At 49.2% G+C, this 42,325-nt stretch carries 39 protein-coding genes, 1 tRNA gene and 1 pseudogene; 20 read left to right on the plus strand and 21 right to left on the minus strand.

Annotation, left to right across the window (positions count from 1 at the left end; translation table 11 throughout):
• Positions 1–324 precede the first annotated feature (324 nt).
• Together JSU04_17005 and JSU04_17010 are read right to left on the minus strand one after the other, a co-directional pair.
• A complete protein-coding gene (locus JSU04_17005; GenBank protein MBS1972013.1) occupies positions 325–822 on the minus strand; it encodes a hypothetical protein in 498 nt (165 codons plus the stop codon).
• On the minus strand, positions 794–2,269 hold the full coding sequence (locus JSU04_17010) for a hypothetical protein (protein MBS1972014.1): 1,476 nt from the start codon (positions 2,267–2,269) through the stop codon (positions 794–796). The genes JSU04_17005 and JSU04_17010 overlap by 29 nt, the downstream gene beginning before the upstream one ends.
• Before the next feature lie 286 nt (positions 2,270–2,555).
• On the opposite strand from JSU04_17010, the gene JSU04_17015 reads away from it, so the two are divergent.
• The 4 genes from JSU04_17015 to JSU04_17030 all read left to right on the plus strand — a co-directional run bounded on the left by JSU04_17015 (position 2,556) and on the right by JSU04_17030 (position 5,606).
• Positions 2,556–2,632, plus strand: a tRNA-Met gene (locus tag JSU04_17015).
• Positions 2,633–2,723: 91 nt separating this feature from the next.
• Positions 2,724–3,011, plus strand: a complete 288-nt coding sequence (locus JSU04_17020) for a hypothetical protein (GenBank protein ID MBS1972015.1) — start codon at positions 2,724–2,726, stop codon at positions 3,009–3,011.
• Between the two features lie 141 nt (positions 3,012–3,152).
• Positions 3,153–4,220, plus strand: coding sequence for a hypothetical protein (locus JSU04_17025; protein MBS1972016.1), 1,068 nt, complete (start codon positions 3,153–3,155; stop codon positions 4,218–4,220).
• A 141-nt stretch (positions 4,221–4,361) separates the two neighbouring features.
• The gene (locus tag JSU04_17030; GenBank protein MBS1972017.1) at positions 4,362–5,606 is read left to right on the plus strand and encodes a DEAD/DEAH box helicase; all 1,245 of its coding nucleotides are present in this window, start codon (positions 4,362–4,364) and stop codon (positions 5,604–5,606) included.
• 997 nt (positions 5,607–6,603) lie between these two features.
• Here the strand turns inward: JSU04_17030 and JSU04_17035 are convergent.
• Positions 6,604–6,684 (minus strand): annotated as a pseudogene (locus JSU04_17035) (energy transducer TonB).
• Between the two features lie 535 nt (positions 6,685–7,219).
• On the opposite strand from JSU04_17035, the gene JSU04_17040 reads away from it, so the two are divergent.
• Positions 7,220–7,405: a DUF1328 domain-containing protein gene (locus JSU04_17040; protein MBS1972018.1), complete on the plus strand. Its 186-nt coding sequence runs from the start codon at positions 7,220–7,222 to the stop codon at positions 7,403–7,405.
• Positions 7,406–7,471: 66 nt separating this feature from the next.
• On the opposite strand, the gene JSU04_17045 is transcribed toward JSU04_17040, so the two are convergent.
• A complete protein-coding gene (locus tag JSU04_17045) occupies positions 7,472–7,750 on the minus strand; it encodes a substrate-binding domain-containing protein (protein MBS1972019.1) in 279 nt (92 codons plus the stop codon).
• A gap of 208 nt (positions 7,751–7,958) precedes the next feature.
• Here JSU04_17045 and JSU04_17050 point away from each other — a divergent pair, with 208 nt between their 5' ends.
• Together JSU04_17050 and JSU04_17055 are read left to right on the plus strand one after the other, a co-directional pair.
• Positions 7,959–8,705, plus strand: coding sequence for a DUF4423 domain-containing protein (locus JSU04_17050; protein MBS1972020.1), 747 nt, complete (start codon positions 7,959–7,961; stop codon positions 8,703–8,705).
• A gap of 1 nt (position 8,706) precedes the next feature.
• The gene (locus JSU04_17055) at positions 8,707–9,804 is read left to right on the plus strand and encodes a hypothetical protein (GenBank protein MBS1972021.1); all 1,098 of its coding nucleotides are present in this window, start codon (positions 8,707–8,709) and stop codon (positions 9,802–9,804) included.
• Between the two features lie 55 nt (positions 9,805–9,859).
• On the opposite strand, the gene JSU04_17060 is transcribed toward JSU04_17055, so the two are convergent.
• Entirely contained in the window at positions 9,860–10,207 is a 348-nt protein-coding gene (locus JSU04_17060; protein MBS1972022.1) for a hypothetical protein, read from the minus strand.
• 215 nt (positions 10,208–10,422) lie between these two features.
• Between JSU04_17060 and JSU04_17065 the strand changes: the two genes are divergently transcribed.
• Positions 10,423–11,331: an alpha/beta hydrolase gene (locus tag JSU04_17065; protein MBS1972023.1), complete on the plus strand. Its 909-nt coding sequence runs from the start codon at positions 10,423–10,425 to the stop codon at positions 11,329–11,331.
• Here the strand turns inward: JSU04_17065 and JSU04_17070 are convergent.
• Together JSU04_17070 and JSU04_17075 are read right to left on the minus strand one after the other, a co-directional pair.
• Complete coding sequence (locus tag JSU04_17070) at positions 11,328–12,008, minus strand: hypothetical protein (protein MBS1972024.1); 681 nt, start codon at positions 12,006–12,008, stop codon at positions 11,328–11,330. The two genes, JSU04_17065 and JSU04_17070, sit on opposite strands and share 4 nt — an antisense overlap.
• Before the next feature lie 168 nt (positions 12,009–12,176).
• Positions 12,177–13,484, minus strand: coding sequence for a glycosyl hydrolase 53 family protein (locus JSU04_17075; protein ID MBS1972025.1), 1,308 nt, complete (start codon positions 13,482–13,484; stop codon positions 12,177–12,179).
• Between the two features lie 298 nt (positions 13,485–13,782).
• On the opposite strand from JSU04_17075, the gene JSU04_17080 reads away from it, so the two are divergent.
• A complete protein-coding gene (locus tag JSU04_17080) occupies positions 13,783–14,592 on the plus strand; it encodes a DNA/RNA non-specific endonuclease (protein MBS1972026.1) in 810 nt (269 codons plus the stop codon).
• Here JSU04_17080 and JSU04_17085 read toward each other — a convergent pair.
• On the minus strand, positions 14,589–16,223 hold the full coding sequence (locus tag JSU04_17085) for a hypothetical protein (GenBank protein MBS1972027.1): 1,635 nt from the start codon (positions 16,221–16,223) through the stop codon (positions 14,589–14,591). The two genes, JSU04_17080 and JSU04_17085, sit on opposite strands and share 4 nt — an antisense overlap.
• Entirely contained in the window at positions 16,210–16,869 is a 660-nt protein-coding gene (locus JSU04_17090) for a hypothetical protein (protein ID MBS1972028.1), read from the minus strand. The genes JSU04_17085 and JSU04_17090 overlap by 14 nt, the downstream gene beginning before the upstream one ends.
• A 166-nt stretch (positions 16,870–17,035) precedes the next feature.
• Between JSU04_17090 and JSU04_17095 the strand changes: the two genes are divergently transcribed.
• Positions 17,036–17,317, plus strand: coding sequence for a hypothetical protein (locus tag JSU04_17095; protein ID MBS1972029.1), 282 nt, complete (start codon positions 17,036–17,038; stop codon positions 17,315–17,317).
• A gap of 38 nt (positions 17,318–17,355) precedes the next feature.
• Here JSU04_17095 and JSU04_17100 read toward each other — a convergent pair whose 3' ends face one another.
• Both JSU04_17100 and JSU04_17105 read right to left on the minus strand, forming a co-directional pair.
• Positions 17,356–18,486 (minus strand): hypothetical protein, encoded by a 1,131-nt coding sequence (locus JSU04_17100; GenBank protein MBS1972030.1) that lies wholly within the window; start codon positions 18,484–18,486, stop codon positions 17,356–17,358.
• A 91-nt stretch (positions 18,487–18,577) separates the two neighbouring features.
• A complete protein-coding gene (locus JSU04_17105; GenBank protein MBS1972031.1) occupies positions 18,578–19,057 on the minus strand; it encodes a Spy/CpxP family protein refolding chaperone in 480 nt (159 codons plus the stop codon).
• Between the two features lie 163 nt (positions 19,058–19,220).
• Here JSU04_17105 and JSU04_17110 point away from each other — a divergent pair, with 163 nt between their 5' ends.
• The 3 genes from JSU04_17110 to JSU04_17120 all read left to right on the plus strand — a co-directional run bounded on the left by JSU04_17110 (position 19,221) and on the right by JSU04_17120 (position 21,757).
• Entirely contained in the window at positions 19,221–19,913 is a 693-nt protein-coding gene (locus JSU04_17110; GenBank protein MBS1972032.1) for a response regulator transcription factor, read from the plus strand.
• Positions 19,910–21,328 carry a HAMP domain-containing histidine kinase gene (locus JSU04_17115; protein ID MBS1972033.1) on the plus strand — a complete coding sequence of 473 codons (1,419 nt, stop codon included), beginning with the start codon at positions 19,910–19,912 and terminating at the stop codon, positions 21,326–21,328. The genes JSU04_17110 and JSU04_17115 overlap by 4 nt, the downstream gene beginning before the upstream one ends.
• Positions 21,329–21,391: 63 nt before the next feature.
• The gene (locus JSU04_17120) at positions 21,392–21,757 is read left to right on the plus strand and encodes a hypothetical protein (GenBank protein ID MBS1972034.1); all 366 of its coding nucleotides are present in this window, start codon (positions 21,392–21,394) and stop codon (positions 21,755–21,757) included.
• On the opposite strand, the gene JSU04_17125 is transcribed toward JSU04_17120, so the two are convergent.
• Together JSU04_17125 and JSU04_17130 are read right to left on the minus strand one after the other, a co-directional pair.
• Positions 21,754–21,906 (minus strand): hypothetical protein, encoded by a 153-nt coding sequence (locus JSU04_17125; protein MBS1972035.1) that lies wholly within the window; start codon positions 21,904–21,906, stop codon positions 21,754–21,756. The two genes, JSU04_17120 and JSU04_17125, sit on opposite strands and share 4 nt — an antisense overlap.
• Before the next feature lie 46 nt (positions 21,907–21,952).
• Positions 21,953–22,747 carry a class I SAM-dependent methyltransferase gene (locus JSU04_17130; protein ID MBS1972036.1) on the minus strand — a complete coding sequence of 265 codons (795 nt, stop codon included), beginning with the start codon at positions 22,745–22,747 and terminating at the stop codon, positions 21,953–21,955.
• A gap of 66 nt (positions 22,748–22,813) precedes the next feature.
• On the opposite strand from JSU04_17130, the gene JSU04_17135 reads away from it, so the two are divergent.
• A complete protein-coding gene (locus tag JSU04_17135) occupies positions 22,814–23,197 on the plus strand; it encodes a group II truncated hemoglobin (protein MBS1972037.1) in 384 nt (127 codons plus the stop codon).
• Here JSU04_17135 and JSU04_17140 read toward each other — a convergent pair.
• Both JSU04_17140 and JSU04_17145 read right to left on the minus strand, forming a co-directional pair.
• Complete coding sequence (locus JSU04_17140; protein ID MBS1972038.1) at positions 23,182–23,409, minus strand: hypothetical protein; 228 nt, start codon at positions 23,407–23,409, stop codon at positions 23,182–23,184. The genes JSU04_17135 and JSU04_17140 overlap by 16 nt on opposite strands.
• Before the next feature lie 19 nt (positions 23,410–23,428).
• Positions 23,429–24,037, minus strand: a complete 609-nt coding sequence (locus tag JSU04_17145; protein ID MBS1972039.1) for a hypothetical protein — start codon at positions 24,035–24,037, stop codon at positions 23,429–23,431.
• A gap of 95 nt (positions 24,038–24,132) precedes the next feature.
• Between JSU04_17145 and JSU04_17150 the strand changes: the two genes are divergently transcribed.
• Entirely contained in the window at positions 24,133–24,849 is a 717-nt protein-coding gene (locus JSU04_17150; protein MBS1972040.1) for a thioesterase, read from the plus strand.
• Here the strand turns inward: JSU04_17150 and JSU04_17155 are convergent.
• Complete coding sequence (locus JSU04_17155; GenBank protein ID MBS1972041.1) at positions 24,846–25,577, minus strand: HEAT repeat domain-containing protein; 732 nt, start codon at positions 25,575–25,577, stop codon at positions 24,846–24,848. The two genes, JSU04_17150 and JSU04_17155, sit on opposite strands and share 4 nt — an antisense overlap.
• 1 nt (position 25,578) lies before the next feature.
• The gene (locus JSU04_17160) at positions 25,579–26,478 is read right to left on the minus strand and encodes a hypothetical protein (protein ID MBS1972042.1); all 900 of its coding nucleotides are present in this window, start codon (positions 26,476–26,478) and stop codon (positions 25,579–25,581) included.
• Positions 26,479–26,598: 120 nt separating this feature from the next.
• On the opposite strand from JSU04_17160, the gene JSU04_17165 reads away from it, so the two are divergent.
• From JSU04_17165 to JSU04_17175, 3 genes are read left to right on the plus strand one after another with little or no spacing between them, the layout of a single operon-like run.
• Positions 26,599–27,948, plus strand: a complete 1,350-nt coding sequence (locus JSU04_17165) for a dihydroorotase (protein MBS1972043.1) — start codon at positions 26,599–26,601, stop codon at positions 27,946–27,948.
• Positions 27,949–27,964: 16 nt separating this feature from the next.
• Positions 27,965–28,513: a septation protein IspZ gene (locus JSU04_17170; GenBank protein MBS1972044.1), complete on the plus strand. Its 549-nt coding sequence runs from the start codon at positions 27,965–27,967 to the stop codon at positions 28,511–28,513.
• Positions 28,510–29,340, plus strand: a complete 831-nt coding sequence (locus JSU04_17175; protein ID MBS1972045.1) for a hypothetical protein — start codon at positions 28,510–28,512, stop codon at positions 29,338–29,340. Before JSU04_17170 ends, JSU04_17175 begins: the two co-directional genes overlap by 4 nt.
• Positions 29,341–29,374: 34 nt before the next feature.
• Here the strand turns inward: JSU04_17175 and JSU04_17180 are convergent, their stop codons facing one another.
• From JSU04_17180 to JSU04_17195, 4 genes are all read right to left on the minus strand, one after another.
• Positions 29,375–29,989: a DUF4360 domain-containing protein gene (locus tag JSU04_17180; GenBank protein MBS1972046.1), complete on the minus strand. Its 615-nt coding sequence runs from the start codon at positions 29,987–29,989 to the stop codon at positions 29,375–29,377.
• Between the two features lie 145 nt (positions 29,990–30,134).
• Positions 30,135–32,333, minus strand: coding sequence for a transglycosylase domain-containing protein (locus JSU04_17185; protein MBS1972047.1), 2,199 nt, complete (start codon positions 32,331–32,333; stop codon positions 30,135–30,137).
• Positions 32,333–38,170, minus strand: a complete 5,838-nt coding sequence (locus tag JSU04_17190) for an Ig-like domain-containing protein (protein MBS1972048.1) — start codon at positions 38,168–38,170, stop codon at positions 32,333–32,335. Before JSU04_17190 ends, JSU04_17185 begins: the two co-directional genes overlap by 1 nt.
• A gap of 119 nt (positions 38,171–38,289) precedes the next feature.
• Positions 38,290–39,924, minus strand: a complete 1,635-nt coding sequence (locus JSU04_17195; protein ID MBS1972049.1) for a S8 family serine peptidase — start codon at positions 39,922–39,924, stop codon at positions 38,290–38,292.
• 139 nt (positions 39,925–40,063) lie between these two features.
• Here JSU04_17195 and JSU04_17200 point away from each other — a divergent pair, with 139 nt between their 5' ends.
• On the plus strand, positions 40,064–40,852 hold the full coding sequence (locus JSU04_17200) for an undecaprenyl-diphosphate phosphatase (protein ID MBS1972050.1): 789 nt from the start codon (positions 40,064–40,066) through the stop codon (positions 40,850–40,852).
• Positions 40,849–41,946, plus strand: coding sequence for a mechanosensitive ion channel (locus JSU04_17205; GenBank protein ID MBS1972051.1), 1,098 nt, complete (start codon positions 40,849–40,851; stop codon positions 41,944–41,946). The genes JSU04_17200 and JSU04_17205 overlap by 4 nt, the downstream gene beginning before the upstream one ends.
• The last annotated feature ends 379 nt before the right edge of the window (positions 41,947–42,325 follow it).

Raw genomic sequence — 42,325 nt, forward strand, 5'->3', positions numbered from 1 at the left:
AAAAGGGTCCCTTAAGTAAAATGGTATATTATACGATTAGGTCGTCTATTATACCATTTCACTGAAACACTCTTTAATTCTAACGAGAACTATTTGAGTGATCGCCTATTGCCATAGGGACAACTCGTCTATAAGACGACCCGGTCGTATAATAGACGATTCGCAGGGAACGATCTTCGTATCAAAGTACAAAACAAGATCGAAGAATGTCCCAAGGTACAGAAACCTGACGGCCACGATGGCCGGCAGGAAGCGGAGCTCGAGGCGGGAGCCTCGATTCTCAGGATGGAGATATTCCGGCGGAGCCAAAACCAAGCAGCGGAACTACCCGCCAGCCTTCTTCAAAGCCTCAGCAATCACAATCTCGCGCTCGATGCGATAGAACAGCACGCGCTCTTCAAGACCGTCCGAAGCCACACCGTCGGCTTCAGAGAAGAAATCCCGCAGGCGCTCGATTTTTTTCTCAATCGTCACGCGCGTCGACTCGCGGCCTTCGGTTTTTCCTTTAGCGAAATTGAAAACAAGCTTATAGCGAATGCCCGCTGACGGCGGCTTAGAAACCTCCGGTGGCAAAAAACCATCAACACCTTTGATGAACTCGGTTTCTAAATAACCGGTGTCTTGATTTTCAACGGCAATGGGATACTTGATCGAAGTGTGCGCAGCCTTCCAAACACTGTCGTAGGCTGCGAAGTAAACTTTCTGATGTATAGATTGCTTCAGAATGGCGTTCTCCGGATCCTGCTGACGGTCGAAAAGACTGCAGCCGGATCCGAGAAGCATTAATACGGAACTAGAAATCCAAAGAAGAGTGCGTGACATGAGTAGCATTATTGATCATCGCAGGACCGAGATCAACCGTAGAAACATTCAGACTGCCAAGGAAATTGACCTCCCAGTGTTTCTTGCCTGGCAAGTGATTGCCGCCCGGCCACTTCGGCAAAGACAGAGTTTCCGCCCATTGTGGAGCGTACATTTCCCAGTAACTGCTGTTCACTTGCACCTTCGCCGCACCTTGAGCAGACTGAAGAACTTGAGACACCACAGCATAAGTCGCAATCGCGTTTACGCCAAAGATGGAGTTCATCTTTTGCAACAAAAGGTCGCCGTTTGCCGCCATTGAAGGGTCCGCCATGATCGGTAAGAACTGCGGAGCCACGCCGTTTCCAGCTGGAACCAAAACCGCGCTCAAACGATCTGTGCCCGGTCCGCTGGAATCCAAGTCTTTCGACTTTTTCAAAACAGACAAAACAGAACCTTTATTATCTAAAGTCGAAAGGCTTTGTTTTTGACCGGACTTCACGACTTTCACGTCGGTCGGAACCATGTATTCGTTAAAGTGAGCAACACCCACCGCCATCATGGTCTCATCACCCGCAATCGCCGGAGCCGTCACGTTCACTTTGCCTTTGAAATCCATGTCCGTCACAGATAAGTCCATTTGCGTGCTGGATTTTGTGATGTTCAAATCCTTCAAACCACCGCCAGAAATCGTGAAGTCATTCACAAGTTCATACATCGGAGCTTTGTTGCGAAGCTTGTCCACCACTTGCTTGAATGGGAAGCGGCCACGAGCTGCAAAAACTTTTTGCACTCCGCCCTCAGCGAAGTACGTGCGATAATTAGGCTTATCGATGGTCACAGGCAAAATGTAAGATTCTTTTTGTTTCGGGAACGTGATGTTGCTTGGAACTTCAGCGTCTTGACCTAAAATGGTGATCACATCCGACTGCGGGCTGATCACAGCATCGATATTGAACGCCAAGAAATCATTGCGAGTCATCGCCGGGATCACCAAACCGAAATCGATGATGCCATCGCGGTCTTGGATGTTATGGCCCGTCGTTGTGCCTTTGACTTCGAACTGAGTGGTGTTGGTGTTGCTTCTTTTACGCAGACGGTAGGTGCGATCGCCCGGAGTTTGAGCAAAGTAAGTGGCACGAACATGGCCCGGAGCCTCGATCGTCACGGCTTGAGCATCCGTCCAACCTGCCGGCAGGTCGATGTGGCCGGCCGCATCCGCTGTCATATAGTTACCGGCAAAGGGAGCCCCTTCTTCCATACCGATTAGGATTTGAGCTCCTGCCAATGGCTGGAGGTCTTCTCCTACGATGTTGATGCCCGTTGCAGCCGCCGGCGAGAAAATTCCCCAGAATTTGCCTGAAGGCGTGGTTGGCTTGTCTTGAGAACAGCCAGCAAGGTTTAAAGCGGCAATAGCGCCGATAAGGCTCAAAGCCCAATGAGTTCGAAGTTGCGTCCGTAGATGCATTGAGGGTCCCCCTTCCCGATTAGTGGATCCTAAGTTGCTTTAATAATAGGCAAATTCAAGAAACGTCCTATTTCTGAAAATGACAGATTCAATTGCATTTTGAATGGGAGCTCTAGTCAATACTAAAGACTAGGGGGCTTCCACTTTTTGTCCGACTTTAATGAGAAAGGATCTGACTCAGGGGTTGACATAAGCCGCAGGGATCGTTAAAAAAGTTGCTCTTCAAGACATTAGAGTCAGGCGGAAACGCAATGCGCTAGGTTTTGGGACGTCTTAATGACGGTGTGGTGGGGTAGCTCAGCTGGTTAGAGCAACGGAATCATAATCCGTAGGTCGGCGGTTCAAGTCCGCCTCTCACTACCAACTTTCTCTCACCAAAGGTGAGGCGAATTTATAAAACCCGCTTCGAGCGGGTTTTTTTTTGCCTGAAAACGAATTTAGAAAGTGAGGCCTTATGCAATCCCTCAAAGCTGAAGCAACAAAGTTGATCAAGACTCATCTCGACGAGTTGAATGCGACTTCTGACGAACTCGGTGGCGTTTTCATCACTGGAATCGACGGCACCGTGGCCGTGATTGGCGCTGTAGGCTCAAAAAAGAAGATCATCTTCCGCACAAGCTTCGTGACGGATGACTCCGACAAGCTTCTCGATGCTCAAGTCCTTATGCAGGATTTGCTCGAAGAAGAAGGCATCGAAGCGATTTCTGAGCACGATTTCAACATCGCCATCGGCGAGACTTAGTTTTTTCAGCGCTCGAAAAAATTAGAGTCTTTAAAAAATCGAGAGTCACGAGCTCGGTGATCCATTTTCTGGATCAGTTTCGTACTTTAGCCAGGGCTCCAGTCCGTTGACGGTCATTTCATTCCCGCAAATCCTAAATGGATGACGCCGAAGAAAAATAAAAATTTAAAACGCGAAAATAATAACCGACGGACTTTTTTAAAACGCGCGCTCTCTTCCCTCATTCTCTTTGGTGCTCAAAAAGCTTCGGCCTTCTTGGTTCCTTTTGCTTTCTTCAAAAAACAACCGATCCCAACCACTCTCTGGGGATGGGGCTTTAATGGCTATGGCCAGGTGGGCGACACTTCGCTTATTAACAGAAGCGCGCCCGTGCAAATCGGTGCCCTCACCGATTGGGATTCGATCAGCGCCGGCAGTCTGCACACGGTCGGCGTGAAATCCAATGGCACGCTCTGGGCTTGGGGCGATAACACCACCGGCAACTTAGGAATCGGAACGATCATCGGAAAAAGCTCGCCGGTGCAAGTGGGTTCTTCGACCGACTGGATGCAAGCAAGTGCCGGCGGAATCTATACGGCCGCTGAACACTACAACACTCTTGCGATTAAGACTGACGGCACACTGTGGGCCTGGGGAAACGCCGCTCAGGGACAGCTCGGTGATAGCACTGTGGTTTCAAAAAGCTCACCGATCCAAATCGGAGCCCTCACCGACTGGAGTAAAGTCAGCGCCGGCGAGTCGCACGTTCTTGCTATCAAAACAGATGGCACACTGTGGGCCTGGGGCGATAATACTTACGGACAAATTGGTGATAACACTGTCGTTGCGAAAAGTTCGCCGGTACAAGTCGGTGCGCTTACAACCTGGGCTTTCGCTTCTGCCGGCGGCGATCGTTGTTACGCGATTAAAACCGACGGCACTCTTTGGGTTTGGGGTTCCAACAATTCAGGCTCGCTCGGCATCGGCAATACCGTGAATAAGAGTTCACCGACTCAGGTTGGAGCGCTGACCGACTGGAGTTTTGTTGAAGCTGGCCACACTCATGTAGCGGCAATAAAAAGCAACAACACTCTTTGGGCCTGGGGACAAAACAACAAAGGCCAGCTCGGTGACGGCACAATTGCTTCAAAAAGTTCACCAGTGCAAATCAGTTCTCTGGCGTGGAGAAAAGTCAGTGCCGGAGAGTCTTTCTCGGTGGCGACGAAGTGAAATATACCGGCGCCCCTCGCTGAGGGTGGTAAACAAAGCCCTCAGATCGCTTGTAGACAATGCCAGCGCCTCGGAGGCTATTTTTACCTAGCTTCGAGGAGGCTCTGGCGATGGGGGGCCATCTATGTTATAACGGCCCCCATGAAATTCGAAAAATACCACCTCTCCGAAGACATCCTCCGCAACCTCCATGACCTCGGATTTTTCCGCACGACGGATATTCAGTATAAAGCCATTCCTTCAATCCAAAAGGGCGAGGACGTTTTAGCCATCGCTCAAACCGGAACTGGTAAAACGGCGGCCTTTGCAATTCCGATCATCAATGGAATTCACGCCAATAAAGCAAGTAAGCGTGCCTTGGGTATTAAATGCCTTGTGATGGTCCCTACCCGTGAATTAGCGCAACAAATTGGTGAAGTATTTAATTCGATCGCCAAACACACCAAAGTTCGTGCTTTTGCTGTGTTTGGCGGCGTTGAGCAAGATGCCCAGATCAAAAAGCTTCAAGACGGAATTGATGTCTTGATCGCAACTCCGGGCCGTATGTTTGAACTCATCCGTGAAGAGTATATGAATCTCCACCACATCGAGACGCTGGTATTGGACGAAGCCGATCGCATGTTGGATTTAGGTTTCATTGATGACGTTCAGGCGGTTAAAAAAAGACTGCCACGCAATCACCAGACTTTGTTCTTCTCTGCAACAATCAATGCTGAAATCAAAAAGCTCGCGTACTCTCAAGTTCGTAGCAGTGCGATTCGTATTCAGATTTCTCCGGAAGATCCGGTTTCTAAGAACATCACTCACTCTGTGATGTTTGTTGAAATGGATGACAAGCGTTTCTTCTTGGCCGAGTTCATCCAGCAAAATCCTGAAGGTAAGTTTATCATCTTCGTTCGTACTCGCGTTCGCGCCGAACGTGTGGCGAAGGCGCTTGAGCGCGCCGAGATTTCTTCACGCACTTTGCATGGTGAAAAAGACCAGACCGACCGCATGGAGGTCTTGCGTGATTTCCGCAATGGCAAATTCAATATTTTGATTGCAACGGATGTCAGTGCGCGCGGCATAGATATCAACGATGTCACGCATGTGATTAACTACGATCTTCCGGAAAATCCAGAGAACTACGTTCATCGTATCGGCCGCACCGGCCGTGGTTTCAATAAAGGCATCGCCGTTTCTTTCTGCGCTCAAGAGGAAAAGCCGCTGCTCGCAGATATCGAAGAAGCCATCGGCAAACAGATCGACGTCATGAAGGTCAGCAAAGCCGGTTATGAAATGATCACAAAGCCTATAGACCTTGGTTTGGACTTAAAAGCCTTGATCGAGTCTGAAGAGGCCCGAATGGAAGCCGCCAAGAAGCGCCGTAAGAAAAAGAAGCGCTAATAAAAAAAGCCACCCTCGCGGTGGCTTTTTTTTTGCTCTAGGGTGGATACTGATCGCTCGGAATAATTGTAATTATTCGGTCTTGAGTCAGGAACTTCTGCAGCGTAAAGCGCGGGTATTCCACTCCTCCGGTGGATTGGCCCGGTAAAACGCCGATGCGTTCCCACTCGGACTGCGCAGACTCTGGCGCTTCAAACTGAAGTGCATGCCCGCCTGCTGTGTCGGTGACAAACCAACCGTAATCTTTCATTGCTGTCAGAATAATTTTGATCGCGCGTTTTTTCTGGGTCGTTAAAGCCGCCAACGAGTTGACGTAGTCGTCGATCTCTTGATCCGTGACTTTAAGAGCAAAGCGCATGCCCTCAGGAATATTTCCAACTTTGCCAGGATGCTCCAGCTTCGTTGCCGGCGCCACATAGAAGCTGCCAGACGTATCAACGATCGGCATTGAAAGTGCGTGCTCAATCTTCCCGGCTTCGATTTCCCAAGGACGAACTAGCATCGCCAGATAGTTGACACCAATCCCGCGCGAGCCCGTGCACTTCGTCGCTTTGTTATCCCAATTATTAGTAAAGTAATCTCCAGGGCACAGATTGCCGTTACCGATGGTGATTTGTTTGGCCGCGGTATCGACCGTCATATCCCAAAGATTCCACTCGCGGCCCGTTGCTGGATCAAGAATGATCGCCTGCGCATCGGTCCCTGCATTTGGCAACCACGCTGGATTATACGGAACCATTTTGCCATTCAGATTTCCCCAGTTGTTTTTATCTTTAACCACATACTGATCTGTGGCTTTCGTCGCATCGTAAACCGGATAGGTGTACTTTCTGAAATTCATTTCGGGCATTGTTCCATTGAAACTTGTCCAGAGGAAGTCCGCGTATTTCTTGCTCTCAGGATGTAGAGGCAAGTTCGTCACCGGAATATTCCACGGAGCCTTCGGGCCGTAAGGACGGACACCGGTAAAGGCCTTTGTCACGGGCGTCGGAGTTGGGCTTGGAGTGGCCGTCGGCGTCGCCGTCGGGCTCGGTGTCGGAGTCGCCGTAGGCTTTGGCGTCGGAGTAGGAGTTGGCGTTGGCGTGGCCGTTGGCTGCGGCGTCGCAGTCGGTGTCGGCGTCATGACCGGTGTTGCCGATGGCTTTGGTGTTGGAGTTGGGATCGGTGTCGGTGACATCGCCGGTGTTGCCGTCGCCACGGGAGTGGGGCTCGGATTCGGCGTCGGCGTTGGAGTTGCGTCCGTCTCGCTATTAGGGCCACTGCTGCTGAGGTCTTGGCCATTCACCGCCTCAAACTGCTTTACGCCGACAGGACCACAGGCGCTGAGGATAGAAATCAAAGATGCTAACAATAGAATTCTCATAAGTGGCGACTCCCCCAAAAAGACACTTATGAGTAGTATCGTCCTTGTCGCCCGCATTCGGGATATCGAAGCAGCAAAATCCCAGTTTAGAACACTCCTTCTGATCGGACCTGTTCGGGGGAGGTAAAACTCCCCGCTTGCACCAAAACTCCCCAAAACTTCCGGTCGGCGCCAGCTCAAATCAAAATGAAGGCGTTTTCGCGTTGGCTTCGCAGTTGCAATAACACTCAGTCGTGAAAAGGAGGCTGTCATGTTACGCGCAGCTATTGCATTCTTTATTCTGGCTCTCGTTGCTTTTATCTTCGGAGCTAACGGAATTGCGGGTGTCTCGATGGAGATTGGTCGCATTCTTCTCGGGGTCTTCCTCATTCTAGCAGTTGTTTCGTTCATCATCTCCCTGGTTTCAGGGCGAGGAGGAAACAAGAGGATACTTTAGATACCTGACATCCTTGGGAAAGGCCCGCGCCTCATTGCGGGCCTTTTTTATTCTTGGATGAACTCTTTACTGAGACCAACCTTCTTTTACAAAGATTTTACGGCAACTGTCGGCTTCGAGATATTTTACAAACTCCTCTGCCAACGCTTTCTGTTTGGTGCCCTTCGCAAGGGCCGTGCCCATCGAGCGATAGATCGTGAGCTCCGGTTCTGTTTTCACAATCTCGGCCGTATCAGGATTTCTTGTGCCCCAGATATTAAACACAAGCCACGCATCGATCGTCTTATCTTCGTTCCACTTCTTTTCAGCCTCACCAGTGTTCTTTGCGGCATAGACGATATTCATACGGAACGCGCCTTTCAGAGGGGAGCAAATGATCGATTTTGGCTAAAATCTTCTTTGCCTTTCAACAGACAAGGCGTTCTCGATTTGGCGTCGGCGTTGCTCAAAATGCTGCAAATTTTCCCCAAAACGCTGCAAAAATGCAGCGATCGATGCAGTTTTTGCAGCACTCTGATTGACTTCCCTTCTGAGCGCTGCAAAAAACACCCTCATGCTGCATCAATACCTTCTCCAAGAATTTGAACGCCGAAGCCGTACAAATCCCAAGTATTCTCTGAGAGCCTTTGCGCGCGACTTAGAAATCCACTCGGGCACCCTTTCTAGCATCCTTCATCAGCGCCGCGCGGTGGGCACAAAGGTGCTTGCGCATCTTCTGAAGAAATTACCGCTGACTGCGATGGAAAAGAAAAGAATGCTTTCCGAGCTGGTGGCGCCTGCATCCGTAAGATCTGACAAATTCCCAGTCATTGGCGAAGAAGCTCTCAGCATCATCAAGGACTGGGAACATTTCGCCATCTTGTCTTACCTGCAGATTCGCAAAGCTAAAAAGACTCCTATGGATATCGCGAAGGCACTGCACCTGCCGCAAGCCAAAGTCCTTCGCGCCCTCTCAAACCTTGAAAGAACCGATTTGCTGAAGCGTGAAGGCGACCAATATAAAATCACTCAAAAGAACTTAGCGACATCGAATGGAATTCCAAGTGCGGCACTGCGCGAAGCTCATGCACAGTATATCGATAAAGCTAAAAGCGCGCTCAACGACTTTACGACGACGGAACGTGATATTACAGGCCGAACTTTTGCAATTGCCAGGAAGAATCTGCCAAAGGCAAAAGAACTCATCCAACAATTCCGCTCAGACCTTTCAGAGCTTCTCGCGAATGGCGAAGCGGACGAAGTCTATCGACTCAATATTCAGCTATTCCCCCTCACTCACACTAAGCATGCGGAGAATTAAAATGAAAAAGATTTTTTACGCTTTCGCCGCTCTTGTCTGTACGACTTCACTGCAAGCTCTCGCTCAGATTGATGGCACTGGTTACGACCACGGCAACGGTGGTGACCCGTGTGAGATGCGCTTTAAAACAGTTGCTGCGGATATTCAATCTTGGCTCACCAAAGGGGGCGCTCAAAGTTTGGTATTACCAAAGGGAGTGTCATATACAAACTACCTCAATGGCATGCTTGGTAAAATCGAAACAGCCAAAGTAAGCTGCGTTGATGAAAAGCTCTTCATTGAAGGAGCAGAAAAAACCTGTGTGAACTTCACGGAGGCTAACGGCGACTTCCGCATTCAATGCAACATCAGCCGATTCACGGCAACCTCTGAGTCTAATCAATATGTTTTGGTTCATCATGAATACGCAGGTCTTGCAGGTTTTGAGACAAACACGGGCGAGGCTTCAAATTATGTGATTTCGTCGCAAATCACCGACTATCTTGAAAACGCCATCGTCAAAAAACTGGCGGTGAAACCACCCCCTGCTTTGGAAAAGAATCCTTTCGATCCGGCAATATGCACAGATGCGAATATGACTCCTGAAGAGGTTTATAAAACCTTTTCAGCGAATGAAAAGGCCCTCGTTCCTAGTTTCACGATTTACACGCGCGAGCGCTGGTGCAGTAATCCCAACGGGTGCACCGAGTGGAAATCTATTCGCAATCAAATCACGCATAACGAAAACGCTCCGGTTCCTAGAAAATATCTGGGAATTCCCAACGACGGCACGATCAACTATTTGTCCCCGGCGTACATGGATCCGAGCGTGACTCTTTCAAGCACGCAGGACACTGGCGTTGGCATCTACTTGAATTGCAAACCCGGTGGCGAGCAAGTGACATGCACAGTCTCATCGACACCGTTCTTAGAAAATATTGGTGAAGCAAAGGGCACAATTGGTGCGCACTGCACGCGTTTGAACATCCAGCATCCAGGATTCTTTGCAGACCGCGCTTTCTTTGAAAGCGAATTGATTTTTAAATATTCTTATGAATCGGGTCTGATTCCGAACGCTCCTTGGATTGAGCGCGAGTCCGTCATCATTTCAAGATACTAGTCAATATACTGGGGGCGGCTTCCCGCCCCGTTCTAATTACTAAATCAGGCAAATCTTAGCGGCAGTCGCGAAGGGCTTCCTGGCACTTTCTTTCAGCCTCATCTGGGCTGAAACTTCCATTGTCTGGATAAAAGGGCTGTGATGAAATCACTGTCGTGCTCGCATCACTCATAACTCCCATACGACGGAGAGACACGAGCGGCTTCGGACTGCATTCACAGTACATACGAACCAGTTGCGGCGGCGGTGTTGGATATGGTTGCGGTGCCGGTGGTGGTGTTGGCGCAGAACTTCCACCAGAACACGAATAGACCTTGCCGTTGATATTCACAGAGATCTTATCAGCTGCAAAAGCATTGAACGATGTCGCAAGAATTAAGAAAGATAAAAAGAGTTTTTTCAAAGAATCCCCCAGTTAGATTTTTGATGAATGTTTTGGTCAAAACGACCCCACCCGGTGACCGTTGCAAGGAGCGCGCCGAGTGCCTGACGAAAAAAGGCAGAATGACATGAGATTGTCACCGAGCACACCCGAACACCGGGCCGATTCCACAATAGCTCGTTCCTGCGCTGGCACGGGGCTCGCAAGTTCTCCTCTCGGTAATATCGGAGGCTTCCATGGTTTTCAACTCGCTCATCGCCATAGGGATTGTGGTCTTCGGACTCCTGCCCACGACAGCCCGGGCAGAGATCCAAGAGCTTCCCCTTTACAGCCGTTTCTATACGGACCTGAAGGCCCCTGAAAAGAACTCCAAAGAAATCGTCTTCATTCATGGCATGTACACGACGCCCCTTGCGTGGAGCCAGTGGATCGGAGTCTTTGAGCAGGCAGGGTACAAGGTCTCAGCCCCCGCATGGCCTCTGCATGACGGCAGCGTCGAAGAACAGCGCAAGCCTGAGCACCTGAAGGCTCTTGGCCAACTCACCTTCGAGCAAGTTCTAAATCATTACAGAAATATTTTAAAACAGAAGACAGTAAAACCTATTTTGATCGGCCACTCGATGGGCGGGCTCGTTGCGCAAATCCTTTTAAGCGAAGGCCTTGCCCAAGGAGCAATTGCGATCGAAACGGCGCCGCCTTTTGGGGTGATTACAACTCAAGAAGTGTTTTTTAGATCTAATGCCGAGGTCTTTGACTTTTTTAAACCAGCAACAATGCCGATCCAGCTAAGTTTAGATTTTTTCTCAGAAGCTTTTCTAAATACTCAGCCCGCGGCGACTCACAAAGAAATTTACGAACGCTATTATGTTCCCGAATCAAGACAGATTGGCCGCGGACCTCTGACGTTTCAAGCAAAAATTGATTTTACGAAGCCCCGTGGGCCGTTGCTGTTGATCGCTGGCGGAGCAGATCGCGTCCTACCGGCTGAGCTGAACTACAAAAACTTTCTCGCCTACAAGAACACTCCCGCTGATACTGAGTTTGTCCAAACCTTCGGGCGTGACCACACGACGATCTTTAGTCCCGGCTGGGAACACGTCGCGAAGATCACGCTCGATTGGATTGATCAGCAATTCGCGGATTAATATCTAGGGGGGCGCTCTGGATTCATACAAGGCGACGTCTGCTGAGAGCTCGTGCTTGTTTGATCATCCGTCAAATCCATCGTTGCAGAACCCGCCGCCTGAGTCAGAGTCAGGATATCATGATAGATATTACCGCTCTTGATATTGTGGAAGCTTGCGGTTCCATAGATGGTTCTTAATTCTTCGTGGCACTTACGGTCTTTATCACGATTTTCATCATAGCGGCCTGGACGACCATCGGGTCCATCACCATCACACACAGTCACATAACCCTGCCAGTAAATACATTGACCCGTGCTATCCCACTCATAGTGAACCGGAACGGTCTCGCCGCGAACGAGGTCCACACGCGTGCCGTTGTCTGCCGTCACCGCATGAGCATCTACGGCTTGAAGTGCCGGAGCGAGCTCCGTGGTTTTTTGATTAAACATAAAGATCACAGGACCCACTTGATCAGAGAAGCGGAAAGACATGCGAGCCGTGCCTTCGAAATCATAGAAACTGGCTTTCAAAGATTTACCGACGGAAGCTGCCGTGAGTGGATTTTGCCCTGGCATTTGCACTGTGCCGCTCACGGACTGCACACTCCCCGGCAATTCCAAGGTTGAAGAACTTTTGCAACCGACAAGCGATAAAACCAAAGCCGATAATGTCAGACTGATAAATGGTGTTTTCATAAGACCCTCCGATGGGAGCACTTAGCAACGAGTATGCCCGTGGACTCTAGGAGCAAAATGCGCCGGAGAGGATTTACACGCAGGGAATGGTCTTGGTGTTTCGCAAGTGTTTCGGAAGGAATAAAGTGACAGCCCCGGGGTCTCCGAGGCTGCCTGTCGCGGGATCGCTTACTTATTCGCCCAGTTCACGAGCAAATTGAAATTCTGTTTTGGTCTATTGATATCGTACATGATGCCAAAGTGCGCCTCGGATCCATACTGTGGATCGAGACCGGCTTGGTAAGGCTCATCGAAGAGCTCGTACATATTCACTTCCTGAACGATGTCTGAATACTTCGTCGTTACTTCCGTAAAGAACTCATTCATACTGTCGTAGCAGCCCTTATCGCCGGCAAAGCCGCCGTCTTGATTTCCACGATACACTTCTGCACAGTTTGTCTCGTTCAAGTAAATAGGCACCTTATATTTTGTCGCCATTGCCCGCATTTGACCAAGATACATATCAAACCAATAGCCCTTGTTGCCGTACCATGGATAGTAGTGGAAGGTCACGACATCGAAGTTAAAACCTGAAGCCTTGGCCATATCGAGGAACCACATATCCCCGTTACGGTCATTGGGGCAACGGCCCGATGGACTTGTGTCATCACTATTACAGTTCGTCACGTTGATGGATGTCTTAATATTAATACCCAGCTCCGTCGCTGCCTGCTTGATACCTTTATATGTCTCCATCATTTCGTTGATGCGGTCTTGGGCTCCTATCTTACCCTGCAGATTCAGCTCGTTACCGATTTCGATGATCTCAAGATCTTTGCCGTATTTCTTTGCGATGTTGTAAGCCTGATCCTTTGTCATCGGATAGAACATCGGACGAAGCTTGATACCGTACTGTTTAGAAAGCGGAATCAAAGTATCAAGAATAATCGTGTTCGTGTAAGTCACATCGACACGATAGGTGCGCAGATTTTTTGCAGCCAGCATTTTAAAGACAGCTTCCGACTGACTGAGCTGGTAAACCGCGCGGATATCGTGACCGTTGACTCCCCAAAGCATTTTGCCGGAGCTTGCAACCGGAGTTGGCGTCGGTGTCGCTATTGGCACCGGTGTCGGAGTCGGAGTCGGCGCGACGGCCGTGCTCTTATTGATATAGACTGAGGTGTCTTGCATTTTATTATTTATAATTTGAAATGCATGGACACGAACACTGCCGTCAGCCATTGATGAGATGTTGAGTGGCGCTGAAAAGCCCCAGGGCTCACAAAAGACCCAAACTTGGCTTGTTGCCCTGCCGGCTCTATCGAAGGCCTCAACACGAACGTGCTGATTTGCTTGGCAAGAGCCATTCACTTCGATCGTAAGATGGTTTTTATCAATAACTTTATTCGCACCAGGTTTGCCGATGGTGATTGCCATCGCGCTGGCCGAGAAAAGTGTGAGAACGGACGTGATTAAAAGGTTTCCCCTGATTTGCATGAACTGCCCCCTAGCAGAAATTATTCACTAGAATCAGATTAGAAAGAGCACAGAGTGCTCTCGAGCGAATTTTTGCAAGCATCGCAAACTAAGACGATCCCACACTAAAACATCGTCACTTTGTATGTGCTCTGCTAAGAGAACACTTGTTTTCGCTGCCCTCTTTCGTCACTCCTATTTCCCTTTTTACTTTTAAAGATTTTTTTAATTCTGTAATCGCCTATAGGCGCAGGCATTATGCCACCACTTGAAGGTGCATTTTGGACGGCCTATTCCTGTGAATGAGAAGGAGGTTTCCGTGAGAACAATACTATTTCTTTTCTCTTTCATACTCTGGGCAGAGAGCAGTCTTGCAAAAATCGAGGCTGTCCTTGGTAATATTCCCCTGAAAGAAAATACCAATATCGTGGCCATGCCGCGAGTTTCTTCAAAAGAAGTGATTATCTCACGCGAACAATATGTGATCTCCTACAACAAAGAACGTCGCTCGCCGAACTGGGTGGCTTGGAAGGTGACGGCGGATAATCTCGGTACCGCCGCCCGCACCAATCGCTTTGAACAAGATAAGGAATTGCAAAATTACTTAGGCAAAATACCGAACGCTCTACCGGCCGTCACACCGGATGATTACCGCGGCAGCTGTTTTGATCGTGGCCACCAAGCTCCTTCAGCAGATAGAACCAACAGTGTTGAAAACAATCAGTCGACGTTCATGATGAGCAATATGCTGCCCCAGACGCCTTACTTGAATCGCTATCTGTGGGAACAAGTCGAGCGCTATACCCGTCAGCTTGTCAACGAAGGTAAAACCGTTTACGTGATCACAGGCCCGATCTATGATCAGAACTTTGGTTCGATTGGTCCTAAGCAAGACATCCCTGTGCCTTCGAAGATGTTTAAGATTGTGATCGTTCAAGACGGCAGTCAGCGCCGCACGTTCTCGGTGATTATGCCAAACATCTTAAGAAACGGCGAAGCCCCGACGAATAAAGAAGATCTTTGCAAAGATACAGCGACGCCAGGAGATACCCTCACCACCGAATGGCGCCGTTACCAAAGCAATGTCAGAGAGATCCAGAAAGAAGCGAAAATCTGGTTTACCCGCTAGTGTGACTCAGGGACGATGTCTTTTCCAAGAACTGGATTTTGCAGAATCGTGAAATCAATAATCTCAGGCCCGCTGAGTTCTACGGTCTCTTCCCGGCCGTAAGGGCGCACGTAGATGCGCTTATTCTCAGTCAGGGCCGCATGAATCTTTAAACCTTGAAAGTATTTAACAGCGCGGCTTGGAGTCTTAAACGGATGATCTTCTGTGAAGTATTCCGTCTTTGAATGATTGTCGTCGATCTCTTCAAACGTGGTTTTCACGATCTTGAGATCCCCTGCGCGATTCAGCAAAAACATTTCAGAGTAAGTCACGCCGCCAGTTCCTTGACGCCAGCCCTTCGGGTCTTGCAGGCCCTGCGGAAACTTAAATGGCTTTCCCGTATTCATCATCACATCAAGCAAATAGGCTTTACCATCTGCTGTCAGATAGGCACTGTCGCCGTAGCCTCCCATGAAATAGCTCTTAAACTTTGGATAGGCCTTGAGCTCTTTCGGAGGGATCATATCGAAGATATCCATGTCCAAAGTTCTCGGCGAAAGCTTCGTGTACTTAAAAAGCCCCTCGGGAGTCTTCACCGTCTGGCGACTGCGACCCGTCTCTCCTGGCAGGATCACTCGGGCTGACTCGACGATTTTATAATCGCCCTTAAAGGTCGTGGCCATGAATCTTTCTAAGCCTTTTCGGAAAGTCCAACTATAAGCGCGCATCTGATCGGTGAAAATCATCACGCCACCATCGCGATTGTTAAACTCGATACGGATGACTTTCTCGTGACCTTTTAATTTTAATGGAACCGGCTTAAAGGAATTCTTCTCGATATCTACGGCGTAAAGCGTGCCTTTTTTATCCAGTGCCATCAGAACATCGTTTCTCGCAGCAAGTTCTTCCGGAACCACGTTAAAGCGCGTCGCAAGCACCGTGAGCGCTGACGACATCAAGTACTGACGCACACTCTGACTGAGATCTTTACCATAGAGTGACAAGCCCGCCTGAAGCATCACTTCATAGGCGTAAGCGCCCGCGTCTTTTTGAGAGGTACTGAATTCTTGGTCACAGCCACCCACCGACAGCGGAATGTCACCTGCAACACACTGAACGTGGCCCATGGCCGTCGTGACTGAATGGCGGGATTCATGTATCAAGGTGCTGATATCTTCAAGAGGAGGAGCATTGAAAAAGTATCCACCGAGATAAATCGAATTCGATGCCGTTTGGTTATAGGCAATCGAGCCCATCTGCGTGAGATCAAGTCCCATAAACTTGGAATTCTTCGCAACATATCCGAGGAGATCTTTTAAATCGGCCTGTACTTGCGGAAGCCACTCCGGCGGAGCCTCGAGCTTTAAGTTATCCATCAACAACAAAACTTTGCCGAGCTTCGCTCTGTGCGAATCATCGCAAACGGTTTTCCCCTCAGGGATTTGCAAAGCGATCTTGGCAGCGAGTGCTTTGTACTGCTCTTCTGTAGGACATGGCAGATTGTTAAACGAATTCACTGCTCCCGGATCCGGCGCTTGAGAACTCTGCGAGTATTCTATTACTGATGCCTGTGGTGAATAACGGCCGAGCATCAACCCCACCAATGCGGCTGCAAATAAACCGAAGACTTTAAAGAAACTAATGTGTTTCATTTAAAACTCCCTCGATCAATTCTTGCTCTGAACTCGCGGCCATTGAAACGACTTTAGAATCCAAAGTGCGATAGTAAGCTTCTTTTTCTGTTTCACTGAGCGCCGTGTGCAGATTTCTAAAGGCCTGACGCTTCACCAACCAGTTTTCTTGGGGGCTCGCAAGCACTTGAGCATAGAATCCACGAAGTTCCGGCGCTAGAACAGAACTTGGTGCGCGACGAAGTGGCACTTGCTGCTCAAGCGCCTTGAGAATTCCCAGACGCTCCATCAGCATCGCCTTATACGGCTGGGGCTGCGTCGGATAAACTTGCGCAAAACGGGCGCGGACTTGGGTGAGATCTTCATTCCCGAAAGAGGCAAAGGCTTTGTTATCAAAAAGCGCTGAGTAAAGTTCCCCGCCCTGCAGGTTCTGCCAAGAAGTCTTTCGGGCGATGACTGCTGAGTGAGAATTGTTACTGACTGACGTCGCCGGTTGAACGGCAGGTTGTGAAGTGGCCGCGGTCTGTGTCGCTACCGCAGGAGTGCTTGGTTCTGCGGCCTCAGCCTCTGCGTGAGTTGCAACAGGGCGCGACTTTTTCCCGAGCCAATAGCACGAGATAAAAAGCGCAAGCACGACCACAAGATAACTCCAGAAGCTTTTCTTCATAGCGGACTTATCGGCTAAATTCGAGTAGCGGACGACCGTCCTTGGTCCAGCAAACAACCGGCCTTAAGTGTAATTACAGGGAACATTCATTTCTGAATCGCAGCTATACGGTGTGGACACTCCGAAACAAGGTTGGTACCAGAGTCCCACAAATAAGGAGACTCAAATGAAAGCTATTGTTTTTTCTTTCGCATTGGTTTTGTCAGGTGTTGCACATGCTAACTGCGTATCTGAAATGATGCCTAAAACTCACGGTGATCTTGAGTTGGCTCAACAGATGTGCCGTTTGGCTGCAAAAAGCTGCGACGTCGGCGCGATCATTCAAGCTCACAACGGTATCAACTACGCGGACGCGATCGCTCTTTGCGCTAAATCACCAGCTGTGGATTCTGATATGGCTGAGTGCTTGGCACAAGGTTACAGCTACTCGACTTGCCAACAGCACTAGTTGGTTTTTAAGTTCACATCTGCTGCCAAACTGGGGTGTCAGCGGGTGATGAACATCATCGTGGCAGCTGTTTCATTCACCACACGCTGAGAAATCGCCGGCTGATTGATGAAATAACCAAAGGCTCTCAGACGGTTCGTGCGCAGCGGACCGGGAGTTGTGTTTTCCAAATTCCACGTGCTTTGATAAGCAACATTGGCGAATTCTTTTTTCCAATCCCACGCATTGAAATGAGCCTGGCCCCATTGACGGGCACTGTTTGCAAGATGGCAGCTCGCACAGTCGAGAGTTCCCGGATTGTGCTTTGTCGGATTTTCATATTCATAGACGCTGACCATGATTTTCTTAATCTGTTCTTCACTGTATTTCTTTTTTGTCGTCGCGGAATCTTTAATCAGTTCTGAAAATGCAGGATCTTGTTGTGGTGGCGGCATCATTCCGCCGGTGAAACTTGCGAATTGCGGAGAGCTCACAATCACTCCCTGAGACATTCCCCCGATGCGGGCGACTTGGATATTTTTAGTCTGGCCACCAACCACATCAAATCCCTGGAAGATCCACATGAGTTCCCCGTTCATCACATTCATTGCGGTCACACGAACGAGGTTCTTCTCGCCGCAATATTTAAAAATCATCGTGCGAAGATACTTCCAGTACGGGCCTTCGTAGCCCTCTTGGCGGAGTTGTGGATGGATTTGCAGAGCATCGGTGGGCTTCCCTGAGGAAAGCTTTTGCCAATCTTGAAGGAGCTGATCAAAGGTGGCGTCGTCGAATTCATAAAAGCTATGCACACCGGCATCACGAGTCGTCACAGTGTCCGCAGCAACAAACACCGGCTGCCACACCAGACGAATCTGCTTGCGGCAGTTCTGCGGGCCTTCGCCCTCGGTGAAGCAAGGATCCAGCCGAATGGCCACTAACTTCAGCTGGTCGCGGTAAGTCACCGAGTTTGGAAACTCCGGAATCAACTGTGGCAAGGCTTTAAACACGGTCGTCGGAATCAGAATCCCCTGCGGGCCTGTGCCCTCTGCGGGGCTAATAAGTTGCTGATACTGAGAAGCCTCAGGCAACGGCAACAGAATAGAAATATCATTGAGGCTGAGAGCGAGCGCAGACGAAGCACTCACAGAAAGAAGAACTGCGATGACAAGACGAGGTAGGTATTTCATGTGTCTTAGTCATCGCAGTCCCAGGAGGCGAATTCAATCTTCAAATGGTTTTTGAAAGACAATTGAATACGCTATTGATTAGCTAGCCGCATTATTCCCAATGACGCTGCATTTTCTCGATTTTGTCGACGATCTCTTTTTTCTGCTCTGGAGTCAGAGTTTTGTGAAGAGCCGCCACCTTATCAAGGTACTTGTCGACTTTTGAATCCATGCGCGCTTGGCGTTCTTTGATCAGTGTTTTGACTTTCTCTTTGTCGATATCATCGGCAAGGATCATGGATTTCAAATCACCTTTCATCGATTGACGAAGAGCTTTTTCTTCAGCGAAATCTTTTTTCATTTCACCGACGATGTCTGCGAGCAATGCTTTTTGCTGATCATTGAAATCAAGTTTGTAGGCAATGGTCTCGCTGATCGCTGTCATTTTTTCTTCAGGCGATCTGTGGCAACCAGAGGCCATCATACCGATACCGCCGATGGCGAGTAAAATACCGAGGGCTCTAAAGCCTCTACGGAAATGGGGTCTATGGCCCCAAGGGCCTCTGCCAAAATGTCTGTGATCGAATTTCATATATTCCTCCATTCAAAGGGGTTCGTGTTCATGAAATCAGTGTATTGGCTTTTAAAGCCCCCGTGGTTGCAGGAATGTTAATGATTGTAACAAATTGTAACTGCTTGATTATTCTGAGAAAAACGCTTTTAGCGCGGCGATGTTTAGACTATGATGTCCTTATATGAATCGCATAGCACTGATCGATGACGACCACAAATTAGGTGAGCTTTTGAAGCAATACTTTCTGCAATTCGAATTGCAGATCACGCAGTATACGACGCCTTCAGAAGCTTTCTCGGGACTTAAAAGAGAAAAGTTCGATGCGATTATTTTAGATGTGATGCTACCTGAGATGGATGGCTTTGAAGTCTGCAAAAAAATTCGTACCTTCAGCGATCTGCCGATTCTGATGCTCACTGCGCGCGGAGAAACTTCTGATAAAGTTTTAGGTCTTGAACTCGGTGTCGATGATTACCTGCCGAAACCTTTTGAATCGCGCGAGCTTGTGGCACGCATGAAGAGTCTCATTCGTCGCTATAAAAAACCTTCTTCGGCGGCGAAGCTTAAGTCCGGCGAGCTTGTGTTAGATACGCAACTTCGCGCAGGCTATCTCGGCAGCGAGAATCTTCAGCTCAGCACTCACGAGTTTGAATTGTTAAAGTTACTCATGACCCACTCGGGGCAGAGCCTTTCCCGCGATCGCATCATGGATGAACTCCGTGGTGTCGACTGGGAGGCCTACAATCGCAGCATCGATGTGGCGATCAGCCGCCTTCGTCAGAAATTAAAAGATCCCGCAAAAGATCCTGTCTTTTTGCGCACTGTTTGGGGCGAAGGTTACTGCTTCATCGCCCCTGTCGAGGAGATCGTATGAGACGCGACCGCGACCAACGCCGCCGTGACTGGGAACATCGTCGCCACCAATATCGTGAACACATGGAACATTGGAAGCGCGAACATCCATGGCAACATCGCTACTTCAAACGCTATGGCAGCCGCCTAGGCCCGCGCATTCTGATCCGTATCTTTCTGACATTCTTGCTGACAGCCTTTGTCTTGCTAGGCGGAGTGTTCATGCTGAGCCGAACGCTCAGTCCTGATCACCGGCTTTCTCCGGCGATTGAAAAGAATGTCGTGTTCTATCTTGAAAGCCTTCAACAAAAACTCAATCAATCACTGAACGAAGACGGCATTAAGAATTTTGAGAACGAATTAAAACTCTCAGCCCGTGTCGAGGGCTTTGATCGCCTCGCTGATCAGCAGGGTTTGCCAAAGTTTTCGGACCTGCACGAGCAAGATGAAAAGTTTTCGGACAAGATTGCCGTCGGTCACAGTGGCGGCTATTTCTTTGCAGAGCTGAAAGGAGCCTCACCGCGAACGGTGTGGTTTGTTTCTCCGCGCGAGTTCCCACGCAACTTCACTTTCCCGTTTTTAGGCATCGCGGGTTTTATTCTATTTATTCTGGTTTTGAGCTTCCTCACGATCCGCTGGATGATGCTGCCGATTAAGTCCGTTCTCGTCGGCGTCAACAAAGTCACCGCCGGCGATCTTAGGTATCGTATTCATATGCGCCAGCGCGGCGACTTCCAAATTATCGGTGAAGCCTTTAATCGCATGGCCGATGGGCTAGAGAAAATGCTTGTCGCTAAAGAGCAGCTCCTTCGCGACGTGAGCCACGAACTCCGCAGTCCCCTCACTCGCGTGAGTGTCGCCGTTGACTTGATGCCAGATGAAAAGCTCAAAGCTTCCATTAAAGACGATCTTCGCAAGATGGAGGACCTGATTTCGCAGATTCTGGAATCTTACCGCATTAAAGAGGGCGTTCGCCTCCAGAAAGCCCCGGCAGATCTTTGCGAGCTGATTGAAAATGTCGTCGGCGATTATGAGGCTTCAGCTCCCGGTGTGAAGTTCAGTTCTTGCAAAGACGCCGTGGTTGAAATCGATGCAATGCAAATAGAACGCGTTCTGATCAACTTGATTGAAAACGCCATCAAGTATTCTAAGCCTGATTCTTCACCGATTGTGGTGACTCTCGATAAATCAAAAACTGATTGGCTTATCAAAGTCCGCGACAATGGCACTGGTATTTCTGAAAAAGATCTGCCGCATATCTTTGAGCCTTTCTACCGTGCTGACGCTGTTCGTACGCCTGGCAAATCCGGCTTTGGGTTGGGCCTTGCCATAGCAAAAAGCATCGTAGAAGCGCATCAAGGAAGCCTGACAGTCTCGAGCCAGCTCGGAGAAGGATCTGAATTCACGATCCGCCTGCCTGCTGACAAATATGACTAAGAACGGACATTTCTTTCCAAACTCAGCCTCGGCCCCGCGATATCATGGCACAGAGGTGAAGCTATGCAAGAAAATCTCAATAATCAAGACAGAGATATATTAGAAGCCGGCACAGGTTTCATGATGAGCCTCTATCAAATGGTCACCCAGCTTGAGCACAATGGTTATAGCGAAAACCTCGGGGCAAAGGGCGATCATTTTGAAGCACGCTCTGGAAAAATTAAACTTTATCCAAAAGATTTTGTTGTCGACAAAATGCTTCGCTTCGAAAACACATCTGACCCGGATGATCAGGCCATCATTTATGCAATCTCAGCTCCTCAGTTGGGGGTTAAAGGCGTTTATGTTGATTCTTATGGAATCTATCAAGACAGCATTTCTCCAGAGTTACTCAGAGCGCTGAGGCAGGAAATTCACGAAATACACTAATGCGCGTGCTTAAAGTACTGGACGGCGCGCTCATGCTTTTTCGCGGCTGCCAGGGATTTAAAAGTGCCGAGGTTTCGGCGTTTGCCCGTTTTTGGGTTTTTCTTGCGGGAATAAAGACGGTATTGGCCGGTTTTGAGTCGACGGATCATAGGGTCTCCTGAAAGTGAGTTTAAAACTTTCGACGGCCCGCGGAGTTTATTTTTTCGCGATCTTCTGAGCAATCACCGTTTGGTGCCAAGAAGTCTTTTCGTCAAATTTTCCGCCCTGGAGAACTCCCCACGTATTGACGACGCGGAAGCCCGCTTTCTTCAGCATCGCTTTCATTTCTTTGTGCGAGTATACGTTCTGGCTGAATGAACCACGGGTGATCTCGGTTTTCTTTGTGCGTGCATCAATGATTGTCCAGTGAGACTGCGTGCGCATTTTTTTAAAATCGAGATTTGCTTGGTCGATCATGAAAACGTTTTTGCTGATTTCATAGCCGGCATTCAATGGTTTCGCGAGACGGTGTTTTGCGCCGTCGCCGTTGATCGTGTTAATCACGAAGAAACCGCCAGGCTTTAAAACTTTGCTCACTTCTTTAATCACGCGGAAATCATCGCTGCGTTTATCAAAGAAGCCAAAGCTGTTATACAAAGACACAACGAGATCGAAGCTGTTCTTTTCGAAATACTTTGAAGTCTCTTTCATATCGCCGCGAATAAAACCGATCTCAAGCTTGTTCACTTTCGCGCGGATCTCTGCCACATCGAGGAAGCTCTTCGTGTAATCAAGACCAATGACATCAAAGCCGCGCTTTGCAAGCTCGATCGAGTGACGGCCTTCACCGCAGGCAAGATCCAGCACTGAGCAGGGTTCTTTAATCTTAGCTTGGCGCAAAACCTCGTCGACTTCCATCGCCGTCTGTTTGCCCTCGCGGGATTTAAACATCACCTCGCCGGTAATTGGTTTAAAGAAGCTTTTCCACCAGTTTTTTTGCGCCTTTTTCATGTTTACTCCAGGTTGATGCGGGGAATATTAGGTGAAGGATCACGAAAAAGATACTATATTCCCGGCATGACAGCTTACGAACAACTCGGCGGAGAAGAAGTTCTCCGCAAACTCACTCAGCGCTTTTACGAAATCATGGACACCGTCGAAGACTTCAAAGAACTTCGCGCCATGCATCCGGGGAACATTCAGGGCTCTGAAGAGAAACTTTTTATGTTCCTTTCAGGCTGGCTGGGTGGACCGAATCTGTTCATGGAAAAGTACGGCCATCCCCGTCTGCGGGCTCGCCACATGCCGTTTAAAATCGACAAAGAGGCCCGCAATCAGTGGGTTATGTGCATAGTTCAAGCTTTTGATGATGTGAAAATTGGCGAGCCTCTACGCACAGAGCTTCTGCATTCCCTGCTCAAGCTCGCCGACCACATGAGAAACGTTCAAGAAGCAACGTGAGGAGTTTTTGGCGCTGTCTTTTCGATGGCGCCGGCATTTTTATGACGTGCGCCCGGAACGTGGCTCTCAAAGCATTGCATTCCGCAGAACACGTAACCTTTGCGTTCGCCGTTACACGTAGAAACACTGCAAATATAATAGTTGGCGCCTAATCCGATCGGCTTTTTACAGGTGCTGCATTTACGCCAGTAATCTTGGGGTGTAGAGTCCATGCTCCTATTTTAAACAGCTCTAGTGGGCTTTATCAAGAGGACAACGACCAGAATTTTGGCAGCGCACGAGAGCGTCTTGAAGCTGCTGCATCTCGCCGAGATTATATGGGATTTCCACGTCGAAGCCTTTGCGCACGCCGCCCATTTGAGAAATAAAAATAAACTTCTCTAAACCATGGAAGTTGTTCTCGGTAAATTTAAAATCAGCATTGTGCGCGGTGAAGTTAATTTTGTTCGCAAACTGCGTGAGGTGCCACATAAAGCGGTCTCGCTGCATTTTCGCCTTATCCATCGCTGCACTGAAGTCGTGCCAGCACTTTACTTCACCGACGAGCTCGACATGCTGAGTGCCCTTGTTCACAACAACCAGATCGAGTTCTCCAACTGTGCCGTCACCGACATCGTACTCAACACCTGAAGTAAGCGCGTAGTGGTCTGCAGGAAAGGATTGTTGCATTTGCAAGATAACGACCTGCTCGCAAACGGCGCCGTCAGGTTTATAGTTCACGCCCGTGTCTTTGATCGCATCAAACAAAACTTGAAGCTTTGGCGGCAAAGGAGGAATCGGCTTTCCGGCAAAAACAGAAACTGAAAAGAAAAACACCACTGCCGGCAGAATATACTTCATAGAGCCCCCTCTGAATTCGAAGACCTCGGTCTAACAGCCCCAAAAGCTCTTGTCTAGGGGCTCCCGATAGTATTTCCTTATTACATATGATTTCCGTGCTTAAAAAGATGCCAAATTCATCAGGGGCGAAGAGGCTTATCCTGTTTCATCACGCCGGCGGCGGTGGCGGCCAGTACTTTCCGTCTTTAAAGCCGTTTACTAGCAAATATGAAATCTATTGCATGGATCTGCCCGGCCGCTTCCTGCGCCTGGATGAACCCCCGTTCACTTCGATGACAGAGCTATTGACTGCGATGAAAGAAAACATCCTCGCACTTCCGCCGCTGCCCACGTATTTCTTGGGTCATAGTTTCGGCGCGCTCGTCGCTTATGCTTTGGCGTGGGAACTTCAGGGGAACATCGATCTTCGCGGTCTGGGACTTTCGGCACTCCGCGGATCTTCTCCAGAAAGCCGCTTAGGTCACGAACGCCTCAGCACCATGACGGATACAGATCTTGTAAATGAAATTGAAAAGTTTCAGGAGCTACCAGCGATTGTAAAACGTGAACCGACGTTTCTGACGATGACCCTGCGGGCTCTTCGCAATGATTTCTCGGTGATGGCGAGTTTTCATAATCCGCATCGCCAGGAAAAGCTCGCGGTCCCGACTTTGGTTTTCGGCGGCACGGACGATCCGCAGGTCTCTTTACAGGGTTTGAGCGAATGGCAAAACCTCGTGGAGGCGAAAAAAAATCCCCTGCTCTTCACAGGGGATCATTTTTATATCTTTTCTCAGATGCCCGGAGTCTTGGGCGAGTTGCTTAAGCTCTAAAGAGTGAGCTTTTCTTTACGAGCATAATCTTGCCAGAGCAAAACCATTTTCTCGCGCGTCGTTTTTGCATCACCGAGTTTAACACCCGTGAGCTTTTCCATTCCACCGACAGAGGCTGCTTGAACACGAGCGTCTTTATCGTTAAGGAATTTCGTGAAAAGTTTCAACTCGTGATCCGCCGGCTTTTGTGCCATGGCTTCAACGATTTGTGAACGGATCCAAAGACTTTCTTGATTGCGGAAGTTGTACTTTTGATTCATCTCTTCCCACAAAAGATCGCGCACTTCAGGACGAGGGCTCTTTTGCAAAACGTCGACCGCCGCCGAGCGAACCACGAGAGCTTTGTCTTTCAAAAGTTTCTTCGCCAGTTTTTGTGCTTCAGGATCATTCACTTCAGCCAGTGCCACTAAAGCGGCGTTACGCATGAACCATTGCTTGTGAACAGACGCTTTCAAAAGATCCGGCGTCGATTTTTCGCGACGGCCTTCAGCAGCCATCATCAAGGCGCGCCAACGAAGACGCATGCTTTGATCTTCGGCAAAGGCAACAGAGATAAACTCTTTGTACATATCTTCCGTCGTTGAAAGCAAAGCTTGGGTGCGGTTTTCTGGTGGAAGATTCAAGATCTCCATCACGCGGGGGCGCAGATTGTTTTTAGCGGGAATAGCCGCTTGCACACTCAACGTAGGAACGAGAGCCAAAGTCGCAGTCAGGATTAATTTTTTCATACTAACTCTTTTTGTTGAAGTTTTCGAATTCAGCAAGAAGCTTTTCGTTTTCATCAGCTGGTGGAGCCGCAGGTGCAGGTTCAAGAGTGCCGGACTTCTGTCCTTCCACTGCAGCGGCAAATTCCGCCATCAGGGAGTCATCAATTGCGCCCGCTGCTTCTGTCGAAGCCGCCGGAGCCGGTTCTGCCGCCGGTGCCGTGGCTTCAGCAACAGGTGCAGCAGCAGCCGCTGGGGCTGCTGCTGGTGCCGCCGGAGCGGCTGGGGCTGCGGGAGCTGGCGGAGCGGCCGGAGCTCCACCACCGCCACGAACGGCCTCGAGCTCTTTTGTCAAACGCGCGTTTTCTTCTTTGAAGAATGAAAGATCCGCGATGTCTTCGCTGATAATTTCATACTCCGCTAAACGGGCTTCTAGTTCTTTGATTTTTGCTTCGTAATCAAGACGCTCTTTTTCAGCTAGGCCCGCTGCTGCAGAAGCTGCTGCTGCGATGTCTTGAGCGCTGGGTCCACCGGTACCGGCTTGGGCTGCTTTTGCTGCTGCCGCCGCTTTATCTTGTAGACCGACAATTTGTTTTTCTTTTTCTTCGAGAGCTTTTTTTAACTGAGCAAGCTCTTGAATCATTTCAACCGGAGCTTCTCCGCCGGCACTGGCACCTGCGGCGCCCTCATGAATAGAACCCGCAGCTTTAATGCTGGCTTGCTGTTGTTCCAGGATTTTTTGTAAAGTCTTTTCGATTTTGACAGTGTCGGCACCGCCACCACCGCTGGTATCGAAAGTATCAACGCCTTTTGCACCAAAGAAAGTGCGATATGCGAGATAGATCGCCGAAATTAGGATCAATGCCACCAAAGTTTCAATGATGGCCGCGTTATAATGACTCCAAAATTCCAAAAATTTTTCCATGCTTAGCTCATTCTCACCGCCTAGTTGCACAAGGTCAAGAAGCCTCGGTAAAACTCTCCTTCTTTCCGTCTAGACCAAAGAAGGGGCCTCGTGCTAGCGTGTTCTTCAAGCAGGTGATTTATGTCGCAAACGCCGTTCGATTTAATACTCAAAAACGCCACTGTTCTTGTTCCAAACCCACATGGTTTAGGCCTTATCGAGGACAAACTCGACGTGGCGGTCGCGGACCGCAAGATCGCAAAAATTGCCCCGCAAATTAATGAGTCCGCAGCAAAAACCCTGGACCTTAAAGGCTTGCATTTGCTGCCCGGAGTGATCGACTCCCAAGTTCATTTTCGCGAACCGGGTTTGACTCATAAAGAAGACCTTGAAACAGGAACTCGCGGTGCCGTCCTTGGTGGAATAACAACAGTTTTTGAAATGCCGAACACGGCCCCTTCAACTACGACTCAAGAAGCCTTTGAAGACAAACTCCATCGTGCCCAGAATCGCTGTCACTCTCACTATGCCTTTTTCATCGGCGCTTCGGCTGAAAACGCGAGCGAATTAGCAAAACTAGAAGTGCTTCCCCACTGCTCTGGCGTCAAAATCTTTATGGGAAGCTCCACCGGCAGCCTGCTCGTGGATAACGACGAGGCGCTTGAAAAAATCATGCGCTCCGGTCATCGCCGCGTGATTGTTCACTCGGAAGATGAAGCCCGCATGCGCGAGCGCCGTCACATCGCTACGGATTCCCAGGACGTCCACATGCATCCCGTATGGCGCGATGCTGAGTCGGCTTTGATTTCAACCAAACGTCTGATAGGCCTTGCTCGCAAAACCGGCCGCAAAGTTCATGTTCTGCATGTTTCCACCGGCGATGAGATGGACTTCTTGCAAGACAAGAAAGATATCGCCACGGTCGAAGTTTTACCCCAGCATCTGACGCTGTTTGCTCCGGACTGCTATGATCGTTTGAAAAACTATGCTCAGCAGAATCCGCCGATTCGTGAAAAGCGCCATATGGACCGCATCTGGAAAGCGGTTCTCGACGGCACGGTGGATATTATCGGTTCGGATCATGCGCCACATACGCGCGAAGAAAAAGAACGCCCTTATCCGCAAAGTCCTTCGGGCATGCCGGGCGTGCAAACACTGCTACCGATTATGCTCAATCACGTGAACCAAGGTCGCTTGCCACTCACGCATTTTGTGCAACTTGTGACTGAAAATCCACGCCGCGTATTCGGCCTCAAAGACAAAGGCCGCATTGAAGTGGGCTGTGACGCCGACTTCACGGTTGTCGATATGAAAAAAGAGCGGGTGATTGAAAACAGCTGGATCGCCAGCCGCTCCGGCTGGACTCCCTATGATGGAATGAAAGTTCAAGGCTGGCCGACGCACACGATTTTGCTCGGCGAAGTCGTGATGGAAAACGATTTCATCGTTTCTCCGCATCGCGGTCAGGGAGCTTGGTTTGAGACCAACTAACGGCCGACAAGCGGCGCTGTCCTTCTTTTTCGGCGGGCTTCTTCCCGTCATTGCCTTTACTGTGATCGAAGAAAAGTACGGCGTGATCGCGGGTCTTATCGCCGGCATGGTGTTTGGTTTTGGCGAAATTCTTTTTGAACTCATTCGTCACCGCAAAGTCGCGACGATGACTTGGATCGGAAATGGTTTATTGCTCGTCCTCGGTGGGATCTCGCTGATTTCCAGCGAAGGACTGTGGTTTAAACTTCAGCCCGCCATCATGGAGGGTGCTTTTGCGATCGCCATGTGGGGCTCGTACCTTATTAAAAAGCCGCTGCTAGTTTTCCTCGCTGAAAAACAAGGTCAACAGCTGCCGGAGCCGATTAAGAAAAAACTTGGTGGCGTGACTCTTCGGACCGGGTTTTTCTTTGCGATTCATACTGGCCTCGCCATTTGGGCAGCTCTGGAGTGGACGACAACAAACTGGGCCTTGTTAAAGGGCATTGGTCTCACCGTCAGTTTTATCGTTTATTTGGGGGCCGAGGTCTTTTATCTGCGCCGATCTGCAGTTAACATGAAGGAATGAAGAAGCTTCTCGCTATAATTTTGTGTTTCTCTGCGACCGTTAGCTGTAGCAAACTCGATGTCGCCGTTTCGTGGGCTGATACCTATATCGTTTCGCAAGTGGATGACTATTTTGATATTAAGTCTACGCAAAGAAAAGATCTCAAAGAATCACTGAAGAAAGACATTGAGAAGATCCGCAAAGAACAATTTCCTCTGTGGGCGGCAGAACTCCGTCGCTTCGAAAAAGATGTTCGTGACGATACTCTTAATGAAGCGTCCTTCCACGACTATTTTGATAAAACTCTGGATACCAGTAAAAAGATTCAGCCGTACTTCGCCGACACCGCCGTTAAGTTTATTTCAACGACGACACCGGCTCAGCTAGAACATTTTGAACGCACCCTGCGAAAAAATAACGTAGAGGATGAAAAGAAGATTCAAAACGGCAAGAAGACCCGTAATGAAACCCGTAAGAAATATCTTCGTTGGGTGGAAATGTGGATTGATTCTCTGTCGAAAGACCAAGACCAGCTTTTGAACCAACATTTGGATGAAAACCCTTTCCCCGCATTAGCACTAGTAAAAAATAAAAACTACGTCCTTGAGAAGTTTCATGAAGCCCGAAAGTCTCCCGAGAGCCTTAAAAACTTCGTCCGCAACTACTACCATAACAAGTATCAGTACGCAGACCCTGACTATCAGAAGGCTTTGGTGAGCTATCAAGCCGGGCTTGAAAAATTCATTTACAGCCTTATCAAGTCCATGAACGAAAAACAGAAGAAGCTTCTCAGTGAAAGTCTCACGGAAAAAGCCTCTTCTTTGGAGCGCCTCGCTGCTAAGGACTAGAAAGCAGCAAGACTCCAAATTTAAATTTTAAAAACTACGGACCGCATCTTCTCCACTGAAGGTGGTACACCAAACCTGATGTCAAATCGGCAGAGTCGACCGTGATCATAGTTTGTTGCTGTTGGCGGTTTGTTTGCGCCATGATCGAGCTGTTCACGCGAAGATTCACGCTAGCTCCGCACGGAGTCCAAACCATAGTTTGCGCCACGAGACCATCAGACAAAGTATAGTTGTCATTAGTAGGACCAGAGTACACACGGGCAAAGCGAGGACCGCGAGATCCTGCCCAAAAGTACTCAGTATCCATACGAGTGTAAGCACCCGCCGCTGGAATCAAGTTGAAGCCGCGATAATCCACTTGGAAAATGGAAACGCTGTAACCATTAGGGACTTGAACCGGAATCGAGATGTTGCACGATTTGCGATCCACTGTTCTTCCCGTTGTCGAACCCGCTTCCGCCAAGTACGAATCGAAAAGAATACTGAGCGCCGTCTCATCCGGACTCAAGGTGACGCTCGCACTTCCGGCAGGACACCCTGTGCCTCCGTAAGCAGGCTGACCGAGTTTAAGGCCAGTTTGCGCCTGAGCTGTTAGACTCCCCGCAACAAGTAGCACGGAAAGAACAGACGATAGTAGCTTCATAAAAATCCCCCTTTTGGTGTTAATGGTGGTTTCATTTTGCAGAAACATCACTCACGCAGAAACACTAAAGCAAAGCACGGGCCAAGTGTTTTGGAGACTGAACGAAACTGGTGCGTTTTGGTTTTTCGGTGTCGGATTGTCCGGAGATTTTTTATTTCACTAAGAAGGGAACAGGACGAAGTGTTTCGGTGCTACCATCTTCGCGAATGAGTTGCGCTGAGAGTTTTTGAGTGCCACGTGAGATCGGCCACATTAAATTCTTGTTTGTAGTTTCACCTAAGTACTTTTCATTCATCCACCAGCGCACGCGGTCTTTCGCGCCGGCGTTTTCAACTTTAAGCTCTAGTGCCTGCGCGTTGGCTGGTAAGCGCGGATCCCAGGCAAGCTCCACATGCGGGAGCGGGAATGAAATGCGCGCCTCCGTATGCACCGTTCCTACCGCCGAATTTGCTACCGAGCCCACGGTGTTTTTTAGCTCTGTGCCGGGGATGAAATATTCGGTGTAAGATTGGCACTCATTCGCGGTCTTTAATGTCACCATCTCACCTTGTTTGCAGATCTCTTGCGCGATGAGGTTTTCATTCAATGCCAGCGGTTTGGTCGCCGGCATTTCTTGATTGAGATAATTAAACACCGATCTTAAGAGCAAAGCGGGACCACGCGCACCGGTGTTCCCCTCTGTCGGACGACGATCCAAATCGCCCATCCACACGCCGACCACATAGCGGCCGTTAAATCCGACAGCCCAGGCATCACGATAATCGGTGGCGGTTCCGGTTTTCACTGAAGTTGGTGCCGGAAAGTTCAGAATCGAAGTGGCACCGAATTCCATCAAACGTGCTTTCGGATCAGCTAAGATATTGCTTACCAAACTTGCCGCCATTGGTTCCAAGATGGGTTCTGTGGTGCGAGTCGGCTCCATCTTAAACCAGCGAAGCGGACGCACGCGTCCTTCGTTGGCAAACAAAGTATAAGCTTGCACCAGATCCAATAACGTCACTTCACTGCTTCCGAGGGCTAACCCCTCGCCATAAAAATCAGCGTTCTCGCGCAAGGTTGAAAACTGCGCGCGTTTCATAAATTCTAGCAACGCTTCCGGTGTCACGAACTTGACGGTCTTAATCGCCGGAGTGTTCAGAGAATTCCCGAGAGCTTCACGGATGGTCACCGGGCCATAGTATTCTCGGCTGTAATTACGAATGGCGTGCACTCCGCGGCCAACAGCAGTTACTAGCGGCTCATCAATAATCACTGTCGCCGGTGTCCATCCCTTTTGAAAAGCCAGACCATATAAGAACGGTTTTAGTGTTGAACCCGGCTGGCGCGGAACAAGAACCGTATTGTAGCTCGTGCCGCCTGAAACGGACCATGCAAGCACTTCCCCCGTCTGATGATCCGCCACCAACAGAGCGCCGTGATTCACGTTCTTCTTTTTAAGGTTTTCAATTTCATGATCTAAAAGATTCTGCGAAAAATTCTGCAGGCCACCGTCGATCGTGGTTTCAATAATGCCCGCGGTTACTCCGTGGCTCTTTCCCCACTCTTGAAACGACTTCCGTGCAAAATCAGAAAAGGCACTGGCATTGATTTCAACCTGCGACATCCGCGACAGATCAAAGCCACTTAGTTTTGCCACATGAATCGACTCTTCACTCGCAAGATCAATCCCCATGTCTTTTGCGAGCCACTCGATCCGCTTAATCAGTCTTTCAGGGTAAAGTTTCGGATCAAACGACGACGGCGCACGAACCAGCACGGCAAGGCTCAGCATCTCGGCGTGGTTCAGAGTCCCGATGTCGCGGCCGAAATAATATCTTGAAGCCTGATTCACTCCGCGGCGTTTGCCACTGTAAGGAACTTGATTCAGATAAAATTCGAGGATCGTGACTTTATCCCAGCGTGCCTCAAGCGCGTACGCTTCCCAAGTTTCAATCCAACGTGACCAGAACGTGCGCGGTCGAGGTGTCAGCATTCTGACAACTTGTTCAGTAATCGTACTTGCGCCCCGATGAATCTGCCGGTCCCGAAGAGCCGCATAAAGTGCGCTCGCCCGCCCCTGCCAATCAACACCCATATGAGTGTAAAACTTGCGATCTTCCGAAGTCAGAAACGCTTTGACGAGAAACTCCGGCACCGCCGAAATAGCGACTTGATCGAACTCGTTCCAGCGATTGTCGTAGGTATCAACGAGGCGATCGCCGCGACGATCGACAATCAACTGACGCTGAACTTGGCCTGAAACCTCAAACGAGTTCTTCGGCGGCAAGCGGAAGTCATAGATCGTCTTTCCCATGACAGCTGTCACAAGAAAAACGAATCCAAGAATCATCCCGCGCACCACTTTATACACTATTGAACCTCAAGAGTATCCGCTGTGGTTTTACCAAAGACATCCGGGTCATACATTTCTTCTGCATGCATCGGCATCACAACAAACGAGCCCGGCGCAATGGCTTGGGCCATGTATGAAAGCTGATAGCGACCTTTTTCAAGGTACTCCGAGTAGAAACGGACGCTGTCGTGACGAATTTCTTGATGATAGAATCCATAGAAGCTTTCTGAGAAGTAGTTCCAGTCATCAAACTTCCATAGATAAGCACCGCGATCGATCTTGTCCTTAGCTTTGTTAGCATCTACAGCCGATGTGTTTGCCAGATCTTCGTTCAAGACCTCGAGGCCGCCTGGAACCGGATCATTCACAACGACAAAGCTGCGAGCAGATGGGACGTTGACGTAAAGGTTCACGCGAACGAGTTCACCTTTTTTAATTTTCATTGGCGAGGTCAAAAGAACAAACTTACCTGCGCGCTCAACGAGGTACTCACGGCGAGCTTCGATCCCAGCATTACGGCTTTTCGCGAAGTCTTCTTTCGGTGCGTAGGTGATCGCGGCCGTATAGTACAATCTTCCTTGGCCTGTGCGATCGATTTGAATCTCGGTTTTCGTGCCCGGATCTGTTGGCAGAATATCGCGTTTAAATTCCAAAGGCTTTTGACGGAAATCTTTGATCTCGCCCGAGCCAAAGTTTTTACCCGCCAAAGAAACACTGACTTTCATTGCCGGCTTCGTGGCTTCATAACGGCGGCCGTAATCAATCAAGGCTTCGGAGCAGAACATGTTCTCTTGAGTGTTTTCCCAGCGTTCTTTGCCCTTACGAGCCTGAGTGATGGTGCGAACCAGTTTGAATGGCACATCTGAAATCATCGACTGAGCCCAAGGTTTTACCGCCGCCTGAGAGAGGGCTGATAAAATCGCACACTGAGTGCGCGTTTCAGTGGAGTGAATGCGTGTCCAGCCGAAATCCTGCACTTCAGAGAAGCGGAACTTACCGCCGGTTTCATTCGCCGTTCCTAAGATCGCACTGAGGGCCTCTTTCGCCGCCGCTTCACGATCCGAGAACTGTAATGCTGCTTGCAAGTAGTGAGCCTTCCCGAAGAGATCCATGGTCTTGATGTGAGAACGATAGCGCTCAACATCTTGTGAGTTAATAGACTTCGATTTCGCTAAAGCCGCAAGAGCCACTGCCCGCACCGTCGAAGACATCCCCGCCGAGTAGAAGCTCGGAGAAACATCCGTACGAAGCATTCCCAAGAGGTACTTGTTCAACTTCTCAAGCATCGCCGCAGGAACTTTTTCACCGCGCTCTTTGAGCCAGCCAAACGCAAGCGCCGTGTAAGCACTCAAGTAAGGTGACACATAACTGTCTTTTGCCTGGTAGTAGCACATGCCCCCATTCGGAGCTTGGAAGCCCGTCGCATCTTCGAGAGTCATTTTCACGATCTCCGGAGCTTGAGGCCATTTAAAGTTCGGATCAATATAGTCTTGCAGCTTGAAGAAACTACTCGCCGCCACACCTTTTGTGAGGCGCTGTTCCCAGCACATATATGGATAAGAGCGCATGTAAGCAAACGCGCTTTCCACGTTACCGATCACGGTTCCTGTTGCCGCAACTGTTATGTTACCCACATCCGTGTAAATATCTTTCGGGAAGCTCACCGCTTCTTTGGATTTCGCTTCGGTCGTAGAAACATAGTTTGCTTCCGTCAGGAATGAGCGTTTTCTGAGGACTGGCAAATCGGATTTCATGCCGTCTTTATCCAGCGCATCCCCCGCAACCACTGTGAACTGGATATTGCCGTCAGCAGCGTTACGGATTTCTTTTAAGAGCGGCACCTTCACGTCGAAGTCAACAATCTGACGCTTGTATGGTTCTGCATGCACTGTTTTTTCAATGAGTGCGTTGCTCTTCGGATCAAGAACCACATCACCCGTTGCGCTCACAGTGACTTTCAAGTCGCGGGGTTTATCCGTGCGGTTCATCACACTGAAAGCCCCTTTAAAGGTATCACCTTCACGGACGATATTAGGCATCACCGGGCGAACTTCTGTCGGGCGATTGGCTTTGAATGTGCCTTGGCCAAGTCCCATGCGATCGCTCGCCGTTGTCGCGATCACAAGAACACGCCAGCCTGTAAGGTTGTCAGGGATTTTAAAATCAAACTTTACTTGGCCTTTATTATCGGCTTTCAGAGAAGGATTCCAATACGCAACGTACTTAAAGACCGAGCGCATAGAAAGACCGCCCCCGTCACCACCGGCATTGGCGCCCTTCTTTTCAAACTTTCTGCGCCCCACGAGCTGCATTAATATATCAAAATTCGTCACATCTAATGGATCGAGCTGATAGAAGCCCTTATAGATATCAAAGTAATCGCTTCCGCCGTTGATGAGGTCAAACACGGCCTCATCAAGAACTGCGACAGCAAATTCGACTTTCTCAAGCGGACGCGGCGATTTGGTCGACGCTGCTAAGTTGACTGTGACTTTCGAGCCCGGCTTGTACTCCGGCGCATCTGTCACAACTTTGACATCAATCTTTTTCACCGGATTGTCTGGAACGATTTTAATGTAACCCATCTTAAACGTCGGTTTACCAAGATCGACTTGGTTTTCACCCAGCGGTTTTACCACCCGCGGAGAGAACACCGTCACCGACAAATGCGCTCCCGGCAGCATGTCTTCAGTGATCGGAACTTCTACAACCGGTGTTGAGGTGTCAAATTTTTGAGTCCACGATTTCAAAACGCCATAACGTTCAATCGAAATCAAAGCCTCAGCCCCCGGGAATGGATTCTGTACGAGGTATTTCGCGGTCTCACCGACTTTTGGATTCGACTTCTCAGCAATGATACTTAAAGAAGAGTTCTCATCCGTGTCCCAGACGACGATATCTTTACCCGCCACATACATCGACTGAGTATTGACGTTCTCGCGACCTTGTCCATCTTTCACTTTCGCGATGATTTTGTAGCTGCCGGCCATCGTCGGACGGAAGCTGCAGGTAGAGTCTTTTTCACTCGTTGCTTTCGTGCAAGAACCCGCCTTGACCCATTCAGATTTGGTTTCTTCGAGATAAGCATTGCCCGAGCCCTTCATACGGACTTTCTTCACTTCAAGGCGCTGAATTTCAATATCGACCGGAATTCCTTTCAACACCTGGCTCTTGGTATCGACAACGATGTAGTTGAAATCGGCTTCCTGATTGGCTTGATAAAAGAACTTATCCTGACGAAGACCGACAAAGCGATCCACAGCATAATACTTCGCCGACTTCACCGCCGAATAGAACTTGCCGCGGTCATCCGAGATATCGCTTGTTACGATCAAGCGACCGCACTGAATGTTTTTCTCGCTCAAAGGAATTTCATTTTTCAAATCCCCTTGGTGATTGAGCTGCTCTTCTTTTTCAAACACGGTTTCGCGCTGGCCATAGTAACCGCCACTGCACTGAAAACCGTAACGTTCCGCCAACGGGTTTTTCTGAGGTTCAAAATCTCCTCTGACCAGAGATACGTTGATACGTGCTTTCGCATCAGCAAATGGTCCCCCGGAATGCAAACGCCCCCGCGAGTTCAAAGTGATCTTTTCACCAAAGCGATAGATATCGCGATCAATATCATTTTCAGGACGGAATGGCGCCGGAGTGAAGTCCGTCACCAAAACTTTGTGTGAAACAATTCCCGCGACGCGGCCGCCACCTTCACCGTCTTCGGAATCACCACTCTCAGCGCCGTTTCGTTTCTCGAGATAGTTCGAATTGACATGGAAGCGATACCAGCCGACCGGCGCATTCTTCGCAGTCTTAAATGAACCATTGAAGCCACCGAAGTCGTTCAGAAGAATTTTATCTTGTTTAAAGACTTGGTTGCCCGTTGGGTCCGTCACAACAAGGCTGTAAGTCCCTTTCGGAGCCGGGACAAAACGCTGAACATTTTGCTCACGCACGTAGATTTTAAAATCAATTGTGTCCCCCGCACGGTACACGCCTTGCGGAGACGTTCCCCAGATTTTAATATGCCCGTACTTGGTTTGCGGAGAAGAATACGAATACTCCCCTTCACGCGAATTCCACTGCGCATAGGACTGGAACTCATATGCCAAAGGCACAATCGCAATGTCGTTGCCTTTCTTCACTTGAATCATCAGCTTCGGATCATTAAAGCCATAACGACGGCCCGTTAAATCCGGATCATAACTGATCGTCCCCGGCAAGTTGGCCAGGCCCTCTTTACCGGTTTTACCGAGAACTTTTTCGCTATGAAGATCTGCGATCATCGCAAAGGTCGAACTGAATAATGTAATATCTGCGCCTTCAATAGGTTTCCCGGTCGCAAGGTCTTTCACCCAGATCAAACTATTGTAGTGACCTTCTTTGTAGTGAACATAGAAAGGTGTTACCTGGAAGAAACCACGGTTGCGACTTTCCTCATAGCCCGTAGGCAACGTCGAACTCGTTAACACTGAATACACAACCCCGCTCTGGCCATCGAGCATCTTACGCACGCCGAGTGGAGTTGCGTAAGCAAGGTCGTCGACTTTTTGTAGAGCGACCGGAATTTTTTGGTTCTTCTTCACGAGCGCCGCTGTTTTAGCGGAATACTGCGCGTACACGTCCGTCAAATTTGTGACAAACACCGGGATTTCAGAATCAATGCCTTTTTCCAAAACGCCGAACTCATAACCGAGCATCAGCTTCGGAGAGCGCGGATCCGTTTTAAAACCAATCTGAAACTTCGCGCCGAGCTTACGACCGAACATGTCTTCAACATTTTCATTACAAGCCAGTGTGAAGTCGGTGCGAGCTTTCGCCACCGCCGGCAACTGCACTGAGAAGACTCCGTTGGCGACGGGAGCCGCGTTGTAGCTAGCGTAGCTATAAACATTCGCCCAGAACTCTTCTTCCCCCTCGCCTTTCTTTAGCGGCGAGAAAGTACAGTTCTTTTTAAAGCTATCGAGATTCACAGGCACAGAGAACTTCACATAAAGATTCTTCAGCGGGTTGCATGTCGACCCCGTCAGCGGCGCCATGTTCGGATTTGCAGATCCCTCATCGTCAGGACAGTTAAAGCCGGCAAACTTAAATGCCGGGTACGTCACAAAGGTCACGACGTCGCGATTTTCTGCGCCCAATAACGGACCTTCTTTACCTTGCAACCCCGGCTTCACATGCACAGAGACGTTGGCGCCATCTTTGAAATCCGAGCGCGGCACCACCGTCCAGCGCTGAGAAACCGTGCCGGCTTTGGCCTCTTCTTTCACGGCTTTCATGACTTCATTTACCTTATCACTGTTAAGATAAATCTTTTCTGCCGCCTCAAGAGATAGAACACGCGTCGGCACCGCCACACCGTTCTCGGTGAATTCGATGGACTTCATCACGCTCTCTGCAGTGACAAAGCTATTAAAGCTCAAGTTCACAATCGGAAAGCCTGGCGACAACCAACGACTGAAATCATGATACGTCACTGCCGGACGAGCCGTCGCAAACGTGCTCATGAAATCCTGAGCAAGACTGACGCCTTTGAGATCCTTGATCTCTTTCTTCACGACAACGCGGTACTCGGTTGCAAACTTCAGCTGCTGATTTTCAGCAAGCTTACATGACAGCGTCGTGGTGTTAATCCAACGCCACTCGCACTCCAGCTTCGGCGTGATCGTAACAGGAATCTGAGCAGTCTTCTCAAACTCACCCAAGGCCACCATCGGCTTATTGAAAGTGATGTTCACGGAATCTGTTTGCGTGACATTTTCTCCGGTCGGAAGAACACGCATCACTTGCAGATTTTGGGCATTGGCAATGTTGAAAAAAAGAAAAGAAGCGAAAAACAGAAGCGTTTTTGTAGTCATGATTCCTCTTATATAAGAGGCACTAAACTATAATTGTGGAACGCTTCGAGCAATAAAAAAGGCCCCGTTTCCGGAGCCTTTTCGTCGCCTGTAATTTGTCTTTTTACAGCAACACTCTTTTATGGAGTGCCGCAGAATGGAAGACTTGGTTCAAGCTGGCAGATGATTTGGCAGATCATCGGATCGCCGAGTGGGCATTGTCCAGGTTGGCCAGGGTTTCCTGGGTTGCCAGGAGGATTGCTTGGCGGTGGGTTGCTCGGTGGCGGATTGCTTGGTGGATTTGGATCTGGCGGAGCTGGTGGTTGACCAGGGTTGCCAGGATTCGACGGTGGCGTTGGTTGTGGAGCTGGTTGAGAAGAACCTGCGCCCACATTGATGTTCAAAGTTGCAGCAGTCTTGCCAGTTGAATCTGTCACAGTCACAACAGTTGTCCCGTTGCTCATGCCTGTCAATTCACCATTGTTGTTCACAGAAGCTACAGATGAGTTGCTGCTAGTGAATGTGAATGGAGCCGTTCCATGCCATACTTGGAAGTTGATCTTTTCGCCAGAGCCGATAGTTGCAGCAGCCGGAACCAAAGTCATCTTCTTAGAGATCACAGCATCAACAGCTGCAAGAGCGTCCACACGGCAGTTACATGCAGTTTGGATCTGAGCTTTCGCACCAGTTGTTTGCAAGATCGCGCGCACTTGAGCACCTGTCAAAGATGCATCTTGAGCTTTCATCAAAGCAACCAAACCAGATACAAGCGGAGTTGCCATAGAAGTTCCAGACAAGTCGCCGTATTTGTTACCTGGCAAAGTAGAAGTGATGTTCAAGCCTGGAGAAGCCAAGTGAACTTTTGCAGTTCCGTAGTTTGACCAAGATGGTTTCTCATCGTTAGGGCCAGAAGCCGCAACAGTGATTGAATTCGGCAAACCGTTGTTCGCAGGATATACTTCAGTCGTATCGTTGTTTTTACCATCGTTCGCTGCAGCAGCGACGAAGATCAAACCAGCGTCATCAGCGCGTTTTACTGCCTCAAGCAATGGCTGAGCCGTCGCGCGAGGAACAGAAGCACCCCAAGAAGCAGAGATCACTTGAACTTTGTTAGCGATCGCATAGTCGATAGCTTTGATCGCGTTGTTCAAGTCACCGGATCCGTTTTCAGTCAAGAAACGAAGAGGCATGATAGAAACTTCAGGGCTGATACCGACGATACCACCATCAATAACACCCGTCGCGCCAATCACACCCGCACAGTGAGTCCCGTGACCAGGGTTTTGGAAACCAGTTTTATCCATTGGATCGTTGTCGTTTTCAGCAAAGTCATAACCTTGAACCATGTTTGGTTTCAAAGCATCGTGATTGTAATCAACACCCGTGTCGATCACTGCCACAAGAACGTTCTTGCTGCCTTTGTTACCAGCACGTTGCCATGCCTGTTCAACTTGCACTTTTGCATTGGCCCATTGATTTTTCAAAGCCATCATATCCATTGGCGCTGAGAAAGTGTGCAATTTGAAGTTTGGCACAACGTATTCAATTGCTGGATTTTTCAACAATGAAGCCAAAGTTGCCGCTTCATTTTGCTTATTGATATCTACTTTAACCAAACGGCCGATAGTGTGGTTGTCCAACACTTGGATTTGGTTGCTGTAAGAAAGAGTGCTGAGTGTAGAGTACGCGCTAGTGTTTCTATACTTAACCAGATATTCCCCCGCGAATACCTGAGTAGAAACTAGCAACGCGCTCACGAATAAAATGCGTTTCATAGTAGATCCCTCCGTGGTTGGAAAAAATCATAGTCAGACTTACTAATCGAAATACAGCAAAATCTTTTAAGAATCTTAATTTTATGACACACAAAGCAACAGTTGAAAGTGGAACAACTCTCTACAACAATCCTTGGCCATGACATTAATACAAGCCGTTATTCTCGCTATTGTTGAAGGATTGACAGAGTTTTTACCTATTTCATCGACGGGTCACATGGTTTTGACCTCCTATATGATGGGCATTCAGGAAAATGACTTTGTTAAAAGTTTTGAAGTCATCATTCAGTTCGGGGCCATTTTGGCCGTCCTTGTTGTCTATTGGCGGCGATTCCTCCCCCACTGGAGCTTCTATAAGAAACTCTTCGTGGCTTTTTTGCCAACGGCCGTCATCGGATTTATTGTCAAAGACTACGTCGACATTCTCCTCGGCAGCGCTCAAGTGGTTGCGTGGTCGTTTATTATCGGCGGTATTATTCTTATCCTTACGGACAAATACTTTGCGCACTTGAATCACGAGGGCCGCAAAACCGATCAGCTGACATATAAAGACAGTGTGTTCCTCGGACTTTTCCAGTCCATCGCGATGATTCCAGGTGTGTCTCGCTCCGCAGCAACTATTATTGGCGGCCTCAGCCTCGGCATGAACCGCAAAGAGGCGGCGGAGTTTTCATTCTTCCTGGCCGTGCCGACTTTAGCGGCCGCCACTCTTTATAAGACGTTGAAACTTTACAAGACCATCGAGTCGTCGCAAATTTCACTGCTTCTCATCGGCAACATCATTGCATTCTGTGTGGCCATTATTGCGATCAAATCCTTCATTCGTTTTCTGTCGAGTCATGGCTTTAAATATTTCGGTTACTATCGTATTGTGATGGGCATCATTTTCTTGGTGATGATCTACTCAGGAGTGGAACTCAAACTATGAACGAAGCGACTCATTGGATGAACGAAATGACTTTTGGCGTGGCCGCGTGGAAGTGGCTGGTTTTGATCGGCGTCGCCGTTGCCGGCATCGTGTTCTTTTCATTCTTCCGCTATATGGCGCGCAAGCTGAAGAAGCTTTCGGTCTTTCAGAAAAAACCAAAAAGTTTTATTTCATACTATGCGCGAATGCCGATTGAAACGGCGTTAGCCTGGATCTTCATAACTTTGATCTGGTCCTTTACTCTGGATGCTTTGGAGCTGCCGGTTCGCCTTGATAAATACTTGGCGATCACCGTTAAGATTATCTTTTCTTTGAACCTGCTTCGTTTGGCGTACATCGCGATGGACGCTTTGGGCGAGGTGGTGAAGGATTATACGGCAAAGACTCCGAGCACAATGGACGATTACCTGGCACCGATGGCTGTGAAGACGGCAAAAATCCTGGTGGTGGTTCTTGGTGTGCTGATCGTTCTGCAAAATTTCGGCGTGAATGTGATGTCGTTACTTGCGGGTCTCGGTCTCGGAGGCTTGGCCTTCGCTTTGGCAGCGCAAGATGCTGCTAAGAACTTGATTGGCTCTGTGATGATTTTGCTGGATCGCCCGTTTTCGATTGGCGATGCCGTGAAGATCAACGACGTCGAGGGCAGCATCGAATCCATCGGCTTCCGCTCAACCCGTATTCGAACTGTCTACAATTCTTTGGTGACGATCCCGAACTCAACGATGGCCTCTGAAAAAATCGATAACATGGGCGCACGTCCCTACCGCCGGATTCGTCAGGTATTGGGACTGCACTACGACACACCTCCGGAGTTGATCGAGCAATTCTGCGCCCGCGTGAAGTACCTCATTTCGCAAGAGCCTGCGGTGGCACAAGACACGATCATCGTCGCTTTCAATGGCTTCGCGGATTCTACCCTGAACGTATTAGTGAATTTCCACCTGGCGGTCTTCGACGCCAACGAAGAAATGAAGCTCCAGCAAAAAATCTTCTGCGAGATTCTTTCCACGGCAAAAGAAATGGGCGTCATCTTCGCCTACCCAACGCAAACAGTGTACTACATGCAAGACGCGGGAACGCAGAACACGATCTAGGGCCACGGAGGGACTCCGCCGGGGGCCCCTGTGTCAGTGCTGGCTCCGCCCGCGTGGGTCCTTACTGGCTACCGCCGACGTGCCTCCATCCATGAGAATCGAGGACCTAGAGCTGCGCTGCCCTTCGGGTCTCATGGATGGATGGCCGAGGCGCTATCCGCGACTGGGTGTGTACGCTAAGTCTTAGCGTGTGAGAACGGAAACAATCTCCTCCCTCTGATTAAGGTCAACCTATAGGTTCACTATAATCTGAGGAAGAAGGTTGGCTGGTAGTAAGTTATTCCGTTACCTCCTCATGGGTTTTAGGTTTATCCGTAGAGTTCTTTGATTTCTTCTTTGTTCTTTTAAACCCACGAGCTTCCATATCATTGAGTTCATG

Source organism: Bdellovibrionales bacterium, assembly GCA_018266295.1.
Lineage (GTDB): Bacteria > Bdellovibrionota > Bdellovibrionia > Bdellovibrionales > Bdellovibrionaceae > JACMRP01.

What these genes read in the sequence shown, in the direction of transcription:
- JSU04_17085 (MBS1972027.1), bottom strand. Translation starts at nt 16,223, where the DNA reads ATGAAACACATTAGTTTCTTTAAAGTCTTCGGTTTATTTGCAGCCGCA.
- JSU04_17105 (MBS1972031.1), bottom strand. Translation starts at nt 19,057, where the DNA reads ATGAAATTCGATCACAGACATTTTGGCAGAGGCCCTTGGGGCCATAGA.
- JSU04_17025 (MBS1972016.1), top strand. Translation starts at nt 3,153, where the DNA reads ATGACGCCGAAGAAAAATAAAAATTTAAAACGCGAAAATAATAACCGA.
- JSU04_17190 (MBS1972048.1), bottom strand. Translation starts at nt 38,170, where the DNA reads ATGACTACAAAAACGCTTCTGTTTTTCGCTTCTTTTCTTTTTTTCAAC.
- JSU04_17175 (MBS1972045.1), top strand. Translation starts at nt 28,510, where the DNA reads ATGAAGAAGCTTCTCGCTATAATTTTGTGTTTCTCTGCGACCGTTAGC.
- JSU04_17055 (MBS1972021.1), top strand. Translation starts at nt 8,707, where the DNA reads ATGAAAAAGATTTTTTACGCTTTCGCCGCTCTTGTCTGTACGACTTCA.
- JSU04_17070 (MBS1972024.1), bottom strand. Translation starts at nt 12,008, where the DNA reads ATGAAAACACCATTTATCAGTCTGACATTATCGGCTTTGGTTTTATCG.
- JSU04_17195 (MBS1972049.1), bottom strand. Translation starts at nt 39,924, where the DNA reads ATGAAACGCATTTTATTCGTGAGCGCGTTGCTAGTTTCTACTCAGGTA.
- JSU04_17095 (MBS1972029.1), top strand. Translation starts at nt 17,036, where the DNA reads ATGAAAGCTATTGTTTTTTCTTTCGCATTGGTTTTGTCAGGTGTTGCA.
- JSU04_17040 (MBS1972018.1), top strand. Translation starts at nt 7,220, where the DNA reads ATGTTACGCGCAGCTATTGCATTCTTTATTCTGGCTCTCGTTGCTTTT.
- JSU04_17155 (MBS1972041.1), bottom strand. Translation starts at nt 25,577, where the DNA reads ATGAAAAAATTAATCCTGACTGCGACTTTGGCTCTCGTTCCTACGTTG.
- JSU04_17165 (MBS1972043.1), top strand. Translation starts at nt 26,599, where the DNA reads ATGTCGCAAACGCCGTTCGATTTAATACTCAAAAACGCCACTGTTCTT.
- JSU04_17115 (MBS1972033.1), top strand. Translation starts at nt 19,910, where the DNA reads ATGAGACGCGACCGCGACCAACGCCGCCGTGACTGGGAACATCGTCGC.
- JSU04_17090 (MBS1972028.1), bottom strand. Translation starts at nt 16,869, where the DNA reads ATGAAGAAAAGCTTCTGGAGTTATCTTGTGGTCGTGCTTGCGCTTTTT.
- JSU04_17205 (MBS1972051.1), top strand. Translation starts at nt 40,849, where the DNA reads ATGAACGAAGCGACTCATTGGATGAACGAAATGACTTTTGGCGTGGCC.
- JSU04_17030 (MBS1972017.1), top strand. Translation starts at nt 4,362, where the DNA reads ATGAAATTCGAAAAATACCACCTCTCCGAAGACATCCTCCGCAACCTC.
- JSU04_17135 (MBS1972037.1), top strand. Translation starts at nt 22,814, where the DNA reads ATGACAGCTTACGAACAACTCGGCGGAGAAGAAGTTCTCCGCAAACTC.
- JSU04_17200 (MBS1972050.1), top strand. Translation starts at nt 40,064, where the DNA reads ATGACATTAATACAAGCCGTTATTCTCGCTATTGTTGAAGGATTGACA.
- JSU04_17020 (MBS1972015.1), top strand. Translation starts at nt 2,724, where the DNA reads ATGCAATCCCTCAAAGCTGAAGCAACAAAGTTGATCAAGACTCATCTC.
- JSU04_17005 (MBS1972013.1), bottom strand. Translation starts at nt 822, where the DNA reads ATGTCACGCACTCTTCTTTGGATTTCTAGTTCCGTATTAATGCTTCTC.
- JSU04_17145 (MBS1972039.1), bottom strand. Translation starts at nt 24,037, where the DNA reads ATGAAGTATATTCTGCCGGCAGTGGTGTTTTTCTTTTCAGTTTCTGTT.
- JSU04_17100 (MBS1972030.1), bottom strand. Translation starts at nt 18,486, where the DNA reads ATGAAATACCTACCTCGTCTTGTCATCGCAGTTCTTCTTTCTGTGAGT.
- JSU04_17140 (MBS1972038.1), bottom strand. Translation starts at nt 23,409, where the DNA reads ATGGACTCTACACCCCAAGATTACTGGCGTAAATGCAGCACCTGTAAA.
- JSU04_17130 (MBS1972036.1), bottom strand. Translation starts at nt 22,747, where the DNA reads ATGAAAAAGGCGCAAAAAAACTGGTGGAAAAGCTTCTTTAAACCAATT.
- JSU04_17160 (MBS1972042.1), bottom strand. Translation starts at nt 26,478, where the DNA reads ATGGAAAAATTTTTGGAATTTTGGAGTCATTATAACGCGGCCATCATT.
- JSU04_17120 (MBS1972034.1), top strand. Translation starts at nt 21,392, where the DNA reads ATGCAAGAAAATCTCAATAATCAAGACAGAGATATATTAGAAGCCGGC.
- JSU04_17110 (MBS1972032.1), top strand. Translation starts at nt 19,221, where the DNA reads ATGAATCGCATAGCACTGATCGATGACGACCACAAATTAGGTGAGCTT.
- JSU04_17045 (MBS1972019.1), bottom strand. Translation starts at nt 7,750, where the DNA reads ATGAATATCGTCTATGCCGCAAAGAACACTGGTGAGGCTGAAAAGAAG.
- JSU04_17125 (MBS1972035.1), bottom strand. Translation starts at nt 21,906, where the DNA reads ATGATCCGTCGACTCAAAACCGGCCAATACCGTCTTTATTCCCGCAAG.
- JSU04_17075 (MBS1972025.1), bottom strand. Translation starts at nt 13,484, where the DNA reads ATGCAAATCAGGGGAAACCTTTTAATCACGTCCGTTCTCACACTTTTC.
- JSU04_17010 (MBS1972014.1), bottom strand. Translation starts at nt 2,269, where the DNA reads ATGCATCTACGGACGCAACTTCGAACTCATTGGGCTTTGAGCCTTATC.
- JSU04_17065 (MBS1972023.1), top strand. Translation starts at nt 10,423, where the DNA reads ATGGTTTTCAACTCGCTCATCGCCATAGGGATTGTGGTCTTCGGACTC.
- JSU04_17050 (MBS1972020.1), top strand. Translation starts at nt 7,959, where the DNA reads ATGCTGCATCAATACCTTCTCCAAGAATTTGAACGCCGAAGCCGTACA.